Origin of the sequence: Jannaschia sp. 2305UL9-9, from assembly GCF_041403465.1 — a bacterium.
GTDB lineage: Bacteria > Pseudomonadota > Alphaproteobacteria > Rhodobacterales > Rhodobacteraceae > Jannaschia.
In genome coordinates this window covers 1-52,995 of record NZ_JBGEHM010000001.1, presented here as the reverse complement: position 1 = coordinate 52,995, position 52,995 = coordinate 1, and the positions used below count along the sequence as shown (strand labels likewise).

Genomic DNA, 52,995 nt, shown 5'->3' with positions numbered 1-52,995 from the left:
GGCAGTCAGGAATTGCGCGACCTGCGCGCCGCGCGCGACGATCTGGAACGTCGGGTCCACGACCTGAAACTGACACGGCAGGTGACGATGCAATCCCTGCCGTCCATCCGCCTGGTGCAGGAAAACGACAAGAGCCTCGTCACCAAGATCAACTCCACCCTCGTGAACACCGTGCCCCTGTGGGAGACGCAGCTGGCGCAGGCCGTGACGATCCAGCGCTCGCGCGAGGCGGCAGAGGCCGTGCGCGACGCAAATGACCTGACCAACGAGCTGCTGACCTCCAACGCCAAGAACCTGCGCGAGGCGAACTCCGTCGTGCGCACCGAGATGGAGCGCGGCGTCTTCGACATTGCCGCCGTCCGGCAGGCGAACGAGGATCTGGTCGCGACGATCAACGAAAGCCTGCAGATCGCCGACGAGGGCAAGGCCCGCCGTGCCGAAGCCGAGAAGGAGCTGGAGGCGATGGAGAAGGAACTGCGCGAAACGCTGGCATCCGCCAAGGCGCGTGGCGACGGAACGGGCGACAACGCCGGCACCTCGGTACCCAACACCTGATGCGCCTGCGCTGCCTTCTGCCTGCGGTCGCAGCCCTTGCTGCGGCGGCCTGCCAACCTGCGGCGGTTGCCCCTCCGGTCCAGCCGTCCCCGGTGCCGACGGTCCGCCCCGCGGCACCGGCGCAACAGGCGCCTGCCGTTCCGGAACAATCCGCCGAAAGTCGCTCGGCTGCCCTGTTCTATCGACGGCTGGAACAGAGGCTCGTAGCGCAGGGTCTTTTGCGGTCCGATGGCGGCGGCGGGGCCGACACGGCATACGGGCCAAGGGAACTCGCGCGCAACTTTGAGCGGATCGCCCTGTTTTCCGAATACGTTCAGGTGAATGGGCGCTACGTCGCACAGCAGAGCCGCGCCCAGTTGCGGCGATGGTCGGTCCCGGTCCGGGTGCAGTTGCATTTCGGCCCATCGGTCGACAGCGCCGCGCGCGCCGCCGATACCGACATCGTACGGGCCTATGTCGCGCGCCTGCGCCGCGTCACGGGCCACCCGATGAGCGTCGTCTCCCAGGGGGGCAATTATCACGTGTTCGTCGTGAACATCGACGAACAACGCGCCCTCGGCCCGGCGATCAGCGCGGCGGAACCGGGCCTGAGCCGTGGGACCGTGGCCGAGATCACGTCGCTTGGGAAATCGACGTATTGTGCGGTCTATGCGTCCTCGACGGCGGCAAACCCGAACACCTATGTCTCGGCCGTCGCGCTTATCCGGACGGAACATCCCGATCTCATGCGGCTCGCCTGCTATCACGAGGAAATCGCCCAGGGCCTTGGGCTTGCCAACGACAGCCCGACGGCCCGCCCGTCGATCTTCAACGATGACGAGGAATTCGCCCTGCTGACGCAACATGATGAGTTGCTGTTGCGAATGCTGTACGACCGTCGCCTGTCAGTCGGCATGACGGCAGAGCAGGCGCGCCCCATCATTCGCCAGATCGCCGGCGAACTGGTCGGGGGGCGAACGTGATGGCCCCGCGCCTCTCTGTTATCCGCGCACAGCGTGCCTAGATAAGACCCAACGCATAGCCGCCCCCAAGGAGACCCCCATGTCCATTTTCGACATCCTGTCCGGTCAGTTCATCGACGTCATCGAATGGACGGACGACACGCGCGACACGCTGGTCTATCGGTTCGAACGCCATGGGCACGAGATCAAGTACGGCGCCAAGCTGACCGTCCGCGAAGGCCAGGCCGCCGTCTTCATCCACGAGGGGCAGCTGGCCGACGTCTTCATGCCGGGGCTGTACATGTTGGAAACCAACAACATGCCCATCATGACCACCTTGCAGCATTGGGACCACGGCTTCAAATCGCCCTTCAAGTCCGAGATCTACTTCGTCTCCACCACCCGGATGACGGACCTTAAGTGGGGCACCAAGAACCCGATCACCCTGCGCGATCCGGAGTTCGGGCCCGTCCGCCTGCGCGCCTTCGGAACCTATACCATCAAGGTCGCCGACCCGGCCCGCTTCATGACCGAAATCGTGGGCACCGACGGCGATTTCACCCGCGACGAGATCCAGTTCCAGATCCGCAACATGATCGTGCAATCGGCCAGTCGGGCGCTGGCCAGCAGCCAGATCCCCGTCCTCGACATGGCGGCCAACACCGACGAGCTGGGCAAGATCGTCGCCGACCAGATCAGCGCGACCATCGCCGACTACGGCCTGTCGGTGCCGGAGCTGTATATCGAGAACGTCTCCCTGCCGCCCGCGGTCGAGGCGGCGCTGGACAAGCGCACGTCGATGGGCGTGATCGGTGACCTGCACAAGTATCAGCAGTTCGCCACCGCCGAGGCGATGCAGACCGCCGCCGCCACGCCGAACTCCGGCATGGGCGCGGGTCTCGGCATGGGGATGGGCATGGGCATGGCGCAGCAGATGGCGAACCCCGGCCCCTGGGGCGCCGCTCCCGCCGCGCAGGCGCCCGCCGCCCCGCCGCCGCCGCCGGTCGAACATGTCTGGCACATCGCCGAGGGGGGCGCGACCAAGGGCCCGTTCAGCAAGGCGCGCCTTGGCCGCATGGTCACGGATGGGGAGGTGACGCGCGAAACCTACGTCTGGACGCAAGGGCAGGATGGCTGGAAGAAGGCCGACGACGTCGACGAGCTTGCGCAGCTCTTCACCGTCATGCCCCCGCCCCCGCCGCCCGGTATCTGACGGCGCCGTGGCGATGCGTGGCCCGGCGGCCCGTGCCCTGCATTGACCGACCCCCTATGCTGCGGAATTACCCCTCGGGGGGTCTCGAAGGGGGGCGGAACGTCCCCCTTCGCAGGGGAGCGCGAGGGGAAAGCTCCCCTCGCCCCCGCCCACACCCCATTGCAACCGACGACGGGACAGGCCTAACTCGCTCCATGCGCCTGCCGACCCGCCGAACATACCTCAAGATCCTGCATTGGACGGTGGTGCCGTTCTTCGTCTGGTTTCTCGTCGTCACCCCCTCCGACGTGGCGCGGCTGGGGTCTTGGGCCGTCGACATGCATTCCGTGTTCGGGCTGATCTTCGTGACGCTGTGTCTGGTGTGGACGGCGGACCTGATCTGGCGGGGCCTCGCCTCCCGCCCCGGGCCGAAATTGCGCGGCACGGCGCGGGCCATCCACCGCCCGCTGCACCTGACGATCATCTGGGGTCTGTTCGGCGTCGCCTTTACCGGCTTCCTGCTGGGCCTGACGGCCAGCCGCACGTTGTTCGCGGGCACGATCCTGCCGATCGCGCCGCCGCTGGGCCTGCCGCAGGCGAACCAATGGGCCGGCACGCTGCACACCGTCGAATTCTACATCCTCGCCGCCATCGTCGCGTTCCATGCTGCCTATCACGTCTGGCGTCACCTGAAGCTGCGCGATAACGCCCTGCGTATCATGGCACCGAAAATCTTTCAGAGGTTCCTATGAAAGTTCCCTCCGTCTCCGGCCGCAATCGTCCGCCCCCGGTTCCCAAGACCGAGGAGCATCGGTTTCCCTGCGATGCCTGCGGCGGCGACATGCGGTTCGATCCAGGCGACGACCGGATGATCTGCGACCATTGCGGAAATACCGAAAGCCTTGCGCGCACTTCGCCCAGCGCCATCCGGGAGATCGACATCCGCGCGGGCCTCGACACCGCCTCCCGCGATGCGCCGCAGGAAGAAACCCGTGTCCTGTCCTGTCCCAACTGTGCCGCGCAGGTGGAGTTCGATCCCGCCATGCACGCCGCCGAATGCCCGTTCTGCGCCACCCCCGTCGTCACCGACACCGGCACCAACCGGCACATCAAGCCCGCCGCCGTCGGCCCCTTCGTGCTGGAGGAACGGCAGGCCCATGACGCGATGGACCAATGGCTGGGCAACCTGTGGTTCGCGCCGAACGGATTGCAGAAATACGCCCGCAAGGGGCAGAAGATGAACGGCATCTACGTCCCCTTCTGGACGATCGATGCACAGACGCAGACCGCCTATCGCGGGCAACGCGGCGACACCTACTACGTCACCCAGACCGTCATGCGCGACGGCAAGCCGACGCGCGTGCAGGTGCCCAAGATCCGCTGGTCCCGCCGATCGGGCCGGGTCGCACGGTTCTTCGATGACGTGCTGGTGCTCGCCTCCACGTCCCTGCCGAAACGGCATACGGATGCGTTGGAGCCATGGGACCTTGCGGGCCTCGCCCCCTATGCGCCCCAATACCTCGCCGGGTTTCGGGCGGAGGCCTATTCCATCGACCTGCGCGCCGGCCTGACCGAGGCACGCGCCCGCATGGATGCGGTCATCCAACGCGACGTGCGCATGGACATCGGGGGCGATCAGCAACGGATCGACGCGCTCGACACCAAGCTGTCGGACGTGACCTTCAAACACATCCTGCTGCCGGTCTGGGTCGCCGCCTACAAGTATCGCGGCAAATCCTATCGGTTCGTCGTCAACGGGCAATCCGGTCGTGTGCAGGGGGAGCGGCCCTATTCGGCCATCAAGATCGCCCTCGCCGTGCTCGCCGCGCTGATCCTCGCGGGGATTGCGGCGTTCTTCTATCAAGGCGGTTGATCCGCGCCGCATCCGACACGGATCAATCCTAGGTCGCCCTTTGGATCAGGTGCCCATCACCAGACCGGACAGCGCGATCCAGATCGGGATCGACAGGATGGCGACCGGTGTGCCGAGGCCCGTCGAGGCACCGATATAGGCCGAAGGATTCGCCTCCGGCAGGGCGGCGCGCATCGTCGGCGGGCCCGAGATGTCCGACGACGAGGCCGCCATCACCGCCAGCAGCACCACGCCCCCCTGCGAAAACCCGGTCAGCTGGTGGGCAATCAGGCCCGCCCCGAACCCGATCATCCCGTGGATCAACGGCGCCGTCAGCCCGTAGAGGACATAGGCGTGCGCCACCTTGCGCAACTCGGCCAGCCGCGACCACGCCTCCATCCCCATGGTCAGCATCAGCACGGACAGGAGCCCCCGGAACAGCGGCTCATAGAAGCTGCCGTAGACGCTCTCGGGCTTTGCGAGCAGGCCAAGGGCAAGCCCGAGGACCAGCGCGGAAATGGCCGGGCTCCGGAACGTATCCAACAGGATGCCCTTGACCACACCATCGTCGGCCCGCGTGCCGCCACCGCCCAGTGTCGCGACGCCGCCGCCGGCAGGGGCCGCCATCCGCGCCGCCGACATCCGTGCCACGACGATTGCCGTGATAAGGGCCGCCACGTCCATGAACGGATAGAGCGCCCCGATGAACCCCTCGTAGGATATGCCCCGCCCGTCCAGTGTCGCCATTCCGGCGGCCAGGGTGGAGGCGGAAACGGCGCCGAACACCCCCGCCGTCGCATAGCCATCGGTCTGCGACACGCCCCGCCATCTGGTCAGCGTCCTGCCGCCCAGAAGGACGATGGCGATCCCTGTCAGCGCGGCCAATCCGGCGGGGATCGCCATCGCCACGAGGTCCGCCTCGCGCATGGACATGCCCGCGCCCAGCCCGACCTTCAGCAATAGCAGCATCACGATGAAGGCATAGACCGGCTGCGGCACCGTCAGCTTGCTGCCCATGGCCGCGATGACCATGCCCCCGATCAGGAACGACAGCGTCGGGCTTTGAAATTGTGCGACAACGGTCGCGGCGATGGTGGAGATCATGTCCATTGTAGAATCCTCTGCGGTTGTGGCGGAGGTATCGCGGCGGATCATGCAAGAAAAATATATCTTATCGACGCTAACGTTCTATAATATCGAACGATGACGGATCTGAACTATCACCACCTGCGCTATTTTCACGCCGTCGCCCATGCCGGTCACCTGACCCGCGCGGCGGAGACGCTGAACCTGTCGCAATCTGCCCTCTCCGCCCAGATCCGCGCGTTGGAGGATCGGCTGGGCCACGCGCTGTTCGACCGGGTTGGACGCCGGTTGGAGCTGACGGAGGTGGGGCGCGTGACCCTGACCCATGCGGACCGCATATTCTCGACCGGTGCCGAACTGCTGGCGACGCTGGACCGCAGTGGCAGCGCACGCGCGCCCCTGAGGGTTGGCGCCCTGTCGACCCTGTCACGCAACTTTCAGCTGTCGTTCCTGGCCCCGCTGCTGGGCCGCGACGATGTCGACGTGATCCTGCGGTCTGGCAATTCGACCACCCTGATGGCGGCACTGCGGGGGTTGGACCTGGACGTGGTGCTCACGACCTCTCCGCCCGCGGCGCAGGATGCCGAGGGGACCGCGCTGCATGGTATCGCCGACCAGCCGGTCGGCCTGCACGGGCGCGCGGACCTTGTCGCTGCCGCATCGCTGGCAGACCTGATGGCCACGCGCGCCTTCATCCTGCCGACAGAGCCGGCGATCCGCTGCGCGTTTCACGGGCTGGCCGACCGTCTGGGCGTCACGCCCCGCATCGCGGCCCTCGTCGACGACATGGCGATGGTGCGTCTGCTGGCGCGGGCGGGCGCGGGGGTCGCCGTCGCCCCGGCGGTCGTTCTGGCGGACGAAATCGCGGCCGGGATGCTGGCGACCGCACCGTTCGACCTGGCCATTACCGAACGGTTCTATGCGGTGACGATGCAGCGGGCCTTTCCACACCCCCTTCTGGCCCAATTGTTGGGCCATGACGTGCCCGCCCCCTAGCCCTTTGATGCCGCGCAGGATAGCAGGAACCGATCGGAAGGAGATACGTCATGATCCTATGCGCAGGCGAGGCCCTGATTGACATGTTGCCGCGCGACACCGCCGATGGCCCCGGCTTCTACCCGGCCACGGGGGGTGCGGTGTTCAACACGGCGGTGGCATTGGGGCGGCTTGGCGCGCCCGTCGGGTTGTTCACGGGCCTGTCCGAGGACCTGTTCGGCAAGCGTCTGTCCGACGGGCTGGCCGCATCGAACGTGGTGAACCGCTGCGCCGTGCATGACCGCCCGACGACCCTTGCCTTCGTGACGCTGACGGACGGGCATGCCGAATACGCCTTTTACGACGAAAACACCGCCGGCCGGATGCTGTCGCCTGCGGATGCCCCGGACATGGACGGTGTCGAGGCGTTGTTCATCGGCGGCATCTCCCTCGCGGTCGAACCCTGTGCACAGACCTACGAGGGGTTGGCCCTTGGCCACGGTCACCTGCCGATCATGATCGACCCGAACATCCGGCCCAGTTTCATCCGAAACGAGGCCACGTTCCGCGGGCGCATGTCGCGCCTTCTGGGCACGGCAGACATCGTCAAGCTGTCGGATGAGGATCTGGCGTGGTTGGGAATGTCGCCCGAGGACGTGCTGTCGCACGGCGCCTCCGTCCTGTGCCTGACCGAAGGCTCGCGCGGGGTTACGGCCATCACCCGCGATGGGCGCGTCTCCGTCCCTGCAGAAAAGGTCGAGGTCGTGGATACCGTCGGCGCAGGTGATACCTTCAACGCAGGGTTCCTTGCCGGTCTGCACAAGGCTGGCGCCCTGACCAAGGACGTCCCCTCCGAGGAGGTGCTGCGCGCCGCCCTGACACTGGGCGCGAAGGCCGCCGCAGTTACCGTCAGCCGCGCGGGCGCCAATCCGCCCTGGGCGTCCGAGCTGGCCTGACACACGATGAAAGCCATCCTGCAACGGGTGTCCGAAGCGCGTGTCGACATCGACGGCACAACGATCGGGCAAATCGGGCCCGGCCTCCTGATCCTCGTCTGTGCCATGCAAGGCGATGCCGAAGGCAACGCCGAGGCGTTGGCCACCCGCATCCCCAAACTGCGGGTCTTTCGGGATGAGGCGGGTCGCATGAACCGGTCGCTGCTGGATACCGGCGGCGCGGCCCTCGTGGTCAGTCAGTTCACGTTGGCGGCCGATACATCACGCGGCAACCGGCCCGGATTTTCCGCCGCTGCCCCCCCTGAAATCGGCGAACATCTGTATCGCCACTTCGTCGAAACCCTGACCGCACAGGGTGTCGAGGTTCAGACCGGTCGGTTCGGCGCAGACATGGCGGTGCATCTGGTCAATGACGGCCCGGTCACCATCCCGATCGAGCGATGATCGGGCAACACCTCATCCTAGAGCATTGGGGCGGCACGCAGGACGGCGCGCGCCTTGAAAGCGCCCTGCATGGCGCGGCGCGGGCGGCGGGCGCGACTGTTCTTTCGGCGCATTTCCACCCTTTTGACGGTGGCGGCATCACCGGCGTTCTGCTGCTGGCGGAAAGCCATATCACGATCCACACGTGGCCGGAGCATGATTATGCGGCGCTCGATCTGTTCATGTGCGGCGCGGCCCGCGTCGAACTGGCCGCGGACTATCTCGACGCGGCCCTTCGCCCCCACCGGACGGAACGGCGTATCCTGTCGCGCGGTACAGCGGTGCCGGTAAAAGGGGCCGGACGTCCCGCCTGATCCGAACAAGGTCAGTGCCACCTGCCCCCGAACCCCTCTGAAAGATCAGCGGAACCACGCATTCCACCCCGCCTCATAGGCCATGGGCAGGGGATGGCGGGTCAGGGTGTTCACCGGCACCGGACGGGGGCCGGTGTCGCCATCGAACACCTGCGCGGCTGCCCAGACGTCATTCGTCAGAAACCGCAGATCGTCGGGATAAGGGGCCTGCCGCGAAACCATCCCCGCAGGCCGCGCGAGGACGAAGCCCCAGAGACCGAAGCTGGGCACGTAGCTTTGGTAAGGCGTAACTGACCATTCCTGCGACAGAGTCTCGGCCACGATCCAGAACGCATCAGGGGCGAACATCGGGGATCCGGCCTGTGTCGCCACGATGCCTTGGGCGGACAGACGGTCGCGCAGCAGGCGATAGAACTCTGCCGTGTACATGCGCGACAGCGACAGGTTCTTCGGATCCGGCAGGTCGAGAATGGCGACATCGAACACCTCTTCCGCATCCCTGACCCACGTGAAGGCATCGGCGTTCACGATGCGCACCCTCGGGTCGCGCAGGGCGTTCGCGTTCAGCGCGGCAAGGTCATCGCGGTCCCGGAACAGGGTCGTGACCGCCGGATCCAGATCGACCAAGGTGACCGCCTCGACGCCCGGCCAACGCAGAACCTCCCGCACGGCCATGCCATCCCCACCCCCCATGACAAGGACACGGGCCCGGCGGGGCGCCTGCGCCATGGCGGGGTGAACAAGCGGTTCGTGGTAGCGATGCTCATCCCCCGTGTCGAACTGCACCGAGCCATCGAGGAACAGGCGGGTTCGTCCGCGAAACTGCGTCACCGTCACCTGTTGATAGGATGTGCGTGTGTTCAAGACGATGTCGTCTTCGTAGAGCCGCGCATCCATGGCCCCCGCCAGCGGCCCCGACCAGATCAACGCCGCCGCGACCGCGGCGACAGATGCCCCCCACGCAAGGCGGACCCCCTGCCCCAGACGCGCACGGAACAGCCACAGCGTCCCGCCCGCCACGCCTAGGTTCAGCAGGCCGAACGCCAGACCGGCGGCAATCAGCGACAGGTGCGGCACGATCAGAACCGGGAAGGCCAGCGATGCGACAAGAGCTCCGAGGTAGTCGACGGACAGGACGTTTTCGAACCGGAACCGGCCTGCGCCGATCTCGCTCAGGATACGAGCGAGCAAGGGGATCTCCATCCCCGACAGCACGCCGACGGCGATCAGCGATCCATAGAGCGGCAAGGCCACCGCCCCCATCGTCGCATAGCTGTAGAATGTCGCCAGCGCCGCGAAACCGCCGATCAGGCCAAGGCCGATCTGTGCGCGCACGAACCCCTCGACCGGGTCCACGACAAAGCGTGACACCCAGGCACCGACGCCCATGGCGGACAGGAAAACCCCGATGACAAAGCTGAACTGGCGCACGGAATCGCCCAGCAGATAGCTGCTGACCGTGGCGGCGATAAGCTCGTAGATCAGGCCCGCGACGGCCACGACCAACGTCGTGGCAAGCAGCCAGATCTCGGTCCCCCGGCCGGCTGGCGTCACCTGTGCAGCACCTTCCCTTGGCGATGGATACCTCGGGGGCGAGCCTGCGAACGGCAGAGCCCCGGCCGTCCCCCACGCGCCGCGATCACGTCCGGATCACCGCCGCGATGATGATCGCCAGCGCCAGGAACATCGCGCCCATCACGATGGCGATGGCGGTGTTCTGATCTTCCTCCAGCTCCTTTCGCAGGCTGAAGGGCGTGACCAGTTCGATCAGCCACCAGCAGCCCAGCATCAGGAACAGGCCAAAGAAGGTGTAGAAGATCGTGCCAACGACCTCGGCGAAGATGATGTTCTCGAATGCAGCCATGATGCTGTTTCCCCCGTATTGCCTATTTTACCCGGACGCGGCCCACGCCGACCGCGCCCACGGACCCGCTGCGCACCGATCCTGCGCCGGTATCGGAACTGACCGAACCGATACCGTACCAGGATGCGTATCCCGCACCCGACAGCACGATCAGGGACACGATCATGACGATCACGCGTGTGGCCATCAGTCGTCCTCCTCGGTCCAGTCGCTGCCCTTCCACCGTGCCATGCTATGCCGTTTGCGCGATGACATGGTCCACAGGAAAGCCATGGCGAACAGACCGGCGACCGCCCATGACCACAAGGACGCGCCCATGCCGTCCTGCACGGTCAGGCGCAGCGTGCTGCGCGCTGCCGCCTGTTCGCCGTCCGCCAGCGCCATCTCGATCCGGTAGGTTCCGGGCGTCGTGGGCGCGAATGTCAGGTCGGCATAGCGGCTGCCTTCGGTCCAGGCGTCCTCGCCCACGCCGCCGAAATAATAACTTATCCCCCGCCCCGTGTCCGCCAGCAGAACCCCCGCGGGATCGGTCAGCGTGACATCGTATTCCGCCCATGCCTGAGACAGGGATTGATAGAATTGCAGGCGGACGGGTCGGGTAGTGGTGTCGACCTCGAAGGACAAAGCAGACGGCAGGTCCGTCGGCGCCCCTTCGAAGAGGGTTCGGGGATTGCCGGATGTGGCAACGACCCATAGCGCCATGCACAAGGCGGCGGCCGTCATCGCGGCAAACCAGACCGCGTAGAAGGATTTTCCGTCCTTCGGCACATAGGGTTGCAGCGGGTGGACACCCTTCGCGGCGGGCGCGGGAACGCCGAACGCATCGGCCGCTTCGGGGCAGTAGCGCGTGACCTCGACCTCGCGCTCGGCCCCATCAGAAAACGCCAACATGCGGCTGGCCCGACCGGATGGCATCATGCTGACGGTGCTGCCCCGCTGGCCGCGCTCGGGGCGCCATGTGAACTCCCCTTCGACGAAGTCCACCTCCCACGCGGAGGTCGCGTAGTAGGTATATTGCTCCGCCCGCCAAATTCGGGTGGGTCGGCTTTCGGCGCTCTCGACACTCTGCGCGGTCAGGAATGCCCCGGTCGGCCAATCGCGCACCTTCCGCGTCCAGAGGATGTGGCCATCCTCGACCGTCAGCCAGCCGTAGCCATGCGTGGGCGAATAAAGGATATGATCCACCCAGCGCCATTCCCGCCCCTTCCAGCGTTCGACCAGACCAAGGGTGCCGATGATGGTGAATGACACCCCATCTATTTCCCCGGTCTGGCCAAGGCGAAACGGACTGTCGGGCCGCTGCATGCCCGCATGGATCGACAGGACGCGATAGGCATCGGACGCATCGAGCCGCGCACCGCAATAGCCGCAGACCTGCGTCGTGACGCGCCCCCCGCCCAGAACCTGAAGACCCGCGCCGCAGTTGGTGCAATCGATGCTGGAGACGTGGCCCGTCATCCGGTCAGCCGTTCGACGTCGAAAGGATCGATCCAGTGGCCGGCATACCAGGCAACGCCGCCGTCCCAGATTTCGCCGGACAGGATCGCACCGCGTGGTCCGGTGAAATTGGCGAACAGATGCGTCTCTCCGAGGACGATCTCCTCGGGCAGTTGCCCGCGGAACGCGACCGCGACGGCATTGTCGACCTCCGAACAGGCGTATGTGACGCCGTTGACGGTCACTTCGGCCCCTAGGCGGAAGGCGGCGCGCCCTTTGCGCGGCCGGTCCGAAAGGTGATGCTGCAAGACGATATCGCCTTCATCCACCGACACCCACACAATGTCGCCGTTCGACAAGGCGCCGTGATATTCGTCCCAGTGTCCGCGCCCATAGTCATAGCGCACATGACCGGTCGCCGTGAACGTGCCATGGGTCGCAAGCGTGACCGGCTGTCCGATGGCGACCAGTTCGGGCGCGTCCTGCATCTCTCCTGCTTCGCCGGCACGGCGGAGGACGTCGTCTTCCAACACCACGGACGACCCGCAAAAGTCGCAGTTCACCATCCTGGAATAGGCCAGCATCGTGGGCAGAGCGGCCCCGCAATTGGGGCAGGCACGGGTGGGGTCAGGCGCAGTCACGGCAACACGATAACGTCACTGTGCCGCCACGGCACCCCCGGCAGAGAGCATTTCGAACGCATCCGCAAAGAAAGTCTCCGTCCCGAAATTGCCGGACTTCAGCGCGACGGCCACGTCGTTCCCGGCAAAGCACCATGGCACACCCGGCGCGATTTCCGGTCCGATGCGAAGGCGATCGACGTCCAGCGCGCGTGTGACGGCCCCGCTCGTCTCGCCGCCTGCGACGACGATCTGACCGATGCCCTGCGCGACCGCGTCACGGGCAAGCTGAGCGAGGGCATCTTCGACGAGCGCGCCTGCACGGGCAACGCCCAGGGCTTCCTGTGCGGCCAGAACCGATTTCGGCTCTGCCGTGGCGAAGACGATCTTGTCGGCGTTCGGGTCCTGTGCCGCCAGCCATGCGCGAACTTCCTTGAGCCCCCCCTGCGCCAGTTCCAGCGGGTCGAGACGATAGCCGACGGCTGTCTTGAGGTAGGCCCCCACCTGCGCCCGCGTCATGGCCGAACACGACCCCGACAGAACGATACGACCGGGTCCCGGCGTCGGCAGCGGGTCGTCGACAGGCGCGGACATCACGCCCGTTTCGCGCCAGAGTGCAGGCAGTGGCTGCGCGATGGCAGAGCCCCCGCACAAGAGCGGCATGTCCTGACAGGCCTCGGCGACGACATGCAGATCGGCGTCCTCGATGGAATCGACGATGATGTGCCCTTGCACACGCGACAGGGCATCGCGCACCGGCGCGACGCCTGCGCGCACGGTCGGGAACGCCACGTGGCCGACCTGTCGCTGCACCTGAGGGGTCAGAAGGCGCATCAGGTTCGCGTCCCGCATCGGGGTCAGGGGGTGATCCTTCATCGGGGATTCGTGCAGCAGCTGCTCCCCGACGAACAGGTTGCCCATGAACACACGGCGTCCGTTTTCAGGGAAAGCGGGACAATGCACCGTCTGATCCGTGCGCAGATCGGACATCAATGCATCCGCGACAGGACCGATATTGCCACGCGCCGTGGAATCGAACGTGGAGCAGTACTTCCAGAAGATCCGCCGGGCACCCTTCTGCGTCAGCCAGCGCAGGGCGGCCCGCGCCTCGGCCACTGCCTCATCGGACGGAATGGTCCGGATCTTGAGGGCGATAACCTCGAACGCGGTCGAAGCCTCGGCCTTGTCGGGCACCCCGATCCGCAACGTTACGGGCACGCCGGCACGCGCAAGCATGGCCGCAAGGTCCGTTGCCCCGGTGAAATCGTCGGCGATCGCACCAAAGAATGTCGTCGTCATGGCATTCCATCCCCCTCGGGCCATCGTGCCGTCCGCCGAAAGCGGTGGAAAGAACAGGCGACACATGGCCGACATTTTTGCCACGAAGGTGATGCAGGAAGGACGCGCATGGACGTCGGTCACGCGGCATGATTACGCTTTGCCAACCAATAACAAGGGACGACCAATGGCCGACTCCAGCCTGCCGAATTCATGGGACGCGCGCGCCAAGGCGGCGACCTTCTTCGGCTTCACCGACCTGCCCTCCATCGCCGCACGCGGCACCGTCGTTCTGACGCATGGGGAAGGCCCCTACGTCATCGATACCGAAGGCAAGCGCTATCTCGACGCGAATTCGGGCCTTTGGAACATGATCGCGGGGTTCGACCACGCCGGCCTGACGAAGGTCGCGCAGGATCAATATGCGCGGATGCCCGGCTACCATGCGTTCTTCGGGCGGATGACGGATCAGACGGTGATGCTGTCCGAAAAGCTGGTCGAGGTATCGCCCTTCGAAACGGGTCGCGTGTTCTACACGAACTCCGGCTCCGAGGCGAACGACACGATGGTCAAGATGCTGTGGTTCCTGCATGCCGCAGAGGGGCGTCCGCAGGCGCGCAAGATCATCACGCGGGGCAACGCCTATCACGGGGTGACCGCGGTCAGCGCGTCGATGACGGCCAAGCCCTACAACGCGGTCTTCGGCCTGCCGCTGCCCGGCTTCCTGCACCTGACCTGCCCGCACTATTGGCGCGAAGGCCGCGAGGGCGAATCCGAGGCCGCGTTCACCGCCCGCCTCGGCGCGGAGTTGGAGGAGATGATCGCCCGCGAGGGTGCGGACACGATCGCCGGTTTCTTTGCGGAACCCGTTCAGGGCGCAGGCGGCGTGATCCCCCCGTCCGAAGGGTATTTTGAGACGATCCTGCCGATCCTGCGTGCGCATGGCATCCCCGTGATCGCGGACGAGGTGATCACCGGCCTCGGGCGGACCGGTGCGATGTGGGGCTGCGAAAGCTACGACTTCGTGCCCGATGCGATCATTTCGTCCAAGGCGCTGACGGCGGGCTACTTCCCGATGGGCGCCGTGATCCTCGGGCCGGATCTGTCGGACCGTCTGCAACGTGCGACCGAGGTGATCGAGGAATTCCCCCATGGCTTCACCGCGTCGGGCCACCCGGTGGGCTGTGCCATCGCGCTGAAGGCCATCGACCTCGTGCAATCGGAATTGCTGGCGAATGTCCAACGCCTGACCCCCGCGTTCGAGGCCGGGATGGCCCGCATCGCGCAGCACCCCCATATCGGCGAAGCCCGGGGCCGTGGCTTGATGGGCGCATTGGAAGCGGTAAAGGACAAGGCGACCAAGACCCCGTGGGAGGGGCATCTTTCGGTGTCCGAACGCATCGCGAATACCTGCACGGACCACGGCCTGATCTGTCGACCACTGGGCCAATCGATCGTCCTATGCCCGCCATTCACCATGACGGATGCGCAGATGGACGAAATGTTCACCAAGTTGTCCGCCGCATTGGAGGAGGTGTTCGCCGGTCTGACCTGACGCTTGCCGGATGGTCCCTGCCCGCTTAGGGTCCCACCGCATGTCGCATATGAATTCGGAGCATCCCGCATGAAATCCCTTCTGACGGCAACGGCCCTCCTCACCATCGGCGCTGCGCCGGCAATGGCGCAGAACGCGATCTGCGGTGGCATCAGCATCGTGGGTGAATGGGTCGGTGGATCGCAGGAGGACTCAGATATCCTGATGGCGGGCGCGGCCATCGATGCGAACGGTCAAATCCCGATTGCCGGGCATCTCGTGCGAATGTTCACCCTGTCCGGTCCGACCGACCTGCGTATCGAGGTGGCGGCCCAACCGGCGGGCGATCCCTATATTTCGGTCTATGACGCCGCGGGGACGGAGGTCGCGGCGGACGACGACTCGGGCGGCGACTTTGCCAGCCGGGTGGAAACCACTCTCGACGCCGGCACCTATTGCCTGGCCGCGCGCAGCTACGAATCCGGTGTGACCGACGTTGCCGTGCGGATCGGCAGAACGTCGCACGAGGCCCTGCTGGGCAACAGCCCGGCGCAACAGGCAAACATCATCGCCGCAGCAGACGGGACCCTCGTGCAACCGTCCGGCACCGGCGGGACCTGCGGCACCGACAGTGTCGCGCGTCTGGGGGATGATCTTTCCATCGGGCAACTGGACGGCGGGTTGTATGCCGATGGACCCGTCAGCGGTGTGCCCGGCTGGGCGTTTTCCCTTGCGGAAGCAACACCATTGACCGTTACGGCCGAAAGCGCGGAAGGCGACCCGCTTATCCGTCTGCTGGATGCGGCGGGCAATCAGCTGGCCGAGAATGACGACGCGAATGGTCTCGACAGCCAGATCGACATGACGGGCGCCCTCGCCCCCGGCGAATATTGCGTCGAGATGGAAGACTTAAACGGAACCGAGAACATCATCCGCGTGGGCATCACCACCTTCGATCCGGCGGCCGATCGGCTGCGCCGATTGAACGCCGCCGAACTGGCCCCTACACCCGCCGACGTCATTCCGGTCACGGATCTCGGGGCTGTGTCCACCAGTGCCGTGCTGGACATCAACGCCACCGGGGATGCGCAATGGCTGCGCTTCGACCTGCCCAGTGGCGGGCTTGTGGTCAGCGAAGCCATCGGCACGACGGGCGCGGATCCGGTCATTGTCCTGTTCGATCGGGTCGGGCGCCGTGTGGCGGAGAACGACGACGGCCCGGTCGGGTTGGACAGCTACATGGCGACGCGCCTCCTGCCGGGCAGCTATCAACTCGCCGTGCGCCTCGTCTCGGCGGATGATCGGGGGCCCGTGCGCGTGCTTCTGGAGCGCTACGTTCCGGCTCAGTAAGGCCACCTTTCAACGCAAAACACCCGACCGTTCAGGCCGGGTGTTTTTGTCAGTCTCCGATCGTGTGACGGCCCACTGGCCCGGAGGGCACGCAAAAGGTGCCCGCCCCGCGATCCGCGAACCGTTCCCGGCCGTCTTTACTTGTTCATCTTCGCCAGCATGGCCTGCATTTCCGCGAGCTGTTTGCGAATGGCGTCCAACTCCTCTTTCGACTTGGCACCATCTTCCGAGACGCTTGAAGTCGCGGGCTGTTCCGCCGCCGGTGCCCAACCGCCCGTCATCGCCTTGAAGAACGCGGCCTGCTGATCCTGCATCGCCTTGAGACCCGGCATCTGGGCCATCGGATTGATCGAGGTCATGTTCTCGACGATCTGCGATTGCCCCGACCTCAGCATCTCGAAGCTGGAGGCAAGGAAATCCGGAACGACCGATTGCGCAGCGCCCGTGTAGGACCGCACCAGATCGGTCAGAACCCCAAGCGGCAGGACGGATTCGCCCTTTGATTCGTGTTCTGCGATGATCTGCAGAAGATAGGACCGTGTCAGATCATCCCCCGACTTGAGGTCCACGATCTGAACTTCGCGGCCTGCGCGGATGAACCCGGCGATATCCTCCAGCGTGACGTAGTCGCTGGTCTCCGTGTTATACAGCCTGCGGCTGGCGTAGCGCTTGATCAGAAGCGGTTTGCTTTCGTCCGTCATAGCCGTGCCTTCCGTGTTGCGGTGCAGAATAACCTACCGCACACGCAGCAATGCGCAAACGAAAACGGCAGATCATATACCGAAGGTTTGCACGGCGCCGACAAAGAAAAAGGGTGGGACGCCAGAAATTTGCGTCCCACCCCTCCGATCGCCGCCCCCAAGGGAGGAGGAAGGCGGCTATGTCAGCGACAGCTTATTTCGCTGCGGCTTTTTTCGTGGCGGTCGTCGCCTCTGCGGTCGCCTTCTTGACGGCGGCAGTTGCGTCTTCCTGGGCTTCCTTGCCGGCAGCCATCATCAGCTCGACGGTGTCCATCTGGACCTTCTTGGCGATCTCGGCGAAGGCGGCCATGTTTTCGGCGGCGACTTCGGCGGAAGCCGATGCAAAGTCGGTCATGGACTTGGCGTAATCCGCAGGCTCTTCCTTGACGGAGGCGATCGGCGCCATCTTGGCCAGGGTCTCACGGGTCCACTTGTGCGACACTTCGGCCGACTTCTCGGCGGCATCCATGGCAACCTTGGACATCTTTTCGGCGAAGGCGGCCTGCGTCTTGAACGCTTCGGTCATCGCGGAGTTGTCGACAGGGAACGCTGCCATCATGTCGGTCAGAGTCTTGGTGAAATCAACGGTCTTGGTCATTTGTAATTCCTCTCTCGGTCAGTAGGGCTTCCGCTTAGCCGGAAGACTATCCTCTGCGTCTGAGAGACATATACATGCTGCGTTGCAGCATTTCAACCTTTTTCTGCGCTGCAGCATCAGACAGCGACAACGCAGGATCCGCCCTTGTTTTACCGCCCCCTGCGGCCCGGTCCGGACATCGGACCGGGTCAACGGGCCCCTTGCAAGGTGCCCGGAACACCTGCCCCCGTCAGGGCGTCCCGGGCTTCGCTTTCCTCGGCATGACGTAGGTCCCCGGCGCGGGGCCGAGGATCGGATGGTTCGGACCGCCGGGTTCACGGGCGTCGACCTTGCGACCGGACCGGGGCCGGATCCACGCGTCCCACCGTGGCCACCAGGACCCTTCGTGGAAGGTGGCACCTTCCAGCCAGGCATCGGCCGTCGCAGGCCGCGTATCGCCGTCGTTGGTGTAATGCCCGTACTTGTTGCGCGACGGCGGGTTCACGATTCCGGCGATATGGCCCGATTGCGACAGGACGAACGTCTTGTCGCGCGCGCCCATCTTCTCGACGGAGTTCCATGCGCCTTTCCATTGGGCGATGTGATCCGTCTCGCAGGCGATGGCGCAAAGCGGCGTCTTGACGTCGGCCAGTGTCAGCCCCTCCTCCCCCATCAGGTCGAACCCTTCGCCAGCCAGCAGGTTACCGACACACAGCTTGCGCAGGTATTCCGTCACCATCGGCCCGGGCAGGTTCGTCCCGTCGCCGTTCCAATACAGCAGGTCGAACGCAGGCGGCGTCTCACCCAGCATGTAGGACTTGATCGCCGGGCCATAGATCAGGTCGCGGGACCGCAGATAGCTGAACGTCCGCCCCATGAAGAACTTGTCGAGGTAGCCCTTGGCGCCCGCCTCCCGCTCGATCCCGTCGACGAAGTCATCATCGAGGAAGACGCTCATCTCGCCCGGGTCCTCGAAATCAGCCAAGGTGGTGAAGAACGTCGCGGATCTGACAGAGGCGTCCTTGCGCCGCGCCAGAAGGGCCAGAACCAGAGACAGGGTCGTGCCGGCGATACAGTAGCCGATGGCATTGACCTGCTCTTCGCCGGTCACTTCCTTCACGACATCGATCGCGGTCAGATAGCCTTCGTCTACGTAGGTCGACATCGTGACGTCCGCATAGCTGGCGTCCGGGTTGACCCAGCTGACGACGAACAGGGTGTATCCCTGATCGACGATCCACTTGATCAGGCTGTTCTGCGGCTTCAGGTCCAGAACGTAGAACTTGTTGATCCACGGCGGGAACAGGACGATCGGCGTGCGCTGCACCTTTTCGGTGGTCGGCGCATACTGGATCAACTCGAACATCCGGTTGCGGAACACGACGCTGCCTTCGGTGGCGCCGATATTGCCGCCGACCTGAAAGGCATCGGGATCCGACAGGGTGACGAGCCAGTCGCCCTCGTTCGCCTCGATATCGCGCACGAGGTTTTCGAGCCCGCGCACGAGGCTCTCGCCCTCCGTCGCGACGGCCCGCGTCATCGCCTCAGGGTTGGTCGCAAGGAAGTTGGTCGGTGCGAACAGGTCGACGATCTGCTGGCTAAAGAATTCCACCCGCTGCTTGTCGCGCTGGTCCAGCCCCTCCAACTCGCCAACGGTGTCCTGAATGGCCTGCGCGCTGATCTGGTACTGCTGTTTCAGGAAATTGTAATAGGGATGCTCGGACCACATCGGGTCGGAAAAGCGTCGGTCCTTCGGATGATTGTCCACGGGGGCGACCGGCTTGCCCGTCGAAAGGGCCGCCTGTGCCTCGACCGCGTGCTTCAGGGCCTGTCCCCAATACCCGACCTGCCGTTCGATCAGCTTGCCGGGGTTCGCGGCCATCTCGGCCCAATAGGCGGCCATCGCCTTGGCGTAGAGTTCCGGACCCGGCCCCTGCAATCCGTGATCGGAGGATCGTTTCGTCGACAGCGCACCGACCAGTCGCTTGGTCAGTTCGTCGATCCGCGCAAGGTTGGTATTCAGCTTCGAAAGCGCCTCCGGAGCCGCCCCCCCGGCTGTTTCGGCGCCGCCACGTTTTCCGCCGCTTTCGCGATCATCCGCGCTCATTTCTTGATATCCCCCCAAAATGCTGCGACTGCTAACAGCATAACTGCATCAGAACAGGTGCAGCGACAAAAGACAAACGGAGGTCCGTGCGTCTACGTTCCCCGGACCGCCCGGGAAGGAGCTGGTATTATGCGTTTCATGGCCGCCTACGACTTTATGGAAACCGTTCGCAACACCAACGCGTGGATGGGTGCAACCGCCCGCACGATGGCGTCCTACCCCGCTTTTGCCCTGTCCCCGTTGCCTGCCGTCAAGATGATGGCCGCATGGGGCGAGGTCACGGAACGCAGCTTCAATCGCATGATCGTCAAGCCCGACTGGAACATCCCCCCCAGTTCCGGCACCGATGGACGCGATCATCCTGTCGATGTGGAAATCGTTCTCGAACGTCCGTTCGGCGACCTGATCCGCTTTGCGGTACAGGGTCGTGCACCCATGGCGCGGCGAATCCTTCTGGTTGCGCCGATGTCCGGCCACTATGCCACGCTGCTGCGCAGCACCGTGGTCAGCCTGTTGCCGGATGCCGACGTCTTCGTCACCGACTGGCACAATGCCCGCGACATTCCGGTCAGTGCGGGCAAATTCGACGTCGAGGATTACACCCTCTACCTCGTCGATTTCATGAAGGAGCTGGGGCCCGACATCAACGTCATCGCCGTCTGTCAGCCCGCGCCCCTGACCCTGGCCGCGACCGCCCTTCTGGCGGAACAGGACCCGGAGGCGCAGCCACGCACCCTGACCCTGATCGGTGGCCCGATCGACCCCGATGCGGCCGCCACCGATGTCACCGATTTCGGGCGTCGCGTCACCATGGGCCAACTGGAACAGAGCATGATTCAGCGCGTGGGCTTCCAGCATGCGGGCGTCGGGCGGATGGTCTATCCCGGTCTGCTGCAATTGTCGTCCTTCGTGTCGATGAACGCCGAAACCCACGGCAAGGCCATGTGGAACCAGATCCTTGCCGTCGCCGCCGGTACCGCCTCGGATCAGGATCGCCACAACAAGTTCTACGACGAATACCTCGCCGTGATGGACATGCCGGCCGAGTTCTACCTCTCGACCGTCGAGCGCATCTTCAAGGGCCTCGAAATCGCGCAGAACAACTTCGTCGTGGATGGCCACATGGTCGATATCGGCAAGATCACCTCGGTCGCCGTCAAGACGGTCGAGGGCGGCAAGGACGACATTTCGGCCCCCGGCCAGTGTGTCGCCGCCCTCGACATGCTCACCGGCCTGCCCGACGACAAGAAGGCCAGCTACCTGGAGCCGGAGGCCGGCCACTATGGTATCTTCGCCGGTGGATCATGGCGGCGGAACATCCGTCCGCTGGTGCTGGAGTTCATTGACGCGAACGCCGGTGGTGACGCCAAACCCGGAAAGTCCAACCTCAAGATCGTGGACAACGATCCCGGCCCCTCGCCCAACGTCGCGGTCTGACCGGTGGGAGAGCATCTCGGCTTTGCTTGTACTTGCGGCAAGCTGCGGGGCGAAATCACGGACGTGACGCCCGCGGCCTATACCAACATCGTTTGCCATTGCGCCGATTGCCGCTCCGCCTACACGCATTTCGGACTGGCCGATCCCGAGAAGGTCGGCATCCTGCAAACGACGCAGGACCGTGTGAAGATCACCCAAGGGGGGGAACACCTGCGCGTGTTCCGCCTGTCAGGCAAGGGCGCGCTGCGGTGGTATGCGAAATGCTGCGACACGCCGCTGTTCTTCACGCCGACCAAGGCGCGCGCCGTGCACGTCGGGATCAATACCGACCGCCTCGACCAGCCGGAGCGTGTCGGCAAGCCGGTCGTGGAAGGTTTCAAGCCGGTCCCGGGTGGTGGGCACAAGCACATCGGCGCAGGGCGCATGGTCGCCCGAATGGCGACCCGCATCGCCGCCAAGAACCTGAACGGCGAATGGCGTAACAGCCCGTTCTTCGACGACGAAGGCGCCCCTACGGCCACGCCGAAGGTTCTGACACGCGAACAAAGGGCCGCCGCGCTTCAGGGTATCCGGGTCTGAACCGGGCCCGCACCCTGACGACCTTTCCGACCGCATGGAGGAGGCGCCACCGCCCGACGTGCGGCACGGCTGGGCAATCCGTATCACCGTCGCACGCCCAACGCGCTCTCCGGCGATAGCCAAGACGAATGTCTCCACCGCGATCACCGAGCCTGTTAAGGAACAAGAAAGCCGCCCGGCCCTATCGGAACCGGACGGCTTTTTACTTTGACTGAGCGGGTCTCAGGTGCGGCTCAGTGTCCGAGGATCTGGCTCAGGAACAGCTTGGTGCGCTCGTTCTGCGGGTTAAGGAAGAAGCTCTCGGGCTCGTTCTGCTCCACGATCTGACCGGCATCCATGAAGATGACGCGGTTGGCGACCTGCCGGGCAAAGCCCATCTCGTGCGTCACGCAGAGCATGGTCATCCCTTCCTCGGCAAGCTGGATCATCGTGTCCAGCACCTCCTTGATCATCTCGGGGTCGAGGGCGGACGTCGGCTCATCGAACAGCATGATGCGCGGCTTCATGCACAGCGACCGCGCGATGGCGACGCGCTGCTGCTGACCACCCGAAAGCTGACCGGGGTACTTGTTGGCCTGGTCGGGGATCTTGACCTTCTCGAGGAAGTACATCGCCGTCTCTTCGGCTTCCTTCTTGGGCGTCTTGCGGACCCAGATCGGCGCAAGCGTGCAGTTCTCCAGAATGGTCAGATGCGGGAACAGGTTGAAGTGCTGAAAGCACATCCCGACCTCGGACCGGATCTTGTCGATGTTCTTGAGGTCCGAAGACAGGGGCGTGCCGTCGACGGTGATGCTGCCCTGCTGATGCTCCTCCAGCGCATTGATGCAGCGGATCAGCGTGGACTTGCCGGACCCGGAGGGTCCGCAGATCACGATCCGCTCGCCGCGCTGCACCGTCAGGTCGATGTCGCGCAGCACGTGGAACTGACCGTACCACTTGTTCATGCCCTTGATGGTGATCGCGACCTCGTCAGAGACCTGCATCTGGGCGGGCGGGGTGTTGGTGTCAGCCATGGCCATGTCTGATCTCCTTAGCGATGGTCGGTTCGCAGCTGGCGTTCCAGCCACTGCGAATATTGCGAGATACCGTAGCATACGGTGAAGAAGAGGACGCAGGCCGCGGCCCACAGTTCCCAATAGACGCCCGTCCACTGGGTCGAGGACAGGATCGGACCCCGGATCATGCCGACGAGGTCGAACATGGAGATCACCGAAACCAGCGTCGTGTCCTTGAACAGGCCCACGGCGACGTTGACGATGCCGGGGATGGAGATCTTCATGGCCTGCGGCAGGATGATCAGGCGCATGTTCTGGGCATAGTCCAGACCAAGGCTGTCACCGGCTTCGTATTGCCCCTTCGGCAAAGCGGCGAGGCCACCCCGGATCACCTCGGCGATATAGGCCGACGAGAACATCGTGATCATGATGATCACCCGGATGATCAGGTCGAAGTTCGCATTCGGCGGCAGGAAGTAGGCCAGAACCACGTTCGCCACGAACAGCAGCGTGATCAGGGGAACGCCGCGCACGAACTCGATGAACACCACGCAGAAACCCTTGACGATCGGCAGGCTGGATTGCCGTCCAAGCGCCAGCAGGATGCCAAGCGGGATCGACAGGGACACGCAGACGACGCCCAGGATCATGTTGAGCATGAAGCCCCCCATGGCCCGGCTTTCGACCGTCTCCAACGCCAGGACGTTCGACCCGGCAGAGGCGATGAACCCGCCGATCCAGACGATCAGGATCGCGGCCACCACACCGGCGCCAAGGCCCTGAACGAAGCCGCGGCGTTCGACGCGGTGAAACACGAGGTATCCCCCAGCCAGCGCAAGGGCGGCGACCAGAGGGGACAGGATCGTGCCGCCCCAGATCAGGTAGTAGGCGATGAACGGATAGACCACCGTCGCGATCAGCGTCCAACGCGGAAGGAACATGATGAACAGCGCGGGCGGCACGGCAAGGAACAACAGCAGGAAAGCCAGTGTCGGGCGCCAGCGCAGGTAGTCGGGATACTGGAACCCGAACAGCAGCTGCGGCCAGCGGTCGGCGATGACCGCGAAGCAACCGCCGCCGTTCCCCGCGAGGATGGCGCGGCATTCCTGGATGTTGTCGCCCTCCCACGTGCCGTTGACGATCCACGGGATGAGGCCCGACAGAAGGTAGGCGACGATGATGATCCCGAGGATCGTCATGATGGTGTTGAACGGCCCCGAAAAGAGGTTGTCCCGGACCCATTTGACAGCCCCCGAGTCGGTGACCGGCGGCGCCTTGGCGGCGATTTCCTTCGTTCTCACGAAGGCGACGGACTGGGCGTGTGTATCGCTCATGCTCAGCGCTCCTTCAGCTTAACGGAGTTGTTGTAGACGTTCATGATTGCCGAAATCGCGAGCGAGAACGTGAGGTAGAACAGCATGAGCAGCAGGATGCATTCCAGCGCCCTGCCCGTCTGGTTCAACGTGATCCCGCCCAGCGTGCCGGTCAGATCCATGTAACCCACGGCAATCGCCAGCGACGTGTTCTTGGTGATGTTCAGATACTGCGAGATCAGCGGCGGAATGATCACGCGCAGAGCCTGCGGCAGCACGACCAGAGACATGATGCGACCCGGCCGCAAGCCGAGTGCGGCGGCGGCCTCCGTCTGACCCTTGGAGATTGCGAGGATGCCCGCACGCACGTTCTCGGCGATGAAGGCACCGGTATAGATCGACAGGGCAAACCACAGGGCGATCAACGACGGCCGCATCAGGAAGCCACCTTCGAAACGGAAGCGGCCCATCTCCGGGTTCTCGATCGAAACCGGCATCCCGAGGATGAAGTACATGACGATCGTCGGGACCAGCAGGATGGCGATCGACGGCCAGAGGACCGGCAGGACGCGGCCTTCGTCATATAGCTTTTTCTTGACGTGGGATTTCCACGCGAAGATGCCCGCGATGCTGGCAAGGAATGTCACGCCGACAATCCAGCCGAGACCTTCGAAGACGAGGCGCGGAATGAAGACACCCTGGTTGGTGGCGGCAAACATGCCGAACAGCAGTCCCCTTTCCGGGTCGGAACCGTCACGCGGCAGGCGGAATTCGGAAATCGGCGGGAAGGTGTTCGCCGCGACCGTGAAGATGATGATGATCCAGATCAGCACGGGGATGTTGCGGAACATCTCGACGTAGACGGCCATCAACTTGGAAATGATCCAGTTGTTGGACAGGCGCAGAACGCCCGCGATGACCCCGAAGATCGTGGCCGTCACACAGGCGAGGAACGCGACGATCAGGGTGTTGATCGCACCGATGATCGTGGCCCGCAGGTGCGTATCCTGGGACGTGTAGGGGATCGGCTGCTGGTTGATGTCATAGCCGGCCTGCGCAAACAGGAAATCGTAGCTGAAGCCGTTTGCCTGCAACTGATCGTTCTGGGACGCGTTGTAGGCAAGCCAGCTGAACCCGAGGATCAGCAGAACCAGGGCAATGAACTGGAAGGTATAGGACCGGTATCGGGTGTCGTTGATGAGCTGCCCAATGCGGAACCCTTCCGCATGCGGCGGATCGGTCATCGTTGTCATAAGATTTCCCCGTGTCCCATCGGGTTTCCCTGAACGTCGCGGTCTGATGCCGCTTTGCCGTTCGCTGATGCGTTGAACGCGTCAGTCCCTTCCCGCGGGATTATCGTTGTGTCTGAAATAAGAAGGGCGCGACCTGCGCCGCGCCCTCCATCGTCGTTTTTACCGGAACGGGGGCGAGTAGATGAGGCCGCCGTCGGTGTATTGAGCGTTCAGTCCACGGGCCAGACCGATTGCGGTGGCTTCGCCGATGTTGTTGTCGAACACTTCGCCGTAGTTGCCGCCGACTGCGATCGCATCCTTGGCCCAGGTCGCGTCGAGACCGATCATCGCGCCCAGCTCACCTTCGGTGCCCAGCAGACGGTTGATCTCGGGGTTGTCGCCGGGGGCGGAACCCATCTCTTCGACGTTGGCCTGCGTGACGCCCAGCTCTTCAGCCGAGATCAGCGCGTTCAGCGTCCAGCGGACGATGTCGCCCCATTCGCTGTCGCCGTGACGGACAAGCGGGCCGAGCGGCTCCTTGGAGACGACCTCGGGCAGGATCACGCTGTCGGACGGCGTCTCGAAACCGGCGCGCTGTGCGGCCAGGGCCGAACGGTCGGTCGTGTAGACGTCGCAGGCACCGGCGAGATACTGCTGCACGGCTTCCGCACCGGTCTCGATCGGAACGGGCTCGTAGGACATGCCGTTGACGCGGAAGAAGTCCGCGAGGTTCAGCTCGGTCGTGGTGCCGGTCTGAATGCAGACGGTCGCGCCGTCGAGTTCGGTTGCCGAGGAGACACCCAGATCGGCGGGGACCATGAAGCCCTGTCCGTCGTAGTAGTTCACGCCGACGAAATCGAACTTGAGGTCGGTGTCGCGCGAGAAGGTCCAGGTGGTGTTCCGGGCCAGCATGTCGATTTCGCCCGAGGCCAGCGCGGTAAAGCGCGTCTTGCCGGTCGTGGGCACGAAGGTCACGGCATCGCCGTCACCCAGGACAGCCGCGGCAACGGCACGGCAGACAGCGACGTCGAAGCCCTGCCAAACACCATCCGAATCGGGCTCGGCAAAGCCGGGAACGCCCGTGGTCACACCACAGTTCAGCGTTCCGCGTGCCTTCACGTCGTCCAGGGTTGCAGCCGACGCGCCGGCAGCGGCCAAGCCTGCAAAGGCAAGGGTGCCGAGGAGTACGGATTTATTCATGAGTTAACCTCTTCCTGATGTTCCGCCCGGCAGGAACCGGACGACATCGCCCCGCATTCGCGGTGACGATTTGGTTTTCGTGAGGATGTTCACCCCCCTCACTGGCCTTGGAAGAGGCCAGACCACCGCACGAAGGTCAAGGGGAGATGCCGGAAAAGCGGGCAGATGCCCATCTGGATGGCGGATCCGACAGGCATCTGCCCGATCTGACAGCGGCGCAGGAAATCAGGCTGCGCGCAGGTGTCCTAGATAGGTCCACGCCTGAAGGAACGCGGCCCGTTTGCGGGCGACGAGGGCGGCTTCAGCCTCGTCCTCTCCCCACTGGGCGATCTGCCATTCTTCATCCAGACGGGACAGATTCCATGCCTCCGGCGGGCTCAGGTGCCCCTCCATCACGGCAAGCGCGAGGATCAGGCTGCCCGACAGGGTGACGAACTCGCTGAAGGCCGTCAGCTCCCATACCGAAAGGTCGGCGACGCGGGCGCGCAGCATGCCGAGTGCCGCTGCATCCTGCGCGACCGGAATGACGCCGACGGTCGTGACCAGACGGGCCGAAAGCGCGGTTTCCGCCCAGTCCAGTACCGGATTCCACCGCGCGTCCTGCTGCGCGACCAGTTCTGCCGGGGCGCCGGCACGATAACACAGCAGGTCGGACCCGCCATATTCCGCAAGGTTCGCGACCACCTCCGCCTGTTGGGGCACGACCTTGTCGAGCGTGGCGTTGACCGCGCGCGTCAGCGGCATGGACAATGGGTCGATCCGCTCTTCCTGCGCCTGCCATTCATCGGCGACGGCTGTGGCCAGGGACCGCGTCGGCATCGTCACCAGTGTCTTGAGGGGGCTGCGAACCGGGCGACCGTCCAACTGAACCGTATATCCCTGCCCCTCCGCAACGACCGACGCATCTTTCCAGAACCGTTTCGCTTTCCATTCGCTCATGAGTGCCTCTTTAGCAAAGTGTGGACCAGATCGCCAAAATCGGTGGCAATGTCCCCTGCCCCGGATGCCGCAAGGTCATCCGGGCTGGCATAGCCCCAGGATACGCCAAGCGGCTGTACCGCGGCGGCTCTGGCCATCTGCATGTCGTATATCGAATCGCCGATCATCACCGTCCCGGCCGCCGTTGCGCCCGTATCGCGGATCGCGGTCAGGATCATGGATGGATGCGGCTTGGAAGGGTGATCATCGGCGCATTGGCAGGTGGCAAAAAGCGGGCGCCAATCATGTTCCGACAGCAAGCGTTCGACCCCGCGCCGTGATTTGCCGGTGGCGATGCCCAAGGTCACGCCAGCCGACGTAAGCTGTGCCAGCCCCCGTGCCACACCGGGGTAGAGCGGTGGCGCAGGCCCCGCATCCATCGCGGCGGCAAAGGCTTGGCGATAGCCGTCGACCACCCCGTCCTGCACGGTTTGCGGATGATCCGGGATCAGCCCCGCCACCATCAGCGGCAGGGAAATGCCGATCCGGGCCCGCACGGCGCAGGGGTCGGGCGCCGGCAGGCCCGCCGATGCAAAAGCCCGCGCCATCGTGTCAACGATCAGCGGGGCGCTGTCGATCAAGGTCCCATCGACGTCGAACAGCGCCAGCACCTCAGGCATCGTCCTCGTCGAAGGGATCCACGGGCACGTCAGCCCCGGACCAGCCCATCATGTTCCAGGTATTCTGCATATGCTCGGGCAGTGGCGCCGTCAGATGCAGCCTGGCGCCCGTCATCGGATGCACCATCGTCAGGGACCGCGCATGCAGGTGCAGCTTGCGGCTGATTTCCCCCCCAAGGCTGGCGCCCCAGCCGTCGCCCATGTTTTCCTGCCCGGATCCGCCGTATTTGCCATCACCGACGATGGGGTGCCCGATCTCGGCCATATGGGCGCGCAACTGGTGCGTGCGGCCCGTGATCGGGACAAGTGCAACCCATGACGCACGGGATCCGAGGCTGTCCAGAACGGCATAATCGGTCGTCGCGTTCTTGGCGCCCTTGACCTCCCCCATCTCGCGGGGGTGCACGGCACGCATCTTTTCACCGCCCCCGTCGCCGCCACCGCCGGCCTTGACCAACCCGTACTTGATGGTTGCCTTGCGGGGGTTCGGAACGCCGGCGATCGCCGCCCAATAGATCTTGCGGGTCTCACGCTCCTGAAAGGCTTCGGACATCTTCGCCGCCGTCAGACGGCTGCGCGCCATGATCAGAATGCCGGAGGTGTCCTTGTCCAGACGGTGAACCAGACGGGGTTGTTCGTCACTGTCGAACCGCAGGGCATCGCCCAACCCGTCGACGTGCCGTGTCTGTCCACTGCCACCTTGGGAGGCGAGGCCGGGTGGCTTGTTCAGCGCGATGATATGCTCGTCGCGATAGATGACGCAGGAGCGGATCATCTCGGCATCCGCCTTCGCGACCTTTTCGCGGCGGGGGGCGGCCGGGGCCTGCCCGTCGGGGATGGGCGGCACGCGGACGGCCTGACCTTCCTCGACGCGCGTGCTGGCCTTGACGCGGCCCCCGTCGACACGGATGTCGCCCTTGCGGCACCCCTTTTCGACGAAGCCCTGCGTCACGTTCGGGAACCTGCGGCGCAGCCAACGGTCCAACCGCTGCTCGCCCTCTCCCGTGCCCACTGTAATTGTCTGCACGCCACTCATGCGAAACTCCTCGCGATCCAAAGACCCGCGGCGAGCGCCGCGACCGACAGGCCGACAGACAGCCCGACATACGCGCCCGCCTGCCCCCAAGCCCCACGTTCCACCAACATAAGGGTTTCCAGCGAAAACGCCGAAAACGTGGTGAACCCACCCAGAACGCCGGTCATCAGGAACGGCTGCCACTGAGGCAGGCCATGCCGCGACAGAACGACGAACAGGACGCCCATCGCGAAACTGCCCAGAACATTGACGGTCAGAACGGCAACGGGAAACCCGTCACGGACAAGCATCAGGCCGATCCATGCACGTAAGGACGCCCCAAGGGCACCGCCCAGGGCAACTGTCAAAAGGGTATAAGCCATCGGCGGTCTGTCGATCCTGACGCGGCCCTTGTCAACCATTGCCCTTGTTGCGTTTTGCCCGCTGTTCGACGAACCAATCGAGGCGCTTGCCGAGTTCCCTCTCGAACCCGCGGCTGACCGGCACGTAATAGACGGGGCGTTTCATCCCGTCGGGAAAGTAATTCTGTCCCGAAAACCCATCCGCCTGATCGTGATCATAGGCATAGCCCGCGCCATACCCCTGATCCTTCATCATCGATGTCGGGGCATTCAGGATATGTTTCGGCGGCGGTTCCGATCCGGTCTTCGTCGCCCCGACCAACGCCGCCTTCCACGCCGCATAGGCGGCGTTCGATTTGGGCGCTAGGGCGAGGTAGACAACCGCGTTCGCCAAGGCAAGCTCCCCCTCGGGCGATCCCATCCGTTCATAGGTTTCCCACGCCTCGAGGCAGATGCCCTGCGCCTGCGGATCGGCCAGCGCAATATCCTCAACGGCCATGCGGGTGATGCGACGGGCGAGGTAGCGCGGATCTTCGCCCCCCTTGATCATCCGCGCCAGCCAGTAAAGCGCGGCATCCGGGTCCGATCCGCGCACCGATTTGTGCAGCGCGCTGATCAGATTGTAGTGCTGGTCCCCGGATTTGTCGTATTGCGCGACCCGCCGTTGCAGGCGCACGCCCAGTGTTTCGGTATCGACGGGCCCCTTGGCGCCCCACCCGGCAACCTGTTCGATCAGGTTCAGCAGGGCGCGCCCGTCGCCGTCCGCCATCTCCTGCAAAGCCTCGCGCGCCGGCCCGTCCAACGCCAGCTTGCCGCCCAACTCCTTCTCCGCCCGCTGGGTCAACAGTTCCATGTCGCGCAGGGTCAGTCGTTGCAGCACCAGAACCTGCGCGCGCGACATCACGGCCGCGTTCAACTCGAAGGACGGATTCTCGGTCGTCGCACCGACAAGGGTGATCGTCCCGTCTTCCATATGTGGCAGGAAGCTGTCCTGCTGCGCCTTGTTGAAACGGTGGATCTCATCGACGAACAGCAAGGTCCCCTTGCCGTTGGCGCGCCGGTTGCGTGCGGTCTCGAAGACCTTTCGCAGGTCCGCGACGCCGGTGAAGATTGCGCTGATCTGGACGAAGTGCAGGCCGACATGGTCCGCCAGCAGGCGCGCGATCGTGGTCTTGCCCACGCCGGGCGGGCCCCAGAGGATCAGGCTCGGCAAGGCGCCGGTCAGCATGACGGACAATGCGCCTTCAGGGCCCAGAAGATGCCCCTGCCCCACGACCGCCGCAAGCGATGCGGGCCGCAGACGATCGGCCAGCGGCGCGGGGCTGGTGGCCGTGGGCGCGGACTGAGGTTCGGGATCGGACGAAAACAGGTCGGTCATGCCCCGTCCTAGCGCCAAACTCCCGATCCGGAAAGACAAACGGGCAGCGGCATCCCGGCCGCTGCCCGCGTGAGCAGACTATGGTTTGGCGCGAAGCCTAGTGCATCTTGGTCGCCATGGAGATCTTCACGCAGACCGACTCCGAGCCGCCGATGTTCATGACCGGCCCCGCGGCCACGCAGTCGAGACCGACGCGACGCGCCAGACGCGGCGAGGTCGCCGGAATGATCCCGATCACGGAAGTCGCGCCCAGTTCGCGCGCGCTGCCGACCATCTGTCCGATCAGCTGCATCTGAACCCGCATCCGGATTTTCGCCGGAACGTCGTTGCAGACGAAGACGCGGCTGCTTTCCCAGATGTGGGGTGCAACGGGGGCCTCTTCGTCCATCAGGTCAGATGGAATGCTGTCGAGCAGCCCGGCCTGCGCATCGCGGATCATGTAGCTGTAGATCCCGCAACGATGCGTTGTCGGGGTAAGCCGCACACCGGCCAGGATCCGGCCGAAGTCGTGGACCGCGACCCAACGGCTGGCCGGCGTATCATACTGATCGAACTCCATCCCGTCGGCCTGCGGCAGGTCCCACTGGGCCTGTTCGATGAAGGTACGATGCCGGGCGCGCAGCAGATCCGTGAACAGCGGGCCGTGGTCGTGCATGTTGGAAAACGAAAGTGTAGTGGTTTGCATAGGACATATCTCTCTCTGCCAGGTTGTCGTTGACACCAGGGGACCGGGGGATGCTCGCAATGTGGGATTGGCCTTATAAGAGCCTGTATTCTCTCGCCATTCTTAGTGCCTCGGCCGTGGTTCTTGCACCCAGCTTGTGCCGGGCGGACGAAAGGCGCGCCTTCAACGCGCTTTCCGAAATTCCCAGTTCCGCAGCGGCGGCCGTATGGCGGTATCCGTCACCTACGAGGCGCAGTGCCTCGATCATCGCAGGTGTCAGATCCTCGGGGGGCTCGGTGACATCGTGCAGCCCAAGGGCCACCTCCTCGATGTCCGACAACTCGGTGTCCGTGAATTCGCGGTCCGATCGAGCCGCCCCGACGATGGTGCGGGACGTGATCTTTCCACAGGCCACGACAGCACCATAAGTCAGGCCATGCTGGCCCGCCTTCTTCATGATGCCGAAGGGATCGGGCAACGTGATTTCGCTCCAACGGATCTTGCCCGACTTGCTGATACCCCAGAAAACGAGGGGATCGCGCAGCGAATACGCGTTGGCGGCGTAGATATCTTGCCAGGCCTGCGGGTATGTACTTTTCAGATACAGCGGAGACGCAAACCGGATGTGCACGCCCACGGTGTAGCCGGCCGGGGCAATTTCATCCAATCTCTGCAGGTAACGAACCATCAGGCGTTGTCTTTCAGACATGTCTTTTTAGACAGGTTGGTTAAATTTTCGTCAACTGTATCGTGCCTTAGTTACGCCACTGAAATGGTTAATAGATGATAAATGGCACAGTTGATCCGAGGCTTTTCGCACGCATCTTGAAACTTGCCCCGGCGGCAAGGTCCGACTTGTTGGAGTTTTTAGGCAGTACCGCGCTTCCGCCTGCGGAACTGGACCGCATACTTGCACGCATGGAGGGAGCGCAGAAGCAACAAAACCCGTAAAACGGGTGCATTGTAGATCTCAGAGAATCAAAAAAGCCCGACCGTTTCCGGCCGGGCTTTTGTTTTGTCGGAATGCGTCCGCTTACGCCTCGGCGGCGTCCTCGGCTTCCAGGCGCGCGCGATCGGCGGCACCCTTGGCGTCGACATCACGCTCGACGAACTCGATGATCGCCATCGGCGCCATGTCACCATAGCGGAAGCCGGCCTTCATGATGCGAACGTAACCACCCTGACGGTCCTTGTAGCGCGGCCCGAGGATATCCATCAGCTTGGCAAGGTGACGGTCTTCCTTGAGGCGCGACCGCAGCAGGCGGCGGGCATGCAGATCGCCGCGACCGGCAAGCGTGACCATCTTTTCGATGATCGGGCGCAGTTCCTTGGCCTTGGGCAGGGTCGTCTTGATCTGCTCATGCTCGATCAGCGAACCGGCCATGTTGGCGAACATCGCCTTGCGGTGTTCATGGGTGCGGTTGAGGCGGCGGTATCCACGGGCGTGGCGCATTGGTCTATCTCCAGATTTATACTTTGTCCGGGGCCCGTGCGTTGCGGACCCCTCCTTATTGGGGCAGAATCGCCCGGGGTTGAGCGGCGCACCCCTTGCGGGGTGCCCCTACTCAAAAGTTGTCTTCGAACTTCTTGGCCAGGTCCTCGATGTTCTCGGGCGGCCAATCGACGATATCCATACCAAGGTGCAGACCCATTCCGGACAGCACTTCCTTGATCTCGTTCAGGGACTTGCGACCGAAGTTCGGCGTGCGCAGCATCTCGGCTTCGGTCTTCTGGATCAGATCACCGATATAGACGATGTTGTCGTTCTTCAGGCAGTTGGCAGAGCGGACCGAAAGCTCCAGCTCGTCGACTTTCTTCAGAAGTAGCGGGTTGAACTCCAGATCATCATCCGAGCTTTCGCCGCGGGCGGCTTCGGGCTCGTCGAAGTTCACGAAGATCTGCAGCTGGTCCTGAAGAATGCGGGCCGCGTAGGCCACGGCATCGTCGGGCGCCAGCGAACCATCGGTTTCCAGCTTGAGGGTCAGCTTGTCATAATCCAGAACCTGCCCCTCGCGGGTCGGCTGCACCTCGTAGGAGACGCGCTTGACCGGCGAATAGATCGCGTCGATCGGGATCAGACCGATGGGCGCATCCTCGGGCTTGTTCTTGTCGGCACTCACATAGCCCTTGCCCGTGTTCACGGTAAGTTCCATATAGAGGTCGGCACCATCGTCGAGGTGGCAGATGACGTGATCGCGGTTCAGAACCTCGATGCCGCTGGATTCGCTGATGTCACCGGCGGTGACGACCATCGGACCCTTGGCGGAAATCGAGACGCGCTTGGGCCCCTCCACTTCCATCTTGAGCGAGACGCCCTTGAGGTTCAGAACGATGTCGGTCACGTCTTCGCGCACGCCCGAAACGGACGAGAACTCGTGCAGCACGTTGTCGATCTGGACGGACGTGATGGCGGCACCTTGCAGCGACGACATCAGGACGCGACGCAGGGCATTGCCGAGGGTCAGGCCGAAGCCGCGCTCCAGCGGCTCTGCCACGACGGTGGCCTGACGGGCGGGGTTGTTCCCCGGGCGAACATCAAGCTGCTGCGGCTTGATCAGCTCTTGCCAATTCTTGTGGATCATGTGGCCCATCCCTCCATTCATGTCTCCTGCCGGGGCGGGTGGCGGAGACTCCCGAGGTGTTGAAAACGGCGCTTCGGGGCCGCTCGTGACGGCCCCGAAGAAAAATCAATCGAAGAAAATCAGACCCGGCGGCGCTTCGGCGGGCGGACACCGTTGTGCGGGATCGGGGTCACGTCGCGGATCGCAGTGATCTGCAGACCGACAGCAGCCAGAGCGCGCAGCGCGGATTCGCGACCGCCACCGGGGCCCTGCACTTCGACCTCGAGGGTCTTCATGCCGTGCTCCTGCGCCTTCTTGCCTGCGTCTTCCGCAGCCATCTGGGCGGCGTAGGGCGTCGACTTGCGCGATCCCTTGAACCCGCAGGTTCCGGCAGACGACCAGCTGATCGCATTGCCCTGAACGTCCGAGATAAGGATCTTGGTGTTGTTGAACGACGAGTTCACATGAGCAACGCCGGCGGCGATGTTCTTGCGTTCTTTGCGCTTGGGGGCGCGACGGACTTCACGTGCCATTGTCTATGCCCTCCCTTACTTCTTCTTGCCGGCGATGGCCTTTGCGGGGCCCTTGCGCGTGCGTGCGTTGGTGTGGGTGCGCTGACCGCGAACGGGCAGGTTGCGGCGATGACGCAGGCCACGGTAGCAGCCAAGGTCCATCAGACGCTTGATGTTCATCTGCGTGTCGCGGCGCAGGTCGCCTTCGACCGTCACGTTCGCGTCGATGTATTCGCGGATCTGAAGGACTTCGGCGTCCGAGAGTTCGTTCACACGGCGGGTCGCATCGATACCGACGGCATCGATGATTTCCTTCGCCTTGGACGGGCCGATACCCGTGATATACGTAAGCGCAATCGGAGTGCGCTTCCCCGTGGGGATGTTGACGCCAGCAATACGAGCCAAGTGGTCTTCCTTCTGCGTTGCGGTTCCGTAACCCCAGAACCTTTTTTCACAACGGCCGACGCAGGACGCGCGGGCCAAAATAAGAGACCGGGAATCATTCGATTCCCGGCAGAGATTGCGATTTAGGGGCTTGACCGGATGGGGTCAAGGGTCTGACGCACCTGTGTCAAGAACAATATGCAGATCACTCCTGACAGCTGGCCGCACGGGCGGTCGCGTCCGAAATGTAGTAGGCGCTGTCGACGTCCGAGCAGAAGTCTGCGCGCCGATCCATCGCCCCACCCGTGACGCCGATCACGCCCCCGAGGATGATACCCGCCAGAAAGGTATAGACCAGAACGGCAAGCCGGCCAAAGAAGGCCAGCCCGCGGTCCCGGCGCCTAGCCCATGACGGCACTGATATCCTGCGCGACTGCGTCGATCTCACCAAGGCCATCGACCGAGGTCAGCATATCCTTGGCGTAATAGTAGCCGATCAGCGGCGAGGTCTGCTTGTAGTAGGCCAGCAACCGCGTCTTGAGCGACTCCTCGTTGTCGTCGGCGCGACGCTTGAACTCCGTCCCGCCGCAATTGCTGCACTTGCCGTCAGCCGGCTGTGGCTTCGTGAGGTCGTTGTACACCTCACCACAGCTTGCACAGGTGGAGCGTGCCGTGATCCGCGCGACGAGCGCTTCGTCGTCGACGCGCATCTCGATGACATGATCGAGCGTTGCGCCGTGCTTCGCCAGAAGGGTCCCCAAGGCGTCCGCTTGCGGCAATGTCCGGGGGAAACCATCGAAGATGAAGCCTCCCGCACGCTCACCTTCCAGCTTTTCCTCGATCAGACCAATCACGATCTCATCGGTGACCAACTCGCCCGCGTCCATCACGGCGGCGACCTTCTTGCCCATCTCCGTCCCGGATGACCGCGCCTCGCGCAGCATGTCCCCGGTCGAGAGCTGGATCATCTGCCGCTCCTCCACGAGCCGCCGCGCCTGGGTTCCCTTCCCTGCGCCCGGCGGCCCCAGCAAAATGATATTCATCGTCTGGCTGTCCCTTTCTTGGAGCCGCGCTTTTTGCCACGCAGCTGCGATTTCTCGATCAGGCCTTCGTATTGATGCGCCAGAAGATGGCTCTGGACCTGTTGGATCGTATCCATCCCAACCGAAACGATGATCAGGATCGAGGTGCCGCCGAAGTAAGCCGTGATGGCAAGCTGACTGCGCACCAGTTCGGGAACCAGACAGACCAGCGCCAGATACGCTGCGCCCAGTACCAGAATGCGGTTGGTTACATACTCCAGGTATTCCGCGGTCCGTTTGCCGGGGCGAATGCCGGGAATGAAGCCGTTCTGAGACTTCAGGTTGTCGGCCACGTCATCGGGTTTGAACGCCACGTTGAAGGTATAGAAATACGTGAAGAACACGATCATCGACGTGAAGAACAGCAGATACAGCGGCTGTCCCGGCCCGAAATAGGCAAGGATCGTCGACATCACCGGACCGGAATTCTGACCCGAGAACGTGCTGATCGTCGTAGGCAGCAACAGCAGGGACGAGGCGAAGATCGCGGGGATGACGCCCGCCGGGTTCACCTTGATCGGCAGATGGCTGGAGCCGCCGTCATAGACCTTCATCCCGACCTGACGGCGCGGATACTGGATGTGGATCTTGCGCAGCGAGCGTTCCATGAACACCACGAGCACGAGCGTGCCGAGCAGCATGGCGACAACACCGAGGATCGCAGGTGTGGTCAGGGCCCCGGTGCGGCCGGATTCGAAGAACTGAGCCAGTGCGGCGGGCAGTTCGGCCACGATGCCCACGAAGATGATCAGCGAGATGCCGTTGCCGATGCCGCGCGCGGTGATCTGCTCACCCAGCCACATCAGGAACATCGTGCCGCCCACGAGGGTCACGACACAGGCCGCGCGGAAGAACCAGCCGGGATCGCCGGCAAGGCCACCGGCCTCCAGCGAGACGGCAAGGCCGTAAGCCTGCAACGTCGCCAATGCCACGGTGCCATAGCGCGTGTACTGGTTGATTTTCTTGCGGCCCTGCTCGCCCTCTTTCTTCAACTGCTCCAGCTGCGGCACCATGGCCGTCATCAGCTGCACGATGATCGAGGCCGAGATGTAGGGCATGATGCCCAGGGCAAAGACGCCCATCCGGCCGATGGCACCACCGGTGAACATGTTGAGGACACCGCCAAGGCCGGCCGAGGCCTGCTCGACGAAGTCCCGCAAGGCCCCCGCGTCGATGCCGGGCACGGGGATATAGGTGCCGATGCGGTAAATGATCAGAAGGCCGATCGTGAACAGGATGCGTTGGCGAAGCTCCTTGGCTTTCCCGAACGCGCCCCAGCTCATGTTGGCGGCCATTTGCTCTGCGGCTGAAGCCATTGAGGGCCCCTCTTGTTGCTGAAACGCCGCCTGACAGGCTCTCCCCGCAGGCGGCGTTCTTAAAACCTGTGAACCATGTAAGCGGAGCGCGCTCCGCCCACAACCGTCACTCGGCGGCGACGGCAGCCACGGTGACGGAACCGCCAGCCTTTTCGACCGCTTCGACCGCACCTTTGGAGGCGCCGGTCACGGTGATGGAGGCCTTGGAGGTCAGCTCACCCTTGCCCAGCAGACGGATCCCGTCCAGCTTGCGGCGCACGACACCGGCGGCGACCAGGCTGTCCTCGGTGATCGCGGCAGCGTCGAGGCGACCGTTGTCGATGAACTCCTGCACCTTGGACAGGTTGATCACGGCATAGTGCTTCTGGTTCGGCTTGTTGAAGCCACGCTTGGGCAGACGCTGGTAGAGCGGCATCTGGCCGCCCTCGTAGCCCTTGATCGCAACGCCCGAACGGGACTTCTGACCCTTGATACCACGGCCACCCATCTTACCGGTGCCCGAACCCGGGCCACGGCCGATGCGCTTGCGGCGGTGGGTTGCGCCTTCGTTGTCGCGCAGATCATTCAATTTCATGTCGCTTCTCCTCTTGCCGGAAGCATCCCCGAAGCGATGAGTGGGATGAACACGGCGTTTCGATTCTGAATATGACCACTGCGGCCACCGCGCGGCTGTACCCCCACAGGCGGCCCACGTCCAGCCCTGTCATGGGTCTGCACTTGTCGTGGCGGCCCCGAGGATCATGTAGACATGGCATGCGTATCCTGTCGCCCCTGATCGCGATCAGCATGTCATGCCAGGCGGCATTGGCCTGCACGACCGATGCCATGATCGTCTTCGACGGTTCCGCCTCCATGGCGGAAATCACGTTGGAGACGCGTGAGACGACCCGCATCGTCGAAGCCCGCAGGGCGATGCGGCTGGCGATGCCATTGGTCGAGGAGGTGCGCCGCATCGGCCTGCTGACCTATGGACCGGGGCCGGACGGAGCCTGCGACGGCATCACCCTGCGCTTTCCGCCCCGCCCACTGGCGGGCGACGCGATTGTCGCCGCTGTCGACGCGCTTGTCCCGAACGGCCTGACCCCATTGTCGGCAGCGGTGGAACAAGCGGCCGAGGCCCTGTCCTACCGCAGCCAATCCGCCATCGTCGTCCTCGTGACCGATGGGAATGAGACCTGCGGCGGCACCCCCTGCGCCACCTCCCGCCGCATGGCGAGCGTCTCGGCCGATTTGACCATCCACGTCATCGGCTTTCGTGCGACACGGGATTTCTTTGCCTGGGACAATCCTGAACAGCAGGAATTCGGCGGGGACACCGTGGCAAAGTGCTTTGCGGACCGGACTGGTGGGCTGTTCGTATCAACGGAGACGGTGGACGAACTGGTGACTGCCTTGCAGGCGACGCTTGGCTGCATGGTCGTCGGAGGCCGCACCGCTGCGGTGGCGAAGTTGCGCGGCTAGCATCGGATTCTCGGCATCATATTGTGTGTAACGCGAGCCTTTGCACCCAAGTCCCGCGCGAAACGGAAAATGCCCCGGCCATTTCTGACCGGGGCATCCAACCTTCAGCGAACGCATATAATTGCGTCCGAAGCGATCAATCGCGCTCTTCGATGATTTTCACCATGTGCGGGATCTTGTTGACCATGCCGCGGACCGACGGAGTATCCTCCAACACACGGGTCTTGTGCATCTTGTTCAGGCCCAGACCCACCAGCGTCGCGCGCTGATCGGCGGGGCGGCGGATCGGGGAACCGATCTGCTTGACGACAATCGTTTTAGCCATGGATCAAGCCTCCTCGGCGACGGGCGCTTGCTCGCCGTCCATCTTGGGTGCGTCGTCCTTGCGCAGGATGTCGGCGACCTTCTTGCCACGACGCTGTGCGACGGAACGAGGCGAAGCCTCCTTGCGCAGACCGTCAAGCGTGGCACGGATCATGTTGTAGGGGTTCTGCGAACCGATCGACTTGGACACGACGTCCTTGACGCCGAGCATTTCGAACACGGCACGCATCGGACCACCGGCGATGATACCGGTACCTTCCGGGGCGGTGCGCATCACGACGCGGCCAGCACCGTGGCGACCGTTCATGTCGTGGTGCAGCGTGCGACCGTCGCGCAGGGCGACGCGGATCATCTGACGCTTGGCCTGCTCGGTTGCCTTGCGGATGGCCTCGGGGACCTCCTTGGCCTTGCCCTTGCCAAAGCCTACGCGGCCCTTCTGGTCGCCGACGACGACCAGAGCGGCGAAGCCAAAGCGCTTGCCGCCCTTGACCGTCTTCGACACGCGGTTGATCGCCACAAGGCGGTCGGCGAATTCCGGGGTTTCCTCGCGGTCGCGGCCACGGCCCCGTCCACGGTTGTTGTCACGTTCTGCCATGTGGCATCTCCTGCGTATGGGGCGCTGCCCCAATTTCTGCAATCCTGGTGCCAGCGTCCGCAAAGCAGACGTGGCCCGGATCATCGAGGGGGCCTTTTGCGGCCCCCTACCCTTTGCTTAGAACTTCAGACCACCTTCACGGGCGGCATCGGCGAGCGCCTTGACCTTCCCGTGGAAGAGGAAGCCGCCGCGGTCGAAGTAGACTTCTTCCACGCCTGCGGCCTTGGCACGTTCGGCAATCGCGGCGCCAATCTTGGCGGCGGCCTCGATGTTGTTCTTGCCGACAACGCCAAAGTCCTTTTCCAGCGTCGAGGCCGAGGCAAGCGTCTTGCCGGCGACATCGTCGATCAGCTGGACGCTGATGTTCTTGCTGGAGCGGTGAACCGACAGGCGCGGACGCCCGGCGGCCAGTTTGCGAAGCTTGTTCCGGACGCGCAGGCGGCGCTTCAGGAACAGGTCCCTTTTCGTATTTGCCATCTGACTGGTCCTTACTTCTTCTTACCTTCCTTGCGGAAGATATACTCGCCCTTGTAGCGGATGCCCTTGCCCTTGTAGGGCTCCGGCGCACGCCATTCGCGAATGTTTGCTGCAACCTGACCGACCAACTGCTGGTCGATCCCTTCAACGGTGATCTCGGTCTGCTTGGGCGCAGTCACCGTGACACCCTCGGGGATGTCATAGATCACGTCGTGCGAGTAGCCGAGCGCCAGCTTGAGCTGGTTGCCCTGCATCGTCGCACGATAGCCGACGCCGCTGATCTCGAGCTCCTTCTTGAAACCGGTGGTGACACCGGTCACGAGGTTCTCGATCATCGTGCGGGACATGCCCCACTGCTGCAGCGCACGCTTGGACTTGCCGCGCGGCGTGACCGTCACGGCGTTGTCTTCCACGGCGACCGTAACATCGTCGGTTGCGGTGAAGGTCCGGGTGCCCTTGGGCCCCTTGACCGAAACCGTCTGACCCGAAACCGAGGCTTCGACGCCCGAGGGCAGGTCGACGGGCTTTTTGCCGATACGTGACATTATACCCTCCTCAGAATACGGTGCAGAGGACTTCACCGCCAACGTTGGCGGATCGGGCCGAAGCATCGGACATGACGCCACGCGAGGTGGAGACGATGGAAACACCCAGGCCCTGACGGACCGACGGGATGTCGGAGACACCGAGATAGACGCGACGGCCCGGCTTGGACACGCGCTTGAGCTCACGGATGACCGGAACGCCCTCGTAGTACTTGAGGGAGATTTCGATCGTCGGGTGGCCCTGACGGTCCGAGCTGGTCTCGTAGCCGCGGATGTAGCCTTCGTCGGCCATGACATCCAGGACACGGGCACGCAGCTTGGACGCAGGCGTCGAAACGGTGGATTTGCCACGCAGTTGCGCGTTGCGGATGCGGGTCAGCATATCGCCGATGGGATCATTCATGTGATCTGCTCCCTTACCAGCTGGACTTGACCATGCCCGGAATCTGACCCTTGGAGGCCAGATCGCGCAGCATGATACGAGACAGCTTCAGCTTGCGGTAATAGGCGCGCGGGCGCCCCGTCAGCTGGCAGCGGTTGTTAAGACGGACGGGCGAGGAATTGCGGGGCAATTCAGCCAGCTTCAGAGTGGCCTTGAACCGCTCCTCCATCGGCTTCGACTCGTCACGGATGATGTCCTTCAGAGAGGCGCGCTTGCTGGCGTATTGCTTCACCAGCCGCTCACGCTTCTTCTGACGTTCGACCATGGATACTTTTGCCATGTCTAATACCTCAGCTGTTGAACGGCATGTTGAAGTGCTTGAGCAGCGACTTCGCCTCTGCATCCGTCTTGGCGGTGGTGCAGATGATGATGTCCATGCCCCAGGTCTCATCGACTTTGTCGAAGTTGATCTCGGGGAAGACGATGTGCTCCTTCAGGCCCATGGCATAGTTGCCACGTCCGTCGAAGCTCTTGCCGGACACGCCGCGGAAGTCGCGGATACGCGGCATCGCGACAGTGATCAGACGGTCCAGGAATTCGTACATCCGGGCGCCGCGCAGCGTCACCTTGGTGCCGAGGGGCATGCCTTCGCGAACCCGGAAGCCGGCGATCGACTTCTTGGCGTTCGTGACGACGGCCTTCTGACCGGCGATGGCGGTCAGGTCGTCCTGAGCCGACTTCGCCTTCTTGGAGTCGCGAACCGCCTCGGCGCCGCAGCCGATGTTCAGGACGATCTTGTCCAGACGCGGGATCTGCATGGCGTTCTTGTAGCCGAACTCTTCCTGCATGGCACCTTTGACGGTGTCATCGAAGAACGTGCGCAAACGCGGGGTGTAGGTTTCGGTATCGAGCATCAGATCACGTCTCCCGTGGTCTTGGCGTAACGGACCTTCTTGCCGTCTTCCTCACGGAAACCGACGCGGGACGCTTTGCCGTTGGCATCGACGATGGCCAGGTTCGACAGGTCGATCGGCAGGGCCTTGGGGATGCGACCACCCTGGCTTGCCTGGCTCTGGCGGGTGTGACGGATCGCCATGTTCACGCCTTCGACGATTGCCTTGCCGGCCTTCGGGTCGACGGACAGGATCTCGCCGGTCTTGGACGCATCACGCCCCGACAGCACGATGACCTTGTCACCCTTGCGGAGTTTAGCAGCCATTACAGCACCTCCGGAGCGAGCGAGATGATCTTCATGAAGTTCTTCGCACGCAGCTCGCGAACCACCGGCCCGAAGATACGGGTGCCGACCGGCTCGTTGTTGTTGTTGAGGATGACGGCGGCGTTGCGATCGAAGCGGATCGCGGTGCCGTCTTCACGACGGACTTCCTTGGCGGTGCGAACGACGACGGCCTTGCGGACGTCCCCCTTCTTCACGCGACCGCGCGGAATGGCTTCCTTGACCGACACCACGATGATGTCACCCACGGAGGCATACCGGCGGTGCGATCCGCCCAGGACCTTGATGCACTGAACACGGCGAGCGCCGCTGTTGTCAGCAACATCCAGGTTGGTTTGCATCTGGATCATTGGTTTCTCCCGACCTTTGGGGCGGCGATGCGTGCCGATGCCCCCAGGGTTTCGATTTGTTTCCGCAGCACCCGATAACCGGGCGCCCGGCAGTCACCGCTTATTCGGCGATGACTTCCCACCGCTTCGTCTTGGACTTGGGCGGGCATTCCTGGATACGCACGGTATCGCCGACGTTGAACTGGTTGTTCTCGTCGTGCGCGCGGTACTTCTTGGACTTACGAACCGTCTTCTGAAGCAGCGGGTGCTTGAAACGGCGCTCGATGCTGACCGTGACGGTCTGGGCATTCTGGTTCGACGTCACGACGCCGGTAAGGATACGCTTCGGCATCTCAGGCCTCCGACTTGGCCGCGTCGGCGGCTTTCTGGTTCAGGATCGTGTTCACACGCGCGATGCTCCGCTTGACGGTACGGATGCGGGCGGTGTTCTCAAGCTGACTGGTCGCAGCCTGAAAGCGGAGGTTGAACGCCTCCTTCTTCAGGTTGGTCAATTCCGTGCGCAGCTCATCGGGGCTTTTGCCCCGCAGTTCAGTGGCGTTCATCGCCTTGTCCTTTCAACATCACCGGGCCGCCCTACGATGAGCGTAGGTCACGACTGATTCCGGTGGAGGTCAGTGGTAGAGAGCGCCGCATAGACGAGGTTGCCCAAGGGCGCAAGGGCAGATCCGGCTAATATCCCGCTGCAGCGCGCGGTACCTCAGGAACGCACGAACCCACGCAGGATCCAGCCCACGCACATCCCGGCGACAAGGACGGCTGCGGGGACCGCAACAACCAGAACGACACTCAGCAGTACTTTCAGCACCGAAACGTCCCCCGCGATCCCGTCGGAAACGAGAAGGATCAGGATGAACAGCGCCCAGAGAACGCTTGCCGCCCCCCAGAGGCGGGTCAGACCCCGGCGCCAGTTGGCGTTGGCCATCCGCTCCATCGCGGTCATCCCCATCCGTAGTTGAAGCTGACCGAGACGCGTTCCTCCTCGGCCGTGTTCATCGGCACCTCGTGGCGCAGCCAGCTTTCCCACAAAAGGACATCTCCGACCTCGGGGGCCTCGTAGTGGAAGGTGCGCAGATCGGCGGGCGCGTTCTTGCGGCGGACGGGGGCCGCCATCATCATCGGCAGGCGGGGATCTTCGAGGCGCAGGGCGCTGGTCCCCTTGGGCATGGCGACATAGGTCGTGCCCGAAATGACGGAGTGCGGATGGATATGGCCGGAATGACTGCCACCCTCTGGCAGGATGTTGATCCAGATATCTTCAAGCGTCAGCCGCTTGTCACCCAGATCGAAGGCAAGGTCGTCCGCGAAGGCGGCGACATGTTTGTCGAGCGCCTTGATGACATCGCCGAAGATCGGAAACCGCCAGCCGAGGTCCGTCAGGGACGCGTAGGACGTGTAGCCGGGATAACCGTTCTCCTCGCACCACGCATGGCCCGCCTCGTCATCCTCGGCAATGGAATAGCACGACGCGGCCAGTTCACCGGTGTCCACCACGGGACCGTGATCGGAAAGGGCTGCGCGATAAAGGCGGGTCACGAAGAGAGAGGAGATCTGGGACATGCCCGCCACATAGACGCCGCTTGGCCGTTGGGCAATAACGGTGCGGCAGCCGCGAAAGGTCCCCATGGTTACGGTCACCGAACATTACGACGCCTATCCCTACCCTGCGCGCGACCCGAAGGACGAGGCAAGGCGCCTGATCACCGGGTCCCCGTCGCGGCCCATAGAGATGGATCACTTTCTCTGGGGCGGACGCCGCGACTGGTCGAAGCCGCTACGCGTCCTGGTCGCCGGGGGCGGGTCGGGCGATGGCCTCGTGCAACTGGCGCAGCTGCTGACCGACGCGAAGCGCCCCTACGACATCACCTACATCGACCTGTCGACCAGTGCCCGCGCCGTGGCCGAGGCCCGCGTCGCCCAGCGTGGCTTGAAGGGGATCACCTTTCACACCGGAAGCCTGCTGGACGCGCCGGAATTGGGACGGTTCGACTACATCGATTGCTGCGGCGTCCTTCACCACCTGCCGGACCCCAATGCGGGGTTCAGCGCGCTGTCCGCTGCCTGTGCACCGGGGGGCGGAATGGGCATGATGGTCTATGCACCCTACGGACGGTCCGGTGTCTATCCGCTGCAGGAGGCATTCGGCACCCTGCTGCACGGACTGCCCCCCGAGGCCCGACTCGCCGCGGCGAAAGACATCCTGTCGCGCTTGCCGAACGGCCATCCCTTCAAGCGCAATCAGCAACTGGTCGATCACCGGGCAAGCGATGCCGGCTTCTACGATCTTCTCCTCCATGGCCAGGATCGCGCCTTCGATATCCACAGCCTCCTGACGACGCTTGCCGACACCGGTTGGGAACTTGCGTCTTTCTGCCAGCCCGGCCTTTACGAACCGGAACGCATCACCGGCCAACCCCACGCCCTGCCCCCGGCAGAAGCGATGGCCGTCGCCGAAAAGCTGCGCGGCACGATCAAGGTGCATGTCGCCTATGTCGTCCCCAATGGGTCGAAAGTCACGCCGAACCGTTCCCTGGACCGGGTTCCGCATCTGGGCGCCCCCGCCGCAAAACTGGCGCAACTCGTCGCTGCCGGAAAACCCGTCCCGATCCGGATCGACGGCGAGGCCATGCCGATCACCTTGCCGAAAAACTGCGCGCCCCTCATCGCCCAAGTCGACGGACGCCGTCCCCTGTCTGCGATTGCGCGCCATGCGGACCGCGATGTGCTGACCTTCGGTGCGGAATGGAACGCGGTCGAACGCGCATTCCTGCCATGGGGTCTGCTGCACTATTCGACCCTGTTGTCCGGCTGACTGGCCGCATTCGACCGTCCCGGAACGCAAAAAAGGCGGGGTTTCCCCCGCCTTTCGCTTATCTCGGTATCCAACCGCTCACCGTTTGGGCGAGGCGGAAGGTTCGGCTTACCAGTCTTCGCGAACCACGGTGCGCGTCTTGATCGGCAGCTTCATCGCGGCAAGGCGAAGGGCCTCACGGGCGACAGGCTCCGACACGCCGTCGATCTCGAACATGATCCGGCCGGGCTTGACCTTGCAGGCCCAGAAGTCGACCGAGCCCTTACCCTTACCCATACGAACTTCGACGGGCTTGGAGGTGACGGGCACGTCCGGGAAGATACGGATCCAGACACGGCCCTGACGCTTCATGTGACGCGTCATGGCACGACGTGCGGCTTCGATCTGACGGGCGGTGACCCGCTCCGGCTGCGTTGCCTTCAGGCCGTAGGTGCCAAAGTTCAGGTCGGACCCGCCCTTTGCCTCACCCTTGATGGAGCCTTTGAACTGCTTGCGGAACTTTGTCCGTTTCGGTTGCAACATGTGTTCTACTCCTTACCGGCGCGGGCCGCGGGGACCGCGGTCGTCACGACGGCCACCGGCACCACGGGGGGTCGGACCATCCTGAAGTTCCTGGGCCTTGCGGTCACGGGCGGCGGGGTCATGCTCCATGATCTCGCCTTTGAAGATCCAGACCTTGATGCCGATGATGCCGTAGGGCGTCATGGCTTCGGAATGGGCATAGTCGATGTCGGCGCGCAGCGTGTGCAGCGGGACGCGACCCTCACGATACCATTCGGTCCGCGCGATTTCGGCACCGCCAAGACGACCGGCCATGTTGATCCGGATACCAAGGGCACCCATGCGCATGGCGTTCTGGACCGACCGCTTCATGGCGCGGCGGAACGAGACACGACGCTCCAGCTGCTGGGCGATGCCTTCGCCGACCAGGGCTGCGTCCAGCTCGGGCTTGCGGACCTCGACGATGTTGAGGTGCAGTTCCGAGTCGGTCATCGCGGCCAGCTTCTTGCGGAGCGTCTCGATGTCCGCGCCCTTCTTGCCGATGATGACGCCGGGACGTGCGGTGTGCACCGTTACGCGGCACTTCTTGTGCGGACGCTCGATGATGACGCGGCTGACGCCGGCCTGCTTGCACTCTTCCTCGATGAACTCGCGCATGCGCAGGTCTTCGAGCAGCAGATCACCGTATTCCTTGGTGTCGGCGTACCAGCGGCTGTCCCAGGTGCGGTTGACCTGAAGACGCATCCCGATGGGATTGACTTTGTTACCCATTACGCTTGCTCCCCAACGGTTTCTTCGACCTGACGCACCTTGATGGTCAGCTGTGCGAACGGCTTGGTGATTTTGCCGAACCGGCCACGGGCACGCGGGCGACCGCGCTTCATGGTCAGGTTCTTGCCGACATAGGCCTCGGCCACGATCAGCTCATCCACGTCGAGGTTGTGGTTGTTCTCTGCGTTGGCGATGGCCGACTGCAGGCACTTGCGCACGTCGATCGCGATCCGCTTCTTCGAGAAGGTGAGATCGGTCAAAGCCTTCTCGACCTTCTTGCCGCGGATCATTGCGGCGACGAGGTTCAGCTTCTGCGGGCTGGTGCGCAGGCTGCGCAGCTTGGCCATGGCCTCGTTGTCAGCCACGCGGCGGGGATTCTTTTCCTTGCCCATGACTTATTTCCTCTTGGCTTTTTTATCGGCGGCGTGACCGTAATAGGTCCGCGTCGGCGAATACTCACCGAACTTCTGGCCGATCATCTCTTCCGAGACGTTGACGGGAATGTGCTTGTGACCGTTGTAGACGCCGAACGTCAGGCCAACGAACTGAGGCAGGATGGTGGAGCGACGCGACCAGATCTTGATGACCTCGTTGCGACCGGACTCGCGGGACTTCTCGGCCTTGCGCAGGACGTGAGCGTCCACGAACGGGCCTTTCCAGACAGAGCGGCTCATTTAGCGGCCTTTCTTCTTGGCGTGACGCGAGCGGATGATCAGCTTCTGCGACGCCTTGTTCCTGTTGCGGGTACGGGCACCCTTGGTCGGCTTGCCCCACGGCGTGACGGGGTGGCGACCACCCGACGTCCGGCCTTCACCACCACCATGCGGGTGATCAATCGGGTTCATCACGACACCACGCACGGACGGGCGGATGCCCTTGTGGCGGTTGCGACCGGCCTTGCCGAGGTTCTGGTTCGAGTTGTCGGGGTTCGAAACCGCGCCAACCGTCGCCATGCACTCCTGCCGCACGAGGCGAAGCTCGCCCGAGCTGAGGCGGATCTGAGCGTAGCCACCGTCACGACCGACGAACTGGGCGTAGGTGCCCGCGGCGCGCGCGATCTGACCGCCCTTGCCGGGCTTCAGCTCGATGTTGTGGATGATCGTACCGATCGGCATGCCCTGGAACGGCATCGCGTTGCCGGGCTTGATGTCGGCCTTGGCCGAGGCCACGACGCGGTCACCAACGGCCAAGCGCTGCGGCGCGAGGATGTAGGCCTGCTCACCATCGGTGTAGCGGATCAGGGCGATGAAGGCGGTCCGGTTCGGGTCGTACTCGATCCGCTCCACGTTCGCCTGAACGTCCAGCTTGTTGCGTTTGAAATCGACGATCCGATAGAGACGCTTCGCGCCCCCGCCCTTGCGGCGCATCGTGATCCGTCCGGTGTTGTTGCGTCCGCCGTTCTTCGTCAGACCCTCTACGAGGGCCTTGACGGGACGGCCTTTCCACAGCTCCGAACGGTCGATCAGAACCAGCCCACGCTGGCCCGGCGTCGTCGGCTTATACGACTTGAGTGCCATAGTTTACCTGTCTTCCGTTGTGTGTCGGACAGTCCCCGGTGAAGGTTCCTGCCCTGGATGTAAGGGCCCCGAAGGTCCCCGGCTTGATGCACCGCCCGCAAAACGCCGGTGCGCGACAGCAAAGCCCCGGACGAATCCGGGGCTGCCGATGGGGCCGTTTAGGGGGGTGATGGGGTGGGGTCAAGGGGTGGTAGGACGGTGCCTGCCAAAGTGACGCCGCCTACAAACCAAATGAGAAACAGGGCTCGCCTATGTGCCGGGTTTGTAACGCCCACGCTGCCGTGCTGCTGCACGCCAATGCTTCTTGCGAATGCCTTCCGGTTCCAAATGACGATACGCGCCACCGGAATACTTGGGCCAGTCTATCGCCATTCCCTGTTTAACGAGTTCTGCTGCAAGATCCGTACCGTCATCAAGGTAGCATTTGGCAACCATGCGGTCATAGCTGGTGGCAGGCTGTAGAACGGCCGTTACAACCTTGCCTTTGCAGAGATTTATCATCGCCGATTTGGATTTCCGCCCCCAGGGGTGATCAAGTTCCGGAGCATCAATTCCAGCGATCCTTATGTGGGTTCCACTGATTACGATGGTATCACCATCGATAACGAATGTTTTCCCTTTCAGAATTTTGGCCGCAGGATGCCCGTCTATGTTTCTGGGCTTCTCGTTAGCTGGTGCGGGATCCACTGCGTTTGATCGCAGAACAGATGGCGTATCTCGCTTGGCAGCAGCTGATCTGGATTGAACCTCCTTTGACGATAGAGCCGTTTGTCTCAAATCTGAAGTGTGCTCAAATTGTTCTTTCGGTGTCGGCGCTTTGCCAATTAGCAATTTCCAAATACGTTTCAGCATGTCGCCCCCGAAAAACAACTAGTCGACGGATTTTTCACGATATCCATTCTGTCAAAATGACTGCACACCCAATTCCGGAGGGTCAACTTGTACCGAGTGAATTGAGTCAGATTTTCTAACGCGCAAAAAAGGCCCCGCTGTTTCCAGCGGGGCCCCTGTGTACGCAGCGAGGTGTCCCCCGCCCTACGACCGAACCTTACAGCCCGGTCGTCACGTCGATCGTGTTGCCCTCTTCGAGCGTCACGTAGGCCTTCTTCACATCCTTGCGGCGGCCGAGCTGGCCCCGGAAACGCTTGGATTTGCCCTTGGTGATGGTTGTGTTCACGGCCTTCACCTTGACGCCGAACAGCTCTTCGACGGCCGACTTGATCTGCGGCTTGTTGGCGTCGATCGACACCTCGAAGACCACGGCGTTCGCCTCGGAGGCCATGGTGGCCTTCTCGGTAATGATCGGCTTGCGGATTACGTCATACGTGTTCATTTCAAACGAGCCTCCAGCCCTTCGACGCCCGCCTTCGTGAGCACGAGCGTGTCACGCTTGAGGATGTCCATCACGTTGGCGCCCATCGTCGGCAGAACGTCCACGTTGCCGAGGTTCCGCGCGGCCTGCGCGAAGTTCTCGTTCACCGTGGCGCCGTCGATGACCAGCGCGCGCTTCCACCCGAGGGCGGCGACCTGCTTGGCCAGCGCGCTCGTCTTGCCGGCCTCGATGTCGAGGTTGTCCAGAACGACGATCTTGCCGGCCTGCGCCTTGGCGGACAGCGCATGCATCAGGCCCATCTTGCGAACCTTCTTGGTCAGCTCATGACCGTGGCTGCGCGGCGTCGGGCCCTTGTAGACACCACCCGACCGGAAGATCGGCGCCTTGCGGGAACCGTGGCGCGCGCCGCCGGAGCCCTTCTGACGGACGATCTTCTTGGTCGAATAGCTGACCTCGGAGCGCGTCTTGACCTTGTGGGTGCCCTGCTGCGCGTTGTTGCGCTGCCAGCGGACCACGCGGAACAGGATGTCGCGGCGCGGCTCCTGCCCGAAGATCTCGTCCGACAGCTCTACCGAGCCGGCGGCGGATCCGTCGATGTTGATGACGTCGAGTTTCATGCGTCACCTTCCTTCTTTTCGGCGTCGGAGTTATCGGTGTTGGCACCCTCCTCCGCGATCTGGGCTTCGGCTTCCTTCAGCGCGGCTTCCTCGGCGGCGGCCTGCTCGGCGGCCAGGGCCTCCTCGGCGGCTTTCGCTTCGGCTTCAGCAGCGGCAGCAGCCTCTTCGGCGGCCTTGATCGCTTCACGCTTGGCGGACATCAGGGCGGCGGGGACGATGGCGCTTTCGGGGAACGGCTTCTTGACCGCATCCTTTACGGTGACCCAACCACCCTTGGAGCCGGGAACGGCGCCCTTGACCATGATCAGGCCGCGGTCGGTGTCGGTCTTGATGACCTGCAGGTTCTGCGTGGTGACACGGGCAGCACCCATGTGACCGGCCATCTTCTTGCCCTTGAACACCTTGCCAGGGTCCTGGCACTGACCGGTGGAACCGTGGGAACGGTGGCTGATCGACACGCCGTGCGTGGCGCGCAGGCCGCCGAAGTTCCAGCGCTTCATCGCACCGGCAAAGCCTTTACCGATCGAGGTGCCGGCGACGTCGACGTACTGACCTTCGAAGTAGTGATCGGCGATGATTTCCTCGCCCACATCGATCAGCGCGTCCGCATCGACGCGGAATTCCACGATCTTGCGCTTGGGCTCGACGCCCGCGTTGCTGAAGACCTTGCGCATGGCCTGCGACGTCCGCTTGGCCTTGGCAGTGCCTGCACCCAGCTGAACGGCGGTGTAGCCGTGCTTGTCGTCCGTGCGCTGACCGATGACCTGAAGGGCATCGAGTTGCAGGACGGTGACGGGGATCTGTTTCCCGTCTTCCATGAACAGGCGGGTCATCCCCACCTTCTTGGCGATCACTCCGGAACGCAGCATATCAGTGCCCTCCTCAGACCGAAATCTGGACGTCGACGCCGGCGGCCAGGTCGAGCTTCATCAGCGCGTCCACGGTCTGCGGGGTCGGGTCAACGATGTCGAGCATCCGCTTGTGCGTGCGGATTTCCCACTGGTCGCGCGACTTCTTGTCGATGTGCGGACCACGAAGAACGGTAAAACGCTCGATCTTGTTGGGAAGCGGAATCGGTCCGCGAACCTGTGCACCGGTGCGCTTGGCGGTGTTCACGATTTCCTGCGTGCTGGCATCCAGCACACGGTAGTCGAACGCCTTGAGCCGGATGCGAATATTCTGGCTTTTCATGTCATATATCCATGACGGCGGGCCACCCATCCGGGCAGCCACATCAAAGTTGAGAGGAGGAGACAGGACCACCCTGACCCCTCTTCGAACCCACGCGATCCGGACATGCACTTTGGCACCCCCGGTCGCAGATGGCGGCCTCTAACGCGAGTCGGACCATCCCGCAACCCCATCAGGGGCGCTTGCCTTCACAATCTGCGCATTCGCAGAAGGATCGCAATCTGTCCCACGAAGACGGCAAACAGAACCGAACAGAAAATCGCGAACCCATGGGGGTGATCCGCCCCGGGAATACCACCGACGTTGACACCCAGCAGACCCGTCAGGAACCCGAGCGGCAGGAACAACGCGGACAGAACGGACAGGAAATAGAGGTTCCGGTTCGTCCGCTCGTCCTGTTCGGCGCGGATCTCGTCGCGCACGAGCGTCAGGCGCCCTGCAAGTTCATCCAGCTCTTCCACGGCATGCTGATGCCGCTCCCGGATCTCCAGCAGGCGGCGACGATCCACCTTCCCGATCAGGTCCGGCACGAGTGTCGCCGCTCCGCTCAGCGCATCCCTTTGCGGCCCGATGTGACGTCGCAGGCCCAGAACCATCCGGCGCAGCCGCGTCGCTTCACTTCGGGCGTGGGTGGCCTCCACCCTGTCGAGCGCGTGCTCGTCGACGCGAACCTCCAGGGCATCGGTATCGGTCTCGGCGTCCTCCAGCACGGACTCGATCCGACCGATCAGGGCCTCGCTCAGATCGTACAGAAAGGCGCCGGGGCTTTCGGGCCCTTTGCCCGCGGACACCTTGTCGGCAAGGTCCGCAACGGATCGCAGGTGGCGGCGCGCCAGGGTGACGATGCGGCGATCATCCAGGTAGACACGAACGGAGACCATATCATCCGGGTCCTCCCCCTCGGCCAGATTGACGCCTCGCAGAACGATCATCAGGCCGGGGCCGCTGACGATCGCGCGGGGACGCGTCAGTTCTTCGGTCAGGGCCCGGCGCGTGGTGGGATCAAGGCCGGGCACATGGGCGTCGAGCCAGTCATCCGCGGCCTGCCATCCACCATCGGCAAGCGAAAGATGGACCCAAGCGAGATCCGCGCCTTCAAGGGCCTGCCCAAGGGCCTCACCCGTGAGGACCTGACCACGCAATGCGCCGGTCAATCCGAAACCCGCCGGGGAACGTGAGGAGATATCTGTCATGCGCCACAAGATGCACGAACGAGGCGCTTCAACAAGTCGCGCAGCAGGCGGCACGGCAAGGAGCCGTCGCGTGCGGCCAGTTCACCCCTGCCGCTGGAACGACAAAGGCCCCCGCGAGGGGGGCCTTTGCGCTTTCTGCCGTCGGCAGATGTTTCGGGCGACAGGTCGCCTTACTCGACGATCTTCGACACCACGCCGGCGCC

The 52,995-nt window shown here is 63.7% G+C and carries 68 protein-coding genes (1 of these 68 only partly in view); 15 read left to right on the top strand and 53 right to left on the bottom strand.

From position 1 onward, the window contains the following. The 5 genes from V6N07_RS00340 to V6N07_RS00320 form a co-directional block, all read left to right on the top strand. Positions 1-555 carry the end of a toxic anion resistance protein gene (locus V6N07_RS00340; RefSeq protein ID WP_371153186.1) on the top strand. It extends 639 nt beyond the left edge of the window, so the window shows 555 of its 1,194 coding nt (coding positions 640-1,194); the start codon falls outside the window, past its left edge; it ends in the stop codon at positions 553-555. Further along, a complete protein-coding gene (locus V6N07_RS00335; protein WP_371153185.1) occupies positions 555-1,517 on the top strand; it encodes a DUF2927 domain-containing protein in 963 nt (320 codons plus the stop codon). The genes V6N07_RS00340 and V6N07_RS00335 overlap by 1 nt, the downstream gene beginning before the upstream one ends. A 79-nt stretch (positions 1,518-1,596) precedes the next feature. Continuing rightward, positions 1,597-2,709 (top strand): SPFH domain-containing protein, encoded by a 1,113-nt coding sequence (locus tag V6N07_RS00330; RefSeq protein ID WP_371153184.1) that lies wholly within the window; start codon positions 1,597-1,599, stop codon positions 2,707-2,709. Positions 2,710-2,903: 194 nt separating this feature from the next. Next, positions 2,904-3,440, top strand: a complete 537-nt coding sequence (locus tag V6N07_RS00325; protein WP_371153183.1) for a cytochrome b/b6 domain-containing protein — start codon at positions 2,904-2,906, stop codon at positions 3,438-3,440. After that, the gene (locus tag V6N07_RS00320) at positions 3,437-4,561 is read left to right on the top strand and encodes a primosomal protein N' (replication factor Y) - superfamily II helicase (RefSeq protein ID WP_371153182.1); all 1,125 of its coding nucleotides are present in this window, start codon (positions 3,437-3,439) and stop codon (positions 4,559-4,561) included. The genes V6N07_RS00325 and V6N07_RS00320 overlap by 4 nt, the downstream gene beginning before the upstream one ends. Positions 4,562-4,606: 45 nt before the next feature. Here V6N07_RS00320 and V6N07_RS00315 read toward each other — a convergent pair whose 3' ends face one another. Beyond that, positions 4,607-5,650: a sodium-dependent bicarbonate transport family permease gene (locus tag V6N07_RS00315; protein WP_371153181.1), complete on the bottom strand. Its 1,044-nt coding sequence runs from the start codon at positions 5,648-5,650 to the stop codon at positions 4,607-4,609. Between the two features lie 93 nt (positions 5,651-5,743). On the opposite strand from V6N07_RS00315, the gene V6N07_RS00310 reads away from it, so the two are divergent. The 4 genes from V6N07_RS00310 to speD are packed head-to-tail and all read left to right on the top strand — an operon-like array spanning position 5,744 to position 8,354. Beyond that, a complete protein-coding gene (locus V6N07_RS00310) occupies positions 5,744-6,622 on the top strand; it encodes a LysR family transcriptional regulator (RefSeq protein ID WP_371153179.1) in 879 nt (292 codons plus the stop codon). A gap of 50 nt (positions 6,623-6,672) precedes the next feature. After that, the gene (locus tag V6N07_RS00305; RefSeq protein WP_371153178.1) at positions 6,673-7,557 is read left to right on the top strand and encodes a carbohydrate kinase; all 885 of its coding nucleotides are present in this window, start codon (positions 6,673-6,675) and stop codon (positions 7,555-7,557) included. A 6-nt stretch (positions 7,558-7,563) separates the two neighbouring features. Further along, a complete protein-coding gene (gene dtd, locus V6N07_RS00300) occupies positions 7,564-8,001 on the top strand; it encodes a D-aminoacyl-tRNA deacylase (protein ID WP_371153177.1) in 438 nt (145 codons plus the stop codon). After that, positions 7,998-8,354, top strand: coding sequence for an adenosylmethionine decarboxylase (speD, locus tag V6N07_RS00295; RefSeq protein WP_371153176.1), 357 nt, complete (start codon positions 7,998-8,000; stop codon positions 8,352-8,354). The genes dtd and speD overlap by 4 nt, the downstream gene beginning before the upstream one ends. Positions 8,355-8,399: 45 nt before the next feature. Here the strand turns inward: speD and V6N07_RS00290 are convergent, their stop codons facing one another. The 6 genes from V6N07_RS00290 to otnK all read right to left on the bottom strand — a co-directional run bounded on the left by V6N07_RS00290 (position 8,400) and on the right by otnK (position 13,574). Next, positions 8,400-9,908, bottom strand: coding sequence for a polyamine aminopropyltransferase (locus V6N07_RS00290; RefSeq protein ID WP_371153174.1), 1,509 nt, complete (start codon positions 9,906-9,908; stop codon positions 8,400-8,402). A gap of 85 nt (positions 9,909-9,993) precedes the next feature. Beyond that, the gene (locus V6N07_RS00285; protein WP_371153172.1) at positions 9,994-10,218 is read right to left on the bottom strand and encodes a DUF350 domain-containing protein; all 225 of its coding nucleotides are present in this window, start codon (positions 10,216-10,218) and stop codon (positions 9,994-9,996) included. Between the two features lie 22 nt (positions 10,219-10,240). After that, positions 10,241-10,405: a hypothetical protein gene (locus V6N07_RS00280; RefSeq protein WP_371153170.1), complete on the bottom strand. Its 165-nt coding sequence runs from the start codon at positions 10,403-10,405 to the stop codon at positions 10,241-10,243. Then, positions 10,405-11,676, bottom strand: a complete 1,272-nt coding sequence (locus tag V6N07_RS00275) for a DUF4178 domain-containing protein (RefSeq protein WP_371153169.1) — start codon at positions 11,674-11,676, stop codon at positions 10,405-10,407. The genes V6N07_RS00280 and V6N07_RS00275 overlap by 1 nt, the downstream gene beginning before the upstream one ends. Continuing rightward, positions 11,673-12,296, bottom strand: coding sequence for a DUF4178 domain-containing protein (locus V6N07_RS00270; RefSeq protein ID WP_371153167.1), 624 nt, complete (start codon positions 12,294-12,296; stop codon positions 11,673-11,675). Before V6N07_RS00270 ends, V6N07_RS00275 begins: the two co-directional genes overlap by 4 nt. A gap of 15 nt (positions 12,297-12,311) precedes the next feature. Further along, positions 12,312-13,574 carry a 3-oxo-tetronate kinase gene (otnK, locus tag V6N07_RS00265; RefSeq protein ID WP_371153165.1) on the bottom strand — a complete coding sequence of 421 codons (1,263 nt, stop codon included), beginning with the start codon at positions 13,572-13,574 and terminating at the stop codon, positions 12,312-12,314. A gap of 166 nt (positions 13,575-13,740) precedes the next feature. Between otnK and V6N07_RS00260 the strand changes: the two genes are divergently transcribed. Beyond that, complete coding sequence (locus tag V6N07_RS00260; RefSeq protein WP_371153164.1) at positions 13,741-15,108, top strand: aminotransferase; 1,368 nt, start codon at positions 13,741-13,743, stop codon at positions 15,106-15,108. A gap of 69 nt (positions 15,109-15,177) precedes the next feature. Beyond that, positions 15,178-16,437: an ABC transporter substrate-binding protein gene (locus tag V6N07_RS00255; protein WP_371153162.1), complete on the top strand. Its 1,260-nt coding sequence runs from the start codon at positions 15,178-15,180 to the stop codon at positions 16,435-16,437. Positions 16,438-16,574: 137 nt separating this feature from the next. Here the strand turns inward: V6N07_RS00255 and phaR are convergent, their stop codons facing one another. The 3 genes from phaR to phaC form a co-directional block, all read right to left on the bottom strand. Next, positions 16,575-17,138, bottom strand: a complete 564-nt coding sequence (gene phaR, locus V6N07_RS00250) for a polyhydroxyalkanoate synthesis repressor PhaR (RefSeq protein WP_371153161.1) — start codon at positions 17,136-17,138, stop codon at positions 16,575-16,577. 193 nt (positions 17,139-17,331) lie between these two features. Further along, on the bottom strand, positions 17,332-17,775 hold the full coding sequence (locus V6N07_RS00245; RefSeq protein ID WP_371153159.1) for a phasin family protein: 444 nt from the start codon (positions 17,773-17,775) through the stop codon (positions 17,332-17,334). Between the two features lie 229 nt (positions 17,776-18,004). Continuing rightward, positions 18,005-19,861 (bottom strand): class I poly(R)-hydroxyalkanoic acid synthase, encoded by a 1,857-nt coding sequence (gene phaC / locus V6N07_RS00240; RefSeq protein WP_371153158.1) that lies wholly within the window; start codon positions 19,859-19,861, stop codon positions 18,005-18,007. 129 nt (positions 19,862-19,990) lie between these two features. Here phaC and phaZ point away from each other — a divergent pair, with 129 nt between their 5' ends. Together phaZ and V6N07_RS00230 are read left to right on the top strand one after the other, a co-directional pair. After that, entirely contained in the window at positions 19,991-21,298 is a 1,308-nt protein-coding gene (gene phaZ / locus V6N07_RS00235; protein WP_371153157.1) for a polyhydroxyalkanoate depolymerase, read from the top strand. A gap of 3 nt (positions 21,299-21,301) precedes the next feature. Further along, positions 21,302-21,877 (top strand): DUF6151 family protein, encoded by a 576-nt coding sequence (locus tag V6N07_RS00230; RefSeq protein ID WP_371153156.1) that lies wholly within the window; start codon positions 21,302-21,304, stop codon positions 21,875-21,877. A 233-nt stretch (positions 21,878-22,110) separates the two neighbouring features. Here the strand turns inward: V6N07_RS00230 and V6N07_RS00225 are convergent, their stop codons facing one another. From V6N07_RS00225 to rplO, 19 genes are all read right to left on the bottom strand, one after another. Then, complete coding sequence (locus V6N07_RS00225) at positions 22,111-22,890, bottom strand: amino acid ABC transporter ATP-binding protein (RefSeq protein WP_371155348.1); 780 nt, start codon at positions 22,888-22,890, stop codon at positions 22,111-22,113. A gap of 17 nt (positions 22,891-22,907) precedes the next feature. Next, complete coding sequence (locus tag V6N07_RS00220) at positions 22,908-24,206, bottom strand: amino acid ABC transporter permease (RefSeq protein ID WP_371153154.1); 1,299 nt, start codon at positions 24,204-24,206, stop codon at positions 22,908-22,910. 2 nt (positions 24,207-24,208) lie between these two features. Next, on the bottom strand, positions 24,209-25,438 hold the full coding sequence (locus tag V6N07_RS00215) for an amino acid ABC transporter permease (RefSeq protein WP_371153153.1): 1,230 nt from the start codon (positions 25,436-25,438) through the stop codon (positions 24,209-24,211). 159 nt (positions 25,439-25,597) lie between these two features. Beyond that, positions 25,598-26,617: an amino acid ABC transporter substrate-binding protein gene (locus tag V6N07_RS00210; protein ID WP_371153152.1), complete on the bottom strand. Its 1,020-nt coding sequence runs from the start codon at positions 26,615-26,617 to the stop codon at positions 25,598-25,600. 225 nt (positions 26,618-26,842) lie between these two features. Beyond that, positions 26,843-27,556: an ATP12 family chaperone protein gene (locus V6N07_RS00205; protein WP_371153150.1), complete on the bottom strand. Its 714-nt coding sequence runs from the start codon at positions 27,554-27,556 to the stop codon at positions 26,843-26,845. Further along, complete coding sequence (locus tag V6N07_RS00200; RefSeq protein WP_371153148.1) at positions 27,553-28,215, bottom strand: HAD-IA family hydrolase; 663 nt, start codon at positions 28,213-28,215, stop codon at positions 27,553-27,555. The genes V6N07_RS00205 and V6N07_RS00200 overlap by 4 nt, the downstream gene beginning before the upstream one ends. Continuing rightward, a complete protein-coding gene (locus V6N07_RS00195; protein WP_371153147.1) occupies positions 28,208-29,251 on the bottom strand; it encodes an RluA family pseudouridine synthase in 1,044 nt (347 codons plus the stop codon). The genes V6N07_RS00200 and V6N07_RS00195 overlap by 8 nt, the downstream gene beginning before the upstream one ends. Continuing rightward, positions 29,248-29,613, bottom strand: coding sequence for a fluoride efflux transporter CrcB (crcB, locus tag V6N07_RS00190; RefSeq protein WP_371153146.1), 366 nt, complete (start codon positions 29,611-29,613; stop codon positions 29,248-29,250). The genes V6N07_RS00195 and crcB overlap by 4 nt, the downstream gene beginning before the upstream one ends. Positions 29,614-29,644: 31 nt before the next feature. Beyond that, positions 29,645-30,970: a replication-associated recombination protein A gene (locus V6N07_RS00185; protein ID WP_371153145.1), complete on the bottom strand. Its 1,326-nt coding sequence runs from the start codon at positions 30,968-30,970 to the stop codon at positions 29,645-29,647. Positions 30,971-31,067: 97 nt separating this feature from the next. Beyond that, positions 31,068-31,655 (bottom strand): acyl-homoserine-lactone synthase, encoded by a 588-nt coding sequence (locus tag V6N07_RS00180; protein WP_371153144.1) that lies wholly within the window; start codon positions 31,653-31,655, stop codon positions 31,068-31,070. 73 nt (positions 31,656-31,728) lie between these two features. Further along, positions 31,729-32,322 carry an autoinducer binding domain-containing protein gene (locus tag V6N07_RS00175; RefSeq protein WP_371153143.1) on the bottom strand — a complete coding sequence of 198 codons (594 nt, stop codon included), beginning with the start codon at positions 32,320-32,322 and terminating at the stop codon, positions 31,729-31,731. Positions 32,323-32,667: 345 nt separating this feature from the next. Continuing rightward, on the bottom strand, positions 32,668-33,087 hold the full coding sequence (rplQ, locus tag V6N07_RS00170) for a 50S ribosomal protein L17 (protein ID WP_371153142.1): 420 nt from the start codon (positions 33,085-33,087) through the stop codon (positions 32,668-32,670). A 112-nt stretch (positions 33,088-33,199) separates the two neighbouring features. Next, on the bottom strand, positions 33,200-34,216 hold the full coding sequence (locus tag V6N07_RS00165; protein ID WP_371153140.1) for a DNA-directed RNA polymerase subunit alpha: 1,017 nt from the start codon (positions 34,214-34,216) through the stop codon (positions 33,200-33,202). Between the two features lie 119 nt (positions 34,217-34,335). After that, positions 34,336-34,728, bottom strand: coding sequence for a 30S ribosomal protein S11 (rpsK, locus tag V6N07_RS00160; RefSeq protein WP_371153138.1), 393 nt, complete (start codon positions 34,726-34,728; stop codon positions 34,336-34,338). Positions 34,729-34,743: 15 nt separating this feature from the next. Further along, positions 34,744-35,112: a 30S ribosomal protein S13 gene (gene rpsM / locus V6N07_RS00155; RefSeq protein WP_371153136.1), complete on the bottom strand. Its 369-nt coding sequence runs from the start codon at positions 35,110-35,112 to the stop codon at positions 34,744-34,746. A 184-nt stretch (positions 35,113-35,296) separates the two neighbouring features. Continuing rightward, positions 35,297-35,509, bottom strand: a complete 213-nt coding sequence (locus tag V6N07_RS00150; RefSeq protein ID WP_371153135.1) for a hypothetical protein — start codon at positions 35,507-35,509, stop codon at positions 35,297-35,299. Then, on the bottom strand, positions 35,493-36,134 hold the full coding sequence (locus tag V6N07_RS00145) for an adenylate kinase (RefSeq protein ID WP_371153134.1): 642 nt from the start codon (positions 36,132-36,134) through the stop codon (positions 35,493-35,495). Before V6N07_RS00145 ends, V6N07_RS00150 begins: the two co-directional genes overlap by 17 nt. Beyond that, positions 36,131-37,489, bottom strand: a complete 1,359-nt coding sequence (gene secY / locus V6N07_RS00140) for a preprotein translocase subunit SecY (protein WP_371153133.1) — start codon at positions 37,487-37,489, stop codon at positions 36,131-36,133. The genes V6N07_RS00145 and secY overlap by 4 nt, the downstream gene beginning before the upstream one ends. 106 nt (positions 37,490-37,595) lie before the next feature. Next, positions 37,596-38,063: a 50S ribosomal protein L15 gene (gene rplO / locus V6N07_RS00135; RefSeq protein ID WP_371153132.1), complete on the bottom strand. Its 468-nt coding sequence runs from the start codon at positions 38,061-38,063 to the stop codon at positions 37,596-37,598. Between the two features lie 179 nt (positions 38,064-38,242). Between rplO and V6N07_RS00130 the strand changes: the two genes are divergently transcribed. Continuing rightward, entirely contained in the window at positions 38,243-38,950 is a 708-nt protein-coding gene (locus tag V6N07_RS00130) for a VWA domain-containing protein (RefSeq protein ID WP_371153131.1), read from the top strand. 136 nt (positions 38,951-39,086) lie between these two features. On the opposite strand, the gene rpmD is transcribed toward V6N07_RS00130, so the two are convergent. From rpmD to V6N07_RS00065, 13 genes are all read right to left on the bottom strand, one after another. Continuing rightward, positions 39,087-39,275: a 50S ribosomal protein L30 gene (rpmD, locus tag V6N07_RS00125; protein WP_371153130.1), complete on the bottom strand. Its 189-nt coding sequence runs from the start codon at positions 39,273-39,275 to the stop codon at positions 39,087-39,089. 3 nt (positions 39,276-39,278) lie between these two features. Beyond that, entirely contained in the window at positions 39,279-39,869 is a 591-nt protein-coding gene (gene rpsE, locus V6N07_RS00120) for a 30S ribosomal protein S5 (RefSeq protein WP_371153129.1), read from the bottom strand. 117 nt (positions 39,870-39,986) lie between these two features. Further along, positions 39,987-40,346, bottom strand: coding sequence for a 50S ribosomal protein L18 (rplR, locus tag V6N07_RS00115; RefSeq protein ID WP_371153128.1), 360 nt, complete (start codon positions 40,344-40,346; stop codon positions 39,987-39,989). Positions 40,347-40,357: 11 nt separating this feature from the next. Then, positions 40,358-40,891 carry a 50S ribosomal protein L6 gene (gene rplF, locus V6N07_RS00110; protein WP_371153126.1) on the bottom strand — a complete coding sequence of 178 codons (534 nt, stop codon included), beginning with the start codon at positions 40,889-40,891 and terminating at the stop codon, positions 40,358-40,360. Between the two features lie 10 nt (positions 40,892-40,901). Beyond that, the gene (gene rpsH, locus V6N07_RS00105) at positions 40,902-41,294 is read right to left on the bottom strand and encodes a 30S ribosomal protein S8 (protein WP_371153125.1); all 393 of its coding nucleotides are present in this window, start codon (positions 41,292-41,294) and stop codon (positions 40,902-40,904) included. 13 nt (positions 41,295-41,307) lie between these two features. Continuing rightward, complete coding sequence (rpsN, locus tag V6N07_RS00100) at positions 41,308-41,613, bottom strand: 30S ribosomal protein S14 (RefSeq protein ID WP_371153123.1); 306 nt, start codon at positions 41,611-41,613, stop codon at positions 41,308-41,310. A gap of 10 nt (positions 41,614-41,623) precedes the next feature. Continuing rightward, positions 41,624-42,187: a 50S ribosomal protein L5 gene (rplE, locus tag V6N07_RS00095; protein WP_371153121.1), complete on the bottom strand. Its 564-nt coding sequence runs from the start codon at positions 42,185-42,187 to the stop codon at positions 41,624-41,626. Continuing rightward, on the bottom strand, positions 42,187-42,492 hold the full coding sequence (gene rplX, locus V6N07_RS00090) for a 50S ribosomal protein L24 (protein ID WP_371153120.1): 306 nt from the start codon (positions 42,490-42,492) through the stop codon (positions 42,187-42,189). The genes rplE and rplX overlap by 1 nt, the downstream gene beginning before the upstream one ends. Next, a complete protein-coding gene (gene rplN / locus V6N07_RS00085) occupies positions 42,492-42,860 on the bottom strand; it encodes a 50S ribosomal protein L14 (protein WP_009574016.1) in 369 nt (122 codons plus the stop codon). The genes rplX and rplN overlap by 1 nt, the downstream gene beginning before the upstream one ends. Before the next feature lie 100 nt (positions 42,861-42,960). Then, positions 42,961-43,191, bottom strand: a complete 231-nt coding sequence (gene rpsQ, locus V6N07_RS00080) for a 30S ribosomal protein S17 (protein WP_371153118.1) — start codon at positions 43,189-43,191, stop codon at positions 42,961-42,963. Position 43,192: 1 nt separating this feature from the next. Beyond that, the gene (gene rpmC / locus V6N07_RS00075; RefSeq protein ID WP_371153116.1) at positions 43,193-43,402 is read right to left on the bottom strand and encodes a 50S ribosomal protein L29; all 210 of its coding nucleotides are present in this window, start codon (positions 43,400-43,402) and stop codon (positions 43,193-43,195) included. 155 nt (positions 43,403-43,557) lie between these two features. Next, positions 43,558-43,800, bottom strand: coding sequence for a hypothetical protein (locus V6N07_RS00070; protein WP_371153115.1), 243 nt, complete (start codon positions 43,798-43,800; stop codon positions 43,558-43,560). Further along, a complete protein-coding gene (locus V6N07_RS00065; RefSeq protein ID WP_371153114.1) occupies positions 43,797-44,417 on the bottom strand; it encodes a TIGR02466 family protein in 621 nt (206 codons plus the stop codon). The genes V6N07_RS00070 and V6N07_RS00065 overlap by 4 nt, the downstream gene beginning before the upstream one ends. A 64-nt stretch (positions 44,418-44,481) precedes the next feature. On the opposite strand from V6N07_RS00065, the gene V6N07_RS00060 reads away from it, so the two are divergent. Next, complete coding sequence (locus V6N07_RS00060) at positions 44,482-45,669, top strand: class I SAM-dependent methyltransferase (protein ID WP_371153112.1); 1,188 nt, start codon at positions 44,482-44,484, stop codon at positions 45,667-45,669. Between the two features lie 108 nt (positions 45,670-45,777). Here V6N07_RS00060 and rplP read toward each other — a convergent pair whose 3' ends face one another. The 11 genes from rplP to V6N07_RS00005 form a co-directional block, all read right to left on the bottom strand. Beyond that, a complete protein-coding gene (rplP, locus tag V6N07_RS00055; RefSeq protein ID WP_371153110.1) occupies positions 45,778-46,191 on the bottom strand; it encodes a 50S ribosomal protein L16 in 414 nt (137 codons plus the stop codon). 12 nt (positions 46,192-46,203) lie between these two features. Beyond that, on the bottom strand, positions 46,204-46,941 hold the full coding sequence (gene rpsC / locus V6N07_RS00050) for a 30S ribosomal protein S3 (RefSeq protein ID WP_371153109.1): 738 nt from the start codon (positions 46,939-46,941) through the stop codon (positions 46,204-46,206). Beyond that, positions 46,941-47,333 (bottom strand): 50S ribosomal protein L22, encoded by a 393-nt coding sequence (rplV, locus tag V6N07_RS00045; RefSeq protein WP_371153107.1) that lies wholly within the window; start codon positions 47,331-47,333, stop codon positions 46,941-46,943. The genes rpsC and rplV overlap by 1 nt, the downstream gene beginning before the upstream one ends. Before the next feature lie 3 nt (positions 47,334-47,336). Continuing rightward, positions 47,337-47,615 carry a 30S ribosomal protein S19 gene (gene rpsS, locus V6N07_RS00040; RefSeq protein ID WP_371153105.1) on the bottom strand — a complete coding sequence of 93 codons (279 nt, stop codon included), beginning with the start codon at positions 47,613-47,615 and terminating at the stop codon, positions 47,337-47,339. Further along, positions 47,616-48,458, bottom strand: coding sequence for a 50S ribosomal protein L2 (rplB, locus tag V6N07_RS00035; protein ID WP_371153104.1), 843 nt, complete (start codon positions 48,456-48,458; stop codon positions 47,616-47,618). Between the two features lie 249 nt (positions 48,459-48,707). Beyond that, positions 48,708-49,310 (bottom strand): thermonuclease family protein, encoded by a 603-nt coding sequence (locus tag V6N07_RS00030; RefSeq protein ID WP_371153103.1) that lies wholly within the window; start codon positions 49,308-49,310, stop codon positions 48,708-48,710. A 196-nt stretch (positions 49,311-49,506) separates the two neighbouring features. Then, the gene (locus tag V6N07_RS00025; RefSeq protein ID WP_371153101.1) at positions 49,507-49,791 is read right to left on the bottom strand and encodes a 50S ribosomal protein L23; all 285 of its coding nucleotides are present in this window, start codon (positions 49,789-49,791) and stop codon (positions 49,507-49,509) included. Beyond that, positions 49,788-50,408: a 50S ribosomal protein L4 gene (gene rplD / locus V6N07_RS00020; RefSeq protein ID WP_371153099.1), complete on the bottom strand. Its 621-nt coding sequence runs from the start codon at positions 50,406-50,408 to the stop codon at positions 49,788-49,790. The genes V6N07_RS00025 and rplD overlap by 4 nt, the downstream gene beginning before the upstream one ends. Beyond that, positions 50,405-51,277 (bottom strand): 50S ribosomal protein L3, encoded by an 873-nt coding sequence (gene rplC, locus V6N07_RS00015; protein ID WP_371153097.1) that lies wholly within the window; start codon positions 51,275-51,277, stop codon positions 50,405-50,407. The genes rplD and rplC overlap by 4 nt, the downstream gene beginning before the upstream one ends. 13 nt (positions 51,278-51,290) lie before the next feature. Further along, complete coding sequence (rpsJ, locus tag V6N07_RS00010) at positions 51,291-51,599, bottom strand: 30S ribosomal protein S10 (RefSeq protein ID WP_109563315.1); 309 nt, start codon at positions 51,597-51,599, stop codon at positions 51,291-51,293. Positions 51,600-51,787: 188 nt separating this feature from the next. Next, complete coding sequence (locus V6N07_RS00005) at positions 51,788-52,792, bottom strand: CorA family divalent cation transporter (RefSeq protein ID WP_371153095.1); 1,005 nt, start codon at positions 52,790-52,792, stop codon at positions 51,788-51,790. Positions 52,793-52,995 lie beyond the last annotated feature (203 nt).

Excerpts from the sequence above, each read along its gene's own strand:
- V6N07_RS00335 (WP_371153185.1), top strand. The coding sequence starts at position 555 with ATGCGCCTGCGCTGCCTTCTGCCTGCGGTCGCAGCCCTTGCTGCGGCG.
- V6N07_RS00330 (WP_371153184.1), top strand. The coding sequence starts at position 1,597 with ATGTCCATTTTCGACATCCTGTCCGGTCAGTTCATCGACGTCATCGAA.
- V6N07_RS00325 (WP_371153183.1), top strand. The coding sequence starts at position 2,904 with ATGCGCCTGCCGACCCGCCGAACATACCTCAAGATCCTGCATTGGACG.
- V6N07_RS00320 (WP_371153182.1), top strand. The coding sequence starts at position 3,437 with ATGAAAGTTCCCTCCGTCTCCGGCCGCAATCGTCCGCCCCCGGTTCCC.
- V6N07_RS00315 (WP_371153181.1), bottom strand. The coding sequence starts at position 5,650 with ATGGACATGATCTCCACCATCGCCGCGACCGTTGTCGCACAATTTCAA.
- V6N07_RS00310 (WP_371153179.1), top strand. The coding sequence starts at position 5,744 with ATGACGGATCTGAACTATCACCACCTGCGCTATTTTCACGCCGTCGCC.
- V6N07_RS00305 (WP_371153178.1), top strand. The coding sequence starts at position 6,673 with ATGATCCTATGCGCAGGCGAGGCCCTGATTGACATGTTGCCGCGCGAC.
- dtd (WP_371153177.1), top strand. The coding sequence starts at position 7,564 with ATGAAAGCCATCCTGCAACGGGTGTCCGAAGCGCGTGTCGACATCGAC.
- speD (WP_371153176.1), top strand. The coding sequence starts at position 7,998 with ATGATCGGGCAACACCTCATCCTAGAGCATTGGGGCGGCACGCAGGAC.
- V6N07_RS00285 (WP_371153172.1), bottom strand. The coding sequence starts at position 10,218 with ATGGCTGCATTCGAGAACATCATCTTCGCCGAGGTCGTTGGCACGATC.
- V6N07_RS00280 (WP_371153170.1), bottom strand. The coding sequence starts at position 10,405 with ATGGCCACACGCGTGATCGTCATGATCGTGTCCCTGATCGTGCTGTCG.
- V6N07_RS00275 (WP_371153169.1), bottom strand. The coding sequence starts at position 11,676 with ATGACGGGCCACGTCTCCAGCATCGATTGCACCAACTGCGGCGCGGGT.
- otnK (WP_371153165.1), bottom strand. The coding sequence starts at position 13,574 with ATGACGACGACATTCTTTGGTGCGATCGCCGACGATTTCACCGGGGCA.
- V6N07_RS00260 (WP_371153164.1), top strand. The coding sequence starts at position 13,741 with ATGGCCGACTCCAGCCTGCCGAATTCATGGGACGCGCGCGCCAAGGCG.
- V6N07_RS00255 (WP_371153162.1), top strand. The coding sequence starts at position 15,178 with ATGAAATCCCTTCTGACGGCAACGGCCCTCCTCACCATCGGCGCTGCG.
- phaR (WP_371153161.1), bottom strand. The coding sequence starts at position 17,138 with ATGACGGACGAAAGCAAACCGCTTCTGATCAAGCGCTACGCCAGCCGC.
- V6N07_RS00245 (WP_371153159.1), bottom strand. The coding sequence starts at position 17,775 with ATGACCAAGACCGTTGATTTCACCAAGACTCTGACCGACATGATGGCA.
- phaC (WP_371153158.1), bottom strand. The coding sequence starts at position 19,861 with ATGAGCGCGGATGATCGCGAAAGCGGCGGAAAACGTGGCGGCGCCGAA.
- phaZ (WP_371153157.1), top strand. The coding sequence starts at position 19,991 with ATGCGTTTCATGGCCGCCTACGACTTTATGGAAACCGTTCGCAACACC.
- V6N07_RS00225 (WP_371155348.1), bottom strand. The coding sequence starts at position 22,890 with ATGGCTGACACCAACACCCCGCCCGCCCAGATGCAGGTCTCTGACGAG.
- V6N07_RS00220 (WP_371153154.1), bottom strand. The coding sequence starts at position 24,206 with ATGAGCGATACACACGCCCAGTCCGTCGCCTTCGTGAGAACGAAGGAA.
- V6N07_RS00215 (WP_371153153.1), bottom strand. The coding sequence starts at position 25,438 with ATGACAACGATGACCGATCCGCCGCATGCGGAAGGGTTCCGCATTGGG.
- V6N07_RS00210 (WP_371153152.1), bottom strand. The coding sequence starts at position 26,617 with ATGAATAAATCCGTACTCCTCGGCACCCTTGCCTTTGCAGGCTTGGCC.
- V6N07_RS00205 (WP_371153150.1), bottom strand. The coding sequence starts at position 27,556 with ATGAGCGAATGGAAAGCGAAACGGTTCTGGAAAGATGCGTCGGTCGTT.
- V6N07_RS00200 (WP_371153148.1), bottom strand. The coding sequence starts at position 28,215 with ATGCCTGAGGTGCTGGCGCTGTTCGACGTCGATGGGACCTTGATCGAC.
- V6N07_RS00195 (WP_371153147.1), bottom strand. The coding sequence starts at position 29,251 with ATGAGTGGCGTGCAGACAATTACAGTGGGCACGGGAGAGGGCGAGCAG.
- crcB (WP_371153146.1), bottom strand. The coding sequence starts at position 29,613 with ATGGCTTATACCCTTTTGACAGTTGCCCTGGGCGGTGCCCTTGGGGCG.
- V6N07_RS00185 (WP_371153145.1), bottom strand. The coding sequence starts at position 30,970 with ATGACCGACCTGTTTTCGTCCGATCCCGAACCTCAGTCCGCGCCCACG.
- V6N07_RS00180 (WP_371153144.1), bottom strand. The coding sequence starts at position 31,655 with ATGCAAACCACTACACTTTCGTTTTCCAACATGCACGACCACGGCCCG.
- V6N07_RS00175 (WP_371153143.1), bottom strand. The coding sequence starts at position 32,322 with ATGGTTCGTTACCTGCAGAGATTGGATGAAATTGCCCCGGCCGGCTAC.
- rplQ (WP_371153142.1), bottom strand. The coding sequence starts at position 33,087 with ATGCGCCACGCCCGTGGATACCGCCGCCTCAACCGCACCCATGAACAC.
- V6N07_RS00165 (WP_371153140.1), bottom strand. The coding sequence starts at position 34,216 with ATGATCCACAAGAATTGGCAAGAGCTGATCAAGCCGCAGCAGCTTGAT.
- rpsK (WP_371153138.1), bottom strand. The coding sequence starts at position 34,728 with ATGGCACGTGAAGTCCGTCGCGCCCCCAAGCGCAAAGAACGCAAGAAC.
- V6N07_RS00145 (WP_371153134.1), bottom strand. The coding sequence starts at position 36,134 with ATGAATATCATTTTGCTGGGGCCGCCGGGCGCAGGGAAGGGAACCCAG.
- secY (WP_371153133.1), bottom strand. The coding sequence starts at position 37,489 with ATGGCTTCAGCCGCAGAGCAAATGGCCGCCAACATGAGCTGGGGCGCG.
- rplO (WP_371153132.1), bottom strand. The coding sequence starts at position 38,063 with ATGAAATTGAATGATCTGCGCGACAACGAAGGCGCAACCCACCGCCGC.
- V6N07_RS00130 (WP_371153131.1), top strand. The coding sequence starts at position 38,243 with ATGCGTATCCTGTCGCCCCTGATCGCGATCAGCATGTCATGCCAGGCG.
- rpmD (WP_371153130.1), bottom strand. The coding sequence starts at position 39,275 with ATGGCTAAAACGATTGTCGTCAAGCAGATCGGTTCCCCGATCCGCCGC.
- rpsE (WP_371153129.1), bottom strand. The coding sequence starts at position 39,869 with ATGGCAGAACGTGACAACAACCGTGGACGGGGCCGTGGCCGCGACCGC.
- rplR (WP_371153128.1), bottom strand. The coding sequence starts at position 40,346 with ATGGCAAATACGAAAAGGGACCTGTTCCTGAAGCGCCGCCTGCGCGTC.
- rplF (WP_371153126.1), bottom strand. The coding sequence starts at position 40,891 with ATGTCACGTATCGGCAAAAAGCCCGTCGACCTGCCCTCGGGCGTCGAA.
- rpsH (WP_371153125.1), bottom strand. The coding sequence starts at position 41,294 with ATGAATGATCCCATCGGCGATATGCTGACCCGCATCCGCAACGCGCAA.
- rpsN (WP_371153123.1), bottom strand. The coding sequence starts at position 41,613 with ATGGCAAAAGTATCCATGGTCGAACGTCAGAAGAAGCGTGAGCGGCTG.
- rplE (WP_371153121.1), bottom strand. The coding sequence starts at position 42,187 with ATGCTCGATACCGAAACCTACACCCCGCGTTTGCGCACGTTCTTCGAT.
- rplX (WP_371153120.1), bottom strand. The coding sequence starts at position 42,492 with ATGGCTGCTAAACTCCGCAAGGGTGACAAGGTCATCGTGCTGTCGGGG.
- rplN (WP_009574016.1), bottom strand. The coding sequence starts at position 42,860 with ATGATCCAGATGCAAACCAACCTGGATGTTGCTGACAACAGCGGCGCT.
- rpsQ (WP_371153118.1), bottom strand. The coding sequence starts at position 43,191 with ATGCCGAAGCGTATCCTTACCGGCGTCGTGACGTCGAACCAGAATGCC.
- rpmC (WP_371153116.1), bottom strand. The coding sequence starts at position 43,402 with ATGAACGCCACTGAACTGCGGGGCAAAAGCCCCGATGAGCTGCGCACG.
- V6N07_RS00070 (WP_371153115.1), bottom strand. The coding sequence starts at position 43,800 with ATGACCGCGATGGAGCGGATGGCCAACGCCAACTGGCGCCGGGGTCTG.
- V6N07_RS00065 (WP_371153114.1), bottom strand. The coding sequence starts at position 44,417 with ATGTCCCAGATCTCCTCTCTCTTCGTGACCCGCCTTTATCGCGCAGCC.
- V6N07_RS00060 (WP_371153112.1), top strand. The coding sequence starts at position 44,482 with ATGGTTACGGTCACCGAACATTACGACGCCTATCCCTACCCTGCGCGC.
- rplP (WP_371153110.1), bottom strand. The coding sequence starts at position 46,191 with ATGTTGCAACCGAAACGGACAAAGTTCCGCAAGCAGTTCAAAGGCTCC.
- rpsC (WP_371153109.1), bottom strand. The coding sequence starts at position 46,941 with ATGGGTAACAAAGTCAATCCCATCGGGATGCGTCTTCAGGTCAACCGC.
- rplV (WP_371153107.1), bottom strand. The coding sequence starts at position 47,333 with ATGGGCAAGGAAAAGAATCCCCGCCGCGTGGCTGACAACGAGGCCATG.
- rpsS (WP_371153105.1), bottom strand. The coding sequence starts at position 47,615 with ATGAGCCGCTCTGTCTGGAAAGGCCCGTTCGTGGACGCTCACGTCCTG.
- rplB (WP_371153104.1), bottom strand. The coding sequence starts at position 48,458 with ATGGCACTCAAGTCGTATAAGCCGACGACGCCGGGCCAGCGTGGGCTG.
- V6N07_RS00030 (WP_371153103.1), bottom strand. The coding sequence starts at position 49,310 with ATGCTGAAACGTATTTGGAAATTGCTAATTGGCAAAGCGCCGACACCG.
- V6N07_RS00025 (WP_371153101.1), bottom strand. The coding sequence starts at position 49,791 with ATGAACACGTATGACGTAATCCGCAAGCCGATCATTACCGAGAAGGCC.
- rplD (WP_371153099.1), bottom strand. The coding sequence starts at position 50,408 with ATGAAACTCGACGTCATCAACATCGACGGATCCGCCGCCGGCTCGGTA.
- rplC (WP_371153097.1), bottom strand. The coding sequence starts at position 51,277 with ATGCTGCGTTCCGGAGTGATCGCCAAGAAGGTGGGGATGACCCGCCTG.
- rpsJ (WP_109563315.1), bottom strand. The coding sequence starts at position 51,599 with ATGAAAAGCCAGAATATTCGCATCCGGCTCAAGGCGTTCGACTACCGT.
- V6N07_RS00005 (WP_371153095.1), bottom strand. The coding sequence starts at position 52,792 with ATGACAGATATCTCCTCACGTTCCCCGGCGGGTTTCGGATTGACCGGC.